General features: G+C 70.3%; 47 protein-coding genes and 3 tRNA genes (2 of these 50 only partly in view). 30 read left to right on the forward strand and 20 right to left on the reverse strand.

The window, feature by feature from the left end; genetic code table 11:
* A protein-coding gene (locus ACI2K4_RS20650) for a hypothetical protein (RefSeq protein ID WP_404513312.1) crosses the window boundary here: on the reverse strand, positions 1 to 387 show its 5' portion. 210 nt of this gene lie to the left of the window's left edge; only the first 387 of its 597 coding nucleotides appear in the window; the start codon lies at positions 385 to 387; its stop codon lies off the left edge, out of view.
* A 177-nt stretch (positions 388 to 564) separates the two neighbouring features.
* Entirely contained in the window at positions 565 to 1,917 is a 1,353-nt protein-coding gene (locus ACI2K4_RS20655; RefSeq protein ID WP_404513313.1) for an ABC transporter substrate-binding protein, read from the reverse strand.
* A gap of 172 nt (positions 1,918 to 2,089) precedes the next feature.
* Between ACI2K4_RS20655 and ACI2K4_RS20660 the strand changes: the two genes are divergently transcribed.
* Together ACI2K4_RS20660 and ACI2K4_RS20665 are read left to right on the forward strand one after the other, a co-directional pair.
* Positions 2,090 to 2,476, forward strand: a complete 387-nt coding sequence (locus ACI2K4_RS20660) for a hypothetical protein (RefSeq protein WP_404513418.1) — start codon at positions 2,090 to 2,092, stop codon at positions 2,474 to 2,476.
* A gap of 69 nt (positions 2,477 to 2,545) precedes the next feature.
* On the forward strand, positions 2,546 to 3,256 hold the full coding sequence (locus ACI2K4_RS20665) for a DUF2786 domain-containing protein (RefSeq protein WP_404513314.1): 711 nt from the start codon (positions 2,546 to 2,548) through the stop codon (positions 3,254 to 3,256).
* 60 nt (positions 3,257 to 3,316) lie between these two features.
* On the opposite strand, the gene ACI2K4_RS20670 is transcribed toward ACI2K4_RS20665, so the two are convergent.
* On the reverse strand, positions 3,317 to 3,832 hold the full coding sequence (locus ACI2K4_RS20670; RefSeq protein WP_404513315.1) for an SRPBCC family protein: 516 nt from the start codon (positions 3,830 to 3,832) through the stop codon (positions 3,317 to 3,319).
* A 264-nt stretch (positions 3,833 to 4,096) separates the two neighbouring features.
* On the opposite strand from ACI2K4_RS20670, the gene ACI2K4_RS20675 reads away from it, so the two are divergent.
* On the forward strand, positions 4,097 to 4,663 hold the full coding sequence (locus tag ACI2K4_RS20675) for a snapalysin family zinc-dependent metalloprotease (protein ID WP_404513316.1): 567 nt from the start codon (positions 4,097 to 4,099) through the stop codon (positions 4,661 to 4,663).
* 81 nt (positions 4,664 to 4,744) lie between these two features.
* Here ACI2K4_RS20675 and ACI2K4_RS20680 read toward each other — a convergent pair whose 3' ends face one another.
* Complete coding sequence (locus ACI2K4_RS20680; protein ID WP_404513317.1) at positions 4,745 to 5,482, reverse strand: hypothetical protein; 738 nt, start codon at positions 5,480 to 5,482, stop codon at positions 4,745 to 4,747.
* Between the two features lie 217 nt (positions 5,483 to 5,699).
* Here ACI2K4_RS20680 and ACI2K4_RS20685 point away from each other — a divergent pair, with 217 nt between their 5' ends.
* The 9 genes from ACI2K4_RS20685 (at position 5,700) to ACI2K4_RS20725 (ending at position 11,297) form a co-directional block, all read left to right on the forward strand.
* Complete coding sequence (locus ACI2K4_RS20685; RefSeq protein ID WP_404513318.1) at positions 5,700 to 6,911, forward strand: helix-turn-helix transcriptional regulator; 1,212 nt, start codon at positions 5,700 to 5,702, stop codon at positions 6,909 to 6,911.
* Between the two features lie 105 nt (positions 6,912 to 7,016).
* Positions 7,017 to 7,139, forward strand: coding sequence for a hypothetical protein (locus ACI2K4_RS20690; protein ID WP_404513319.1), 123 nt, complete (start codon positions 7,017 to 7,019; stop codon positions 7,137 to 7,139).
* 163 nt (positions 7,140 to 7,302) lie between these two features.
* On the forward strand, positions 7,303 to 8,487 hold the full coding sequence (locus ACI2K4_RS20695) for a helix-turn-helix domain-containing protein (RefSeq protein WP_404513320.1): 1,185 nt from the start codon (positions 7,303 to 7,305) through the stop codon (positions 8,485 to 8,487).
* A 196-nt stretch (positions 8,488 to 8,683) separates the two neighbouring features.
* The gene (locus ACI2K4_RS20700) at positions 8,684 to 8,890 is read left to right on the forward strand and encodes a hypothetical protein (protein ID WP_404513321.1); all 207 of its coding nucleotides are present in this window, start codon (positions 8,684 to 8,686) and stop codon (positions 8,888 to 8,890) included.
* Positions 8,891 to 9,403 (forward strand): DUF6879 family protein, encoded by a 513-nt coding sequence (locus ACI2K4_RS20705; protein WP_404513322.1) that lies wholly within the window; start codon positions 8,891 to 8,893, stop codon positions 9,401 to 9,403.
* Between the two features lie 10 nt (positions 9,404 to 9,413).
* Positions 9,414 to 10,271, forward strand: coding sequence for a helix-turn-helix domain-containing protein (locus ACI2K4_RS20710; RefSeq protein WP_404513323.1), 858 nt, complete (start codon positions 9,414 to 9,416; stop codon positions 10,269 to 10,271).
* A gap of 326 nt (positions 10,272 to 10,597) precedes the next feature.
* Positions 10,598 to 10,828 (forward strand): hypothetical protein, encoded by a 231-nt coding sequence (locus ACI2K4_RS20715; protein WP_404513324.1) that lies wholly within the window; start codon positions 10,598 to 10,600, stop codon positions 10,826 to 10,828.
* A complete protein-coding gene (locus tag ACI2K4_RS20720) occupies positions 10,825 to 11,076 on the forward strand; it encodes a hypothetical protein (protein WP_404513325.1) in 252 nt (83 codons plus the stop codon). The genes ACI2K4_RS20715 and ACI2K4_RS20720 overlap by 4 nt, the downstream gene beginning before the upstream one ends.
* On the forward strand, positions 11,073 to 11,297 hold the full coding sequence (locus ACI2K4_RS20725) for a hypothetical protein (protein WP_404513326.1): 225 nt from the start codon (positions 11,073 to 11,075) through the stop codon (positions 11,295 to 11,297). Before ACI2K4_RS20720 ends, ACI2K4_RS20725 begins: the two co-directional genes overlap by 4 nt.
* Positions 11,298 to 11,383: 86 nt before the next feature.
* On the opposite strand, the gene ACI2K4_RS20730 is transcribed toward ACI2K4_RS20725, so the two are convergent.
* From ACI2K4_RS20730 to crtI, 7 genes are all read right to left on the reverse strand, one after another.
* Positions 11,384 to 11,457 (reverse strand) — tRNA-Phe (locus ACI2K4_RS20730).
* Positions 11,458 to 11,565: 108 nt separating this feature from the next.
* Positions 11,566 to 11,639, reverse strand: a tRNA-Asp gene (locus tag ACI2K4_RS20735).
* A 44-nt stretch (positions 11,640 to 11,683) separates the two neighbouring features.
* Positions 11,684 to 11,756 (reverse strand) — tRNA-Glu (locus ACI2K4_RS20740).
* A gap of 135 nt (positions 11,757 to 11,891) precedes the next feature.
* Entirely contained in the window at positions 11,892 to 12,704 is an 813-nt protein-coding gene (locus ACI2K4_RS20745) for a polysaccharide deacetylase family protein (RefSeq protein WP_404513327.1), read from the reverse strand.
* A gap of 144 nt (positions 12,705 to 12,848) precedes the next feature.
* A complete protein-coding gene (locus tag ACI2K4_RS20750; protein ID WP_404513328.1) occupies positions 12,849 to 13,883 on the reverse strand; it encodes a MerR family transcriptional regulator in 1,035 nt (344 codons plus the stop codon).
* On the reverse strand, positions 13,873 to 14,529 hold the full coding sequence (gene idi, locus ACI2K4_RS20755) for an isopentenyl-diphosphate Delta-isomerase (protein ID WP_404513329.1): 657 nt from the start codon (positions 14,527 to 14,529) through the stop codon (positions 13,873 to 13,875). The genes ACI2K4_RS20750 and idi overlap by 11 nt, the downstream gene beginning before the upstream one ends.
* Complete coding sequence (gene crtI / locus ACI2K4_RS20760; RefSeq protein WP_404513330.1) at positions 14,526 to 16,007, reverse strand: phytoene desaturase family protein; 1,482 nt, start codon at positions 16,005 to 16,007, stop codon at positions 14,526 to 14,528. Before crtI ends, idi begins: the two co-directional genes overlap by 4 nt.
* Before the next feature lie 210 nt (positions 16,008 to 16,217).
* On the opposite strand from crtI, the gene ACI2K4_RS20765 reads away from it, so the two are divergent.
* Together ACI2K4_RS20765 and ACI2K4_RS20770 are read left to right on the forward strand one after the other, a co-directional pair.
* Positions 16,218 to 17,204: a phytoene/squalene synthase family protein gene (locus ACI2K4_RS20765; protein WP_404513419.1), complete on the forward strand. Its 987-nt coding sequence runs from the start codon at positions 16,218 to 16,220 to the stop codon at positions 17,202 to 17,204.
* A complete protein-coding gene (locus ACI2K4_RS20770; RefSeq protein WP_404513331.1) occupies positions 17,201 to 18,436 on the forward strand; it encodes a cryptochrome/photolyase family protein in 1,236 nt (411 codons plus the stop codon). Before ACI2K4_RS20765 ends, ACI2K4_RS20770 begins: the two co-directional genes overlap by 4 nt.
* 46 nt (positions 18,437 to 18,482) lie before the next feature.
* On the opposite strand, the gene ACI2K4_RS20775 is transcribed toward ACI2K4_RS20770, so the two are convergent.
* Entirely contained in the window at positions 18,483 to 19,661 is a 1,179-nt protein-coding gene (locus ACI2K4_RS20775) for a serine hydrolase domain-containing protein (RefSeq protein ID WP_404513332.1), read from the reverse strand.
* A 226-nt stretch (positions 19,662 to 19,887) separates the two neighbouring features.
* On the opposite strand from ACI2K4_RS20775, the gene ACI2K4_RS20780 reads away from it, so the two are divergent.
* The 7 genes from ACI2K4_RS20780 (at position 19,888) to ACI2K4_RS20810 (ending at position 34,001) form a co-directional block, all read left to right on the forward strand.
* A complete protein-coding gene (locus tag ACI2K4_RS20780) occupies positions 19,888 to 20,889 on the forward strand; it encodes a LacI family DNA-binding transcriptional regulator (protein WP_404513333.1) in 1,002 nt (333 codons plus the stop codon).
* A 295-nt stretch (positions 20,890 to 21,184) separates the two neighbouring features.
* Complete coding sequence (locus ACI2K4_RS20785) at positions 21,185 to 22,564, forward strand: ABC transporter substrate-binding protein (RefSeq protein WP_404513334.1); 1,380 nt, start codon at positions 21,185 to 21,187, stop codon at positions 22,562 to 22,564.
* An 81-nt stretch (positions 22,565 to 22,645) separates the two neighbouring features.
* The gene (locus tag ACI2K4_RS20790; protein WP_404513335.1) at positions 22,646 to 23,605 is read left to right on the forward strand and encodes a carbohydrate ABC transporter permease; all 960 of its coding nucleotides are present in this window, start codon (positions 22,646 to 22,648) and stop codon (positions 23,603 to 23,605) included.
* A gap of 11 nt (positions 23,606 to 23,616) precedes the next feature.
* Positions 23,617 to 24,504 carry a carbohydrate ABC transporter permease gene (locus ACI2K4_RS20795; protein WP_404513336.1) on the forward strand — a complete coding sequence of 296 codons (888 nt, stop codon included), beginning with the start codon at positions 23,617 to 23,619 and terminating at the stop codon, positions 24,502 to 24,504.
* A gap of 103 nt (positions 24,505 to 24,607) precedes the next feature.
* The gene (locus tag ACI2K4_RS20800; RefSeq protein WP_404513337.1) at positions 24,608 to 26,236 is read left to right on the forward strand and encodes a glycoside hydrolase family 13 protein; all 1,629 of its coding nucleotides are present in this window, start codon (positions 24,608 to 24,610) and stop codon (positions 26,234 to 26,236) included.
* Positions 26,237 to 26,650: 414 nt separating this feature from the next.
* Positions 26,651 to 29,563 (forward strand): discoidin domain-containing protein, encoded by a 2,913-nt coding sequence (locus ACI2K4_RS20805; RefSeq protein ID WP_404513338.1) that lies wholly within the window; start codon positions 26,651 to 26,653, stop codon positions 29,561 to 29,563.
* A gap of 130 nt (positions 29,564 to 29,693) precedes the next feature.
* Positions 29,694 to 34,001: a discoidin domain-containing protein gene (locus ACI2K4_RS20810; protein WP_404513339.1), complete on the forward strand. Its 4,308-nt coding sequence runs from the start codon at positions 29,694 to 29,696 to the stop codon at positions 33,999 to 34,001.
* A gap of 78 nt (positions 34,002 to 34,079) precedes the next feature.
* Here ACI2K4_RS20810 and ACI2K4_RS20815 read toward each other — a convergent pair whose 3' ends face one another.
* Positions 34,080 to 34,652, reverse strand: a complete 573-nt coding sequence (locus tag ACI2K4_RS20815) for a TetR family transcriptional regulator C-terminal domain-containing protein (RefSeq protein WP_404513340.1) — start codon at positions 34,650 to 34,652, stop codon at positions 34,080 to 34,082.
* 171 nt (positions 34,653 to 34,823) lie between these two features.
* Between ACI2K4_RS20815 and ACI2K4_RS20820 the strand changes: the two genes are divergently transcribed.
* The 4 genes from ACI2K4_RS20820 to ACI2K4_RS20835 all read left to right on the forward strand — a co-directional run bounded on the left by ACI2K4_RS20820 (position 34,824) and on the right by ACI2K4_RS20835 (position 39,085).
* Complete coding sequence (locus tag ACI2K4_RS20820; RefSeq protein ID WP_404513341.1) at positions 34,824 to 35,840, forward strand: alcohol dehydrogenase catalytic domain-containing protein; 1,017 nt, start codon at positions 34,824 to 34,826, stop codon at positions 35,838 to 35,840.
* 60 nt (positions 35,841 to 35,900) lie between these two features.
* Positions 35,901 to 36,938, forward strand: coding sequence for a Gfo/Idh/MocA family oxidoreductase (locus ACI2K4_RS20825; RefSeq protein ID WP_404513342.1), 1,038 nt, complete (start codon positions 35,901 to 35,903; stop codon positions 36,936 to 36,938).
* Positions 36,939 to 37,024: 86 nt separating this feature from the next.
* Positions 37,025 to 37,789, forward strand: a complete 765-nt coding sequence (locus tag ACI2K4_RS20830; RefSeq protein ID WP_404513343.1) for a hypothetical protein — start codon at positions 37,025 to 37,027, stop codon at positions 37,787 to 37,789.
* A gap of 180 nt (positions 37,790 to 37,969) precedes the next feature.
* On the forward strand, positions 37,970 to 39,085 hold the full coding sequence (locus ACI2K4_RS20835; protein ID WP_404513344.1) for an FAD-dependent monooxygenase: 1,116 nt from the start codon (positions 37,970 to 37,972) through the stop codon (positions 39,083 to 39,085).
* Between the two features lie 129 nt (positions 39,086 to 39,214).
* Here the strand turns inward: ACI2K4_RS20835 and ACI2K4_RS20840 are convergent, their stop codons facing one another.
* The 4 genes from ACI2K4_RS20840 to ACI2K4_RS20855 all read right to left on the reverse strand — a co-directional run bounded on the left by ACI2K4_RS20840 (position 39,215) and on the right by ACI2K4_RS20855 (position 42,388).
* Positions 39,215 to 39,736, reverse strand: a complete 522-nt coding sequence (locus ACI2K4_RS20840) for a hypothetical protein (RefSeq protein ID WP_404513345.1) — start codon at positions 39,734 to 39,736, stop codon at positions 39,215 to 39,217.
* Between the two features lie 201 nt (positions 39,737 to 39,937).
* Entirely contained in the window at positions 39,938 to 41,173 is a 1,236-nt protein-coding gene (locus ACI2K4_RS20845; protein WP_404513346.1) for a hypothetical protein, read from the reverse strand.
* 57 nt (positions 41,174 to 41,230) lie between these two features.
* A complete protein-coding gene (locus ACI2K4_RS20850; protein ID WP_404513347.1) occupies positions 41,231 to 41,749 on the reverse strand; it encodes a DinB family protein in 519 nt (172 codons plus the stop codon).
* A gap of 81 nt (positions 41,750 to 41,830) precedes the next feature.
* The gene (locus ACI2K4_RS20855) at positions 41,831 to 42,388 is read right to left on the reverse strand and encodes a pyridoxamine 5'-phosphate oxidase family protein (RefSeq protein ID WP_404513348.1); all 558 of its coding nucleotides are present in this window, start codon (positions 42,386 to 42,388) and stop codon (positions 41,831 to 41,833) included.
* Between the two features lie 99 nt (positions 42,389 to 42,487).
* On the opposite strand from ACI2K4_RS20855, the gene ACI2K4_RS20860 reads away from it, so the two are divergent.
* Entirely contained in the window at positions 42,488 to 43,285 is a 798-nt protein-coding gene (locus ACI2K4_RS20860; protein WP_404513349.1) for a class I SAM-dependent methyltransferase, read from the forward strand.
* Between the two features lie 52 nt (positions 43,286 to 43,337).
* Here ACI2K4_RS20860 and ACI2K4_RS20865 read toward each other — a convergent pair whose 3' ends face one another.
* The 3 genes from ACI2K4_RS20865 to ACI2K4_RS20875 are packed head-to-tail and all read right to left on the reverse strand — an operon-like array spanning position 43,338 to position 46,010.
* Entirely contained in the window at positions 43,338 to 43,997 is a 660-nt protein-coding gene (locus ACI2K4_RS20865; RefSeq protein ID WP_404513350.1) for a response regulator transcription factor, read from the reverse strand.
* Complete coding sequence (locus tag ACI2K4_RS20870; RefSeq protein WP_404513351.1) at positions 43,994 to 45,604, reverse strand: sensor histidine kinase; 1,611 nt, start codon at positions 45,602 to 45,604, stop codon at positions 43,994 to 43,996. The genes ACI2K4_RS20865 and ACI2K4_RS20870 overlap by 4 nt, the downstream gene beginning before the upstream one ends.
* A complete protein-coding gene (locus ACI2K4_RS20875; RefSeq protein WP_404513352.1) occupies positions 45,537 to 46,010 on the reverse strand; it encodes a hypothetical protein in 474 nt (157 codons plus the stop codon). The genes ACI2K4_RS20870 and ACI2K4_RS20875 overlap by 68 nt, the downstream gene beginning before the upstream one ends.
* Positions 46,011 to 46,283: 273 nt before the next feature.
* Here ACI2K4_RS20875 and ACI2K4_RS20880 point away from each other — a divergent pair, with 273 nt between their 5' ends.
* From ACI2K4_RS20880 to ACI2K4_RS20895, 4 genes are all read left to right on the forward strand, one after another.
* On the forward strand, positions 46,284 to 54,809 hold the full coding sequence (locus tag ACI2K4_RS20880; protein ID WP_404513353.1) for a right-handed parallel beta-helix repeat-containing protein: 8,526 nt from the start codon (positions 46,284 to 46,286) through the stop codon (positions 54,807 to 54,809).
* Between the two features lie 347 nt (positions 54,810 to 55,156).
* Positions 55,157 to 56,635, forward strand: coding sequence for a sensor histidine kinase (locus ACI2K4_RS20885; RefSeq protein WP_404513354.1), 1,479 nt, complete (start codon positions 55,157 to 55,159; stop codon positions 56,633 to 56,635).
* Positions 56,613 to 57,275 (forward strand): response regulator transcription factor, encoded by a 663-nt coding sequence (locus ACI2K4_RS20890; protein ID WP_404513355.1) that lies wholly within the window; start codon positions 56,613 to 56,615, stop codon positions 57,273 to 57,275. The genes ACI2K4_RS20885 and ACI2K4_RS20890 overlap by 23 nt, the downstream gene beginning before the upstream one ends.
* Positions 57,276 to 57,439: 164 nt before the next feature.
* Positions 57,440 to 57,671, forward strand: partial view of a type II toxin-antitoxin system PemK/MazF family toxin gene (locus ACI2K4_RS20895; RefSeq protein ID WP_404513356.1) — the 5' portion only. 257 nt of this gene lie beyond the right edge of the window; only the first 232 of its 489 coding nucleotides appear in the window; the start codon lies at positions 57,440 to 57,442; its stop codon lies off the right edge, out of view.

Raw genomic sequence — 57,671 nt, forward strand, 5'->3', positions numbered from 1 at the left:
CAGACCGTCGGAGTTGGTGTCGGCCGCCACCCGGTCCACCGTGCCGTCGGCGTTCGTGTCGGAGAGAATCCGGTCCACCGTGTCGTCGTCGTCGTAGTCGCGCAGGACGGTGTCCAGCGAGCCGTCGTGGTTTCCGTCGATCAGGGTGGTCTCGGCTACACCGTCGCTGTCGAGGTCCTGCTGCACCAGGTCGGCCACGCCGTCGCCGTCGAAGTCGGTGAGCAGTTCGGTGGAGCCGTCGGCGTGGTGCTCGATCACGGTCTCCGGTTCGAACGCCAACGGCTCGTACGTGACCAGGTCGTGTCCCGGGTCGCCCTCCGGTCCGAAGCCCTGGTCGGCGCCGGAGTCGACGTCTCCGGTCAGGTGGTGTTCGGCGAAGTCACTCATCGTCTGGCGCCTTTCGGTCGGCTCGCTCGGTGTCCGTGCAAACCGTACGGCGACCACCGGCCCCGCTGATCCCGAGAACGTGCCACACCAACGGGTACGAATCGCGACCGGTAAGCCACCGACGGCCGGCGCCGAGCCAGCGCCGAGCGGGTGCCGAGCCGTTGCCGAGCGGCGGCGTCAGTGCCGGATCTGCACCCCGGCGCCGTCCAGCGCCTTGATCACCTGTGCGGACTCACCGAACCCGATGACCAGCACCGCGTCGGCACCGAACTGCTTGATCTCCTGCGCTCCGGCGGAGAAGTCGACCGGCGGGGAGTCCGGCTTCTCCGGCGGGTCGTAGGTGAGCAGCTTGATCTGGTCGGTGGCGATGCCGGCCCGTTCGAGTTCGGCGCGTACGTTGCCCTGGAGGCCCTCGCCGTACGAGTCCTTCCGGGCGACGAGCGCGATCTTCCGGGGTCCGTCCCGCATGATCACGTCGGCCAGCGCCCGCCCCTGGAGAATGTCCGAGGGGGCGGTGCGGAAGTAGCGGCCCTGGTCGTCGATGGTGGTCAGACCGGCATCGGTGTTCGAGGGGGAGAAAAGGACCAGCCCGGCCGCGACCACGTCCGGCAGCACCGCCCGGGAAACCCCGGAGGCGCCGGCACCGATGATCACGTGTACGCCGGCCGCGACGTGCTGTGCGACGGTCGCCTTGGCCACGGCCGGGTTGGTGCCGTCGTCGCCGTCGACCCAGACCGCCGGCTCGCCGAGTACGCCGCCCGCACTGTTGATCTCGCTCATCGCCAGCTTCGCGCCGGCCGCCATCGGCGGGTACGCGAGCGACAGGTCACCGGTCTTCGGCAGCAGGCCGCCGATCTTCAGTGGTGAGCCGTCCCGCTTGTCGTTCTTGCCGCCGACCTGCTTCTTCGGCGGCGGCGGTGCCTGCGTGCTGGCGCCCGACTCGTCGCCGGCACCGACGAACTCCGTCTTGCCGTCGTCGATCTTGGCCTGTTCCCCGAAGTGCATGGTGGCGTAGCTGGCCGTGGAGGGTTCGCCCGCCTCGGTGAAGCCGCCCCGGTTCAGCGAGACACCCCGGTACTCGACGTCCTCACCGTTGCGAGCGAGCGGCAGGCAGGTCTTGATCGAGTCGCAGCGCTCGCCGCCGACGGTGACCCCGTTGATCTGCTTCGCGATCTCCTCCGGCGCGGTGGAACCGGCGAGTTGCGCGGCGATCGCGCTCACCGCGATGGCGTCGTACACCTCGGCGGAGTAGAGGAAGTCGGTGAGCGCGGGGTCCACCGAGGTGACCCGCGCCTTGAAGTCGTTGGAGAGCGGGGTCAGCGGGACCGTGCCCTTCATGCCGTCCAGCAGCTTGGTCTGCCCGTCGAACTCCTTGACGAAGGAGTTCTGCATGTTGCCGTCCGTGCCGTAGAGCCGCACCGGCTGCGCGGAGGACTGCTCCGGTTCGTCCGAGCCACAGGCGGTGGTGGCGAACAGCAGCGCGGCGCAGGCGGCTAGACCAGCACTGCGCGAGCCACGTCGTACGGGCATGACGTCGTCCTTCCTCCCCGAAGGTCCGCTGCGCACACTAGCGTGCTCTTGGCCGACGGTGTGACTGCGGTCGCAGAGCGATACTCTGCCCCGGCGGTAATATACGCGGACCTATCACGTTTGGCTGTTCGTGCCTGCCGGCTTGACCCGTCGGCATACCCTTCCGCACGTGATGGACGTTCCCGAGGACACGCTGGACGACGCCAACGCGGTGCTCCGCTCCGCGCTGGTCGGCGACAGTGACGCCGTGGTCGGCACCTTCGATGCCGTCGTCGACCGGTCAGGTGTGGCGGGAGCATACGAGGTCGCCTGGTGTCTCGCCGCGACGATGGTCGGCGACCAGGTGCCGCGCGGCAGTTGGACCCTGGAGTTCCCCGGCATCGACGAGGCGGGTTACGACGCGCGCTGGGTGGCCAGATTTGTCAGCGCGTACGCGAACTCCGACGTCGACACGGCCGAGGCGCTCTTCGGTGCCGCGCTGACCGACGGGCAGCTCCCCGACTGTCTGCTCACCCTCGCCGGTTCCGCCGTCGCGACCCTCCGCCACCGCGCCCCCTGACCGCGCCCCCTGACCGCGTCTCCTGACCGGGTGCGCTGGACGCGGGGCCAGGGATGGCAGTCTGGACCGGTGCTGGAGAAGGTGCGCAAGCTGCTCGCGATGGCCGAGGACCCGGCCTGCACGCCCGCCGAGGCGGCGGCGTTCACCGCGAAGGCGACCGAGCTGATCGCCCGGTACGGCGTCGACCGGGCACTGCTCGCCGCACGGGACCCGGCCACCGATCCGGTCGGTGACCGGGTGGTCGAGCTGCTGGCACCGTACGCGTTGGACAAGGCGGGGCTGCTCGCGGCGGTCGCGTCGGCGCTGCGCTGTCGATGCGTACGACGCCGGTCGGACTCCGGCTTCGCGATGCACCTGTTCGGCTTCGCCAGTGACCTGGAACGGGTCGAGTTGCTCTTCACCTCGCTGCTGGTGCAGGCCGCGCACGGGCTCGCCGGGACCCCGGTGCCACCGGGGGACCAACCGGCCGCCTTCCGGCGTTCCTGGCTCGCCGGTTTCGCGTACACGGTGGCGGAGCGGCTGCGGGCGGCCGAGTCGGTCGCGGCGGCCAGCCCGGACACCCCGGAGCGGGGGACCTCGGTGGCGCTGGTGCTGGCCGACCGGAGCAGCCGGGTGGAGCGGCGGATGGCCGAGGTCTACCCGAGGCTGCGTACGGCATCGGCCCGGCGACTGGCCGGCGGCGGCGCGGACCAGGGCGCCGAGGCGGGGCGTCGGGCCGATCTGGGCGGCACCGGCGTCGGTGCCGGTGGCAGCTCAGAGCTGCCGGGCGGCCGAGGCTAGTCGCTGCCGCCCCGAACCGTCCTGGCGTTTCAGTTGCTGCCGCCCCGCCGAGCTGGCGTGTCAGTTGGTGCTGACCCGGACCGAGGTGGCGTACCGGGAGAGCATCTCGTGCCACCCGGCGGTGAGCGCCTGGCGGTAGCCCTCGGCCGCCTCGCCGTGCCGGTCGAAGCCACGGTGTACGACCTCCACCCGGGTCTGGCCGTCCTCCTCGGGCAGGAACCGCGCCTCCACCTCGCTGGCGTTCGCCGGGTCCGGCACCGGTAGCCGGTCCGGCCCGATCTGCCAGGTGAAGACGAGTCGGTGCGGCGGCTGCCAGTCGATGACCCGGCCCCAGTCGGCGCGGAACCCGTGCGGCCCGATCTCGTACGCCATACCGCCCGCGCGCGGCTCGAAGCCGATCTCGGCGAGCGCGGTCGGGCCGGACCAGGTGTACTCCATCACCCACCAGTCCGCGAGCCCTCCGGTGAAGACCGCGAAGGCGTGTTCGGGCGAGGCGGAGACCCGCAGAGTGGTTCGTAGGGAGTACCTCGCCACGTCCTGGTGGATAGCGCCCGGGTCGGTGGTCTCCTGTCCCATAGGCCCGGACCATACCGGCCGCTGACCCCCGACGCAGCGTCCAGCCGACCAGCGGTTGAATCTCTGCGCCGAGCGTGCGGTTACTGGACGTTGCGATGGATGATGACCGATCCCGTTCCGTCGGTGCCTGTCTGCTATGACGGATTGGCCGGATCGTCCGGGCGGCGGTTCGGGTGCTCGGTATGAGGCAAGTGCTATGCGGTCCGGCGTCGCGACCGCCATTAGATTAACGGCCATCGATCGGATTGGATGAAGGAGCCCGCGATGGTCAGACGACGATTCCTCCGCGCCGTGGCGGCGGTGCTGATGGCGGCGAGTGCCGTCGTCGGCGTACAGGCGACCAGCGGAACGGCCGCGCTGGCCGATCCCACCATCGCCGTCCGCACCGTCTACTACGACGCCAGCCGTGCCGGCGAGTTCACCACCAACTTCACCCAGGCGGCGCAGATCTGGAACAGCCGGGTGAGCAACGTACGCCTGGTCGCCGGCACCCCGGCGAGCGTCGTCATCTACGTCGACAACGGCTGGCCCCGGGCGTACGTGACCGGACTCGGGTCGGGCCGGGTCTACATGGGCTGGGAGGCGGTCAACCAGGGCTACAACCGGACCAGGATCGCGACCCACGAACTCGGCCACATCCTCGGCCTGCCGGACAACCGGACCGGCCGCTGCTCCGACCTGATGTCCGGCAGCAGCGCGCCGGTCTCCTGTGCCAACGCCAACCCGAGCGCCGCCGAGGCGGCCCGGGTCAACTCGCTCTTCGCGGGCAGCCTGGCGACCGTGCAAGCCGACGCCGCAAACCCCAAGGTGTACGTCTGGAACGGCAACTGACCTGCTCCGCGTACGCGGGACGGGGCCGATCGGCGGCGACGCTGGTCGGCCCCGGCCGTCCTGACGGGACGGATCCGCCAGTCAGCGCACCACGATCCCGGAGTTGTGCCGCCGCACCGCGCCCACCGCCAGCAACGCGCCGACGACCAGGTAGACGACCCAGGTCAGCGGCAGCGTCGCAAAGCCGATGCCGACGAAGAACAGCAGTACGTTGATCCAGAACAGCACCCAGAACGACACCATCAGCGTGATGCCGACGCCGACCCGCCCCGCGTACATGTTGCCGATGCCGAAGATCCCCACCAGGCCGGGCAGGAGTTCCAGGGCGACCGCAGCCCCGGCCGACTTCGCCGGCACCACCGGTACGGCGTACACCGGCGGGTCTCCCGCCACCGGCGGACGAGCGTAGGGCTGGTGTGCCAGCGCAGGCGGTTGAGCCTGGTAGGCGGCTCCCGGCGGCTGTGGCGGGTAACCCGGCGGCACGGACGCCGCTGGCGGGTACGGCGGTTGATGAGCCGCCGCCGACGGTGATGGCTGGTACGGCGCCGCCGACACCGGTGGCTGATACGGCGGTGGCGGGTAGGCCGGCTGCGTGGATGGCTGCGGCGGGTACGGCGGGTACGGCGGCTGGTACGGGGCCGCCGAGACGGGCGGCTGCGGGGCGGGCGGCTGCGGCAGGGCCGGCGAGGTCGGTGCCGGCGGATACGGCTCCGTGGGAAGCTCCATCGGCAGCGTCGGGGGAAGATGCGTGGGCGGTGCCGGCGGGTGCGGCGACGCCGCGTCGGCCCACGGGTCGTGCTGCGGGTGCGGATGACTCATGGTTCGCAGTGTGACCATTGGACGCTTCCCACCGCCACCTCCGAAGCCCTCGGCGCGTCCCGTGCCCATACTTCCCCGCATTCGCATCCCGCATCCTGGCCGTACCGACAGCCGACGATCATGATCGAGGGGCGACCCGTGCTCACGGTCGCCCCTCGATCGTTTGTACGGAGTACCGTCGGGGTACACGATGTACCCCATCCGGTGGAGGTGTTCGATGACCGAGCAGGCACAACCCACCCCGGGGCAACGCGTCGAGCGCCTACGCCGCGCGGTCGGCCTCTCCCGTGAACGTCTCGCCGGACTAGCCAGCCTCTCGCCAACCACCGTCAAGTTCATCGAGAACGGCAAGCGGAGCTTGACGCTGCGTGCCGCCCAGCAACTCGCCCCACACCTTGGCGTCCGCGACCTCGGCGACCTCTTCGGACCGGCCGTCACCCTGTCCCTCGACGCGCGCCCCAGTCACCCCGCCGTCGAGGACGTCCGCCGGGCGCTGACCGCGTGGCACGTCAACGTCAGTGGCGAACCGGCCACTACCGACTACCTACGCGGCGCTACCGACGCCGCATGGCGGACGTGGCACACCTCGCGACACCAGCGCACCGAAGTCGGGACGTTGCTCCCTGGCCTGCTCGACGCCACCCAGCGGGCCGTACGCCTACACGAGGGACCCGACCGGCGGGCATCCCTGGCCCTGCTCGCCCAGTCGTACCATCTCGCCCAGGCGTACCTGGCATGGCACGGCGACCGTGAGTTGGTCTGGCTGACTGTCGACCGGGGCATGGCCGCTGCCCTCGACGCCGACGACCCGCTCGCTCTCGCTCACGCCATCTGGTACGCGGCGCATCTGCTCCGGTCCACCGGTCGCGGCGACGAAGCCGTGGAGCGGCTACGTGACGCGCGTGGTCTGATCGAACCCCGTGTCGCGGACGGGCCGGTCGAGTACGCGGAGATGCTGGCCGACTTGTACCTGTGCTCTGCGCTCACCCGGGCGCGGACCGGCGACCAAGGCGCGTGGGCCGATTGGGAGTCCGCACGGGACGTGGTGCACCGGGCGCTGCCGGCCGACTATGTCGGCTTGCGGACCAGGGTGTCCCGGCCGCTGGTCGAGGTGTACGCGGTGATGTGCGCCGTCGACCTCGGTGACCCCGATGAGGCGCAGCGCCGCGCGCACGCTCTCGACCCGGCCACCATCCCCTCGACCGAGCGGCGTGGGCGCCACTATGTGGAGCTGGCCCGGAGCGCCGACCTGGAAGGCGCGCGGGAAGCAAGCCTGCACCTGCTGACCAAGGCAGATGCCACCTCTCCGGAGACCGTGCGGTTCTCACCGCCGGCACGGGACATCCTGACCCGGTTGGCGACGGAGGCGCCGGCGTCGATTCGGGCGGACGCGGTCGAGTTGGCCGAACGAGCGGGCATCAGCTTGTAGGGGTACATCCGGTAACTGGGTACGCCACGTACCCCTTGCCGTCCTCGTCGATACCTAACGTGATCTCACGGTCGTGCCTCCGACACGCGGTTGCGGATCTGCGCCATGCTGCTCGATTTCATGTGCGACCTGCCCGGCGGTGCCATTGGCGCCGTGACGGACTCTGCCGTCGAGTTGCTCATCGATTTTCTCCGTCCCTTACCCACCTTCCTGTTCGAAGACGCATGATGCTGATCTTCGCCGCTGCTGACGAGGCTTACCATCGATCGAGGGGTACGCGAAGTGTGCGTACCCCTCGATCGATTTTCGGGTGTACCGTCCGAAGTGGCGGCCCGCCCGGGTAGGGCCTGGCGTGCCACCGCCCCAGCCCTACCTGGGAAGGTCCACCGCTATGCCTCGTCGGCCCGTTCCCTCGGACCCATCCGTTGGACAGCGCATCCGCGCCCGCCGTGAACTCCGTAACTGGAGCATCCGTCATGCCGCCAGCCGGGCCGGCATCTCCCACACGAGCTGGTCACGCATCGAGCACGGAACCCAGCGAACCGACCGGTACATGATCGTTGACCTTGCCGCCGCTCTTGAATGCTCCGTGGTCGAGCTGACCGGGCAGCCGTACACGCCAGCAGACCGGCAACTGGAGTCTGCCCGCATCGGCGCCGAACGGGTCTGGCGGGCGATGATGAACCACCCGCTTACCGAGCCGGCACGGCAGGATCCGACCCCCGTGGACGCACTCCTCCAGGAGTCGACGCTGGTCCGGGACCTGTATGCCAGGTGCGACTATGCCGGTGCGCTGCACCGCCTCGTCAGCCTGGTCCCCGGACTGCATGGACAGAAAGATCAGCGGGCGACGTTGAAGGTGATGGTCCCGGTGTACGGGGTGGCGATGGGGTGCCTCCTGAACGTCGGCTACCCGGCGCAAGCCCTGCTCGCGGTCGATCACTGCGAGGATGCCGCACAGCGGCTCGAAGAACCGGTAGCGCTGGCGGTCGCCGCCGCGAACCGCGCCCGGGTCCTGGCGTACTCCGGAGCCTACGGCCCGGCGCGGTCCGCCGCCGGGCGAGCCAGCGATGACCTGGAACACCACCTGGACGCGCCAGCCGCGCTGGACCTGCTCGGCTTCCTCCACCTGGCGCGGGCTCACCATTCGTCAGGTGTCCGCGACGCTGGCACGGCGGAAAGCCACCTGGCGGAAGCAGCGCGGATCGCCCAGCGGACCGGCGAAACGACCAGTTGGGACATGGCCTGGGGCCCCCGGAACGTGGCGCTGTGGCAGATGGCCCACCAGCTCGACACGGGCCGACCGGGCGAGGCCGTGGAGACGGCCGCCAGGGTGCGGGTCGACGGGCTACCCGCAGTACGGCAGGTGTACTTCTACATGGACATGGCCCGGGGGCATGTTGACTTGGGCCATGATCGTGACGCGGTGCGGTGGCTGCTCACCGCTGAGCGGACCGGGCAGCAGCACACCCGGTCGTCCACCTCGGCCCGGGAGACTGCGCGCGCGCTGCTGCGGCGCGGGGTGGGTGGCTCCGAGTTGCGGGGTCTCTGCGAACGGATGGGTGTCGCCGACTGAGTTCGTGGTGCGTAGGCGTTCCACTCCCGCTCGTTGCCCTCGGTAGCGTCGTGATCACGGGCGCGGCGATGGGTGCACCCGGACCGTGTCGATCCGCGCCGCGTTCCTGCAAACCCGAGCACATCCATTGATGTCGGTAACCCCACCCACGCAAACTCAGCCACAACCGTTTCCCGCCCCGACGATGGGAGTCATCATGACGCTGCGGTTTCTCGGCAAGGACCCTGCCAGCCCGGACGGCCAGTCCCCGACCCTGTACTACGACGACGAGAGAAACACGTACGTGTTCCAGGGCTGGAAGGTCAACGACCCGGAGCGACTGGCCCAGATGGACATCCCCGACCACGAGACCGTGATCGAGTTTCCGAAACGCATGATGCAGTTCTTCCCCGAGGCGGACTGAGTGACCGTGACCTTTGACCAGCTCTTTCGGGGCTGCCAGCAGAGCGCTGTGCACCTGGAACTGCGGGACGGCTACATGCTCGATGACCCGTCGTACCGGGCGTGGCAGGGCGGCCACCGGATCAACCCGGACGACCGGGCATCGTGGTGGCGGCCGTGGCTGGATACGGTCGTGGCGATGGTCGACCGCGGTGTGGAGGTGCGTCGCGCTCGCATCGTGTCCGAGCCGGTCAGCGACTACATCCGGTACGAGTACGACGTCACGTTCCCCAACGTCGCCGCCGGGGAGCAGGTGCGGTGGCTGCCCCGGCGTCGAGCTACCGACCTGGCGCTGCCTGGCAACGACTTCTGGCTGTTCGATGACACGACGCTGGCGGTCAACCACTTCAGCGGCAACGGGGACTTCCTCGGCGTCGAGCTGGTCGAGGACCAGGCGGTTATCAAGCTGTGCGCCTCAGCGTTCGAAGCCGTGTGGGACCGGGCGGTCCCACACGACGAGTACGACCCGGCCTGACCGGCGTACCGTGGCCACCCCGTCGTCCAGTGCACAGCAGGCGCTTGAAGCCCTCGGCGTCCGCCTGCGGGAAATCCGCGTAGACGGCGGCCTGACCGGGCGTGACCTGGCTCGGGCGGCGGGGTGGCACTCCTCAAAGGTCAGCAAGATCGAGCACGGGAAGCAGACCCCCTCGATCGAGGACCTCCGCGTGTGGTCCCGGCACTGCGGTGCCGCCGGCCAGGCTGACGACCTGGTCGCTTCGCTGCGGGCGGCCGAGGGGATGTTCATCGAGTGGCGGCGGATGGAGCGCACCGGGTTGAAGCTGGCGCAACAGTCCGTGGTGCCACTCTGGGAGCGGACCCGCCGGTTCCGGATCTACTCGTCGTGGCTGGTCCCCGGGCCGCTCCAGACCCGTGCCTACATCAGCGCCGTGCTGCGCTCGACCGTCGACCGTCGCGGACTGCCGGCCGACGACCTGGACGCGGCTGTAGAGGTGCGCGTCGAGAAACAGCGGGTCATCCACGAGGGCGATCACCGGTTCGCTGTGGTGTTGGAGGAGAGCGTCCTACGCCAGCCAATCGGCGGGCCGGAGACGATGGTCGGCCAGCTCGGACACCTGCTGACGGCCGGCACGCTGCCGTCGGTGTCGCTCGGCGTCGTCCCGCTCGGCGTCGACCGGTCGGGCATCTGGCCCACCGAGGGCTTCTGGATGTTCGATGATGAGCAGGTCAGCGTTGAGCTGGTGTCGGGCCATCTGCGGGTTACGCAGGCGCCGGAGGTGGCCATGTACGCGGACGTGTTCGGCCTGCTCGCGTCCCGCGCGGTGTACGGAGCTGCCGCCCGCGCCCTGATCACGTCCGCGATCGAAGCCCTGGACGCCCGCTGAGCAATCTGAAGCAACTCTGTTCCGCCTGGTCACGCAGCGCCCATAGCGTCTTACCAAGCGCAGCCGGCGGTATCCATTCGGCGGAACGGCCGCTGGCTGCGCCCCTGATCGCGCCAGGTCACGCTCTGCCCCTGGCGCCCGGGGGCGTGGTGCTCAGGGACGGGTCGCCACGCCCCACCTCTTCCCGTCCCGGAGGTGATGAGCGCGATGATCAGTTGGTACCTCACACCACCAAGGCCACGGCCGACCGTCCGTACGGAGGTGCCGCTGCCCTTGCTGCGGATCTTGCACAACGCTGGCGTGGTGCGCTGGACGCGGCGGCGGCGATGACTGACCCCGACCAGCACCCGCTGACGATCATGCCCCGGTCCGTGTGGCCGGCCATCCTGGGCGGCGCGCGGGCAACCGTCGAGGCCCACGAGGGCGGAGAGTGCCAGATGTGTCCGGCCTACGCGCCCGGCCAGTGCACCCGGCTGCTGGCCGCTCAGCAGGCAGTGGTGGACCCGCTGCTGCTACACGCCGAGCAGGAGTCTGTCGAGCGAAAGGCGCGGCGATGAACCCACCCTTGCGGAACACGGTCCTCGTCGAGCTGACCCACAAGTCGGCCAGCGGCCGGTGGGACTGTGGCCGATGCGGACACCCGTGGCCGTGCGCACCCGGGCGCGGCGAGTTGACCGCGTCGTTCGGCGGTGACCGCGTGGCCCTGGCCATGTACATGGCGACCGAGCTGGTTCGCGCCGCGCGGGAGCTGCGGGAGCCGACACCGGCCCAGCTCCATGAGCGCTTCATCGCCTGGACCCGATGACCGACCGGGCGGCGCTGGTCAAGGTGACGGTGAACCTGACTCCGCGCGCCGTCGACGCCCTGGATGCGGCGTGCACCCGGACCAGGGATACGAAGACGGACACGATCAACCGAGCGTTGGCGACCTACGTGCTGGTGCTGGAGCTGGTCGAGCGCGGCGGCGGGCATCTGACCCTGCTCGACCGTGACGGCAGCACCGAGCGGGTCCACCTGATCCACTAGCCCGGTTTCGGGCTTGGAAATAGCGAAGCCCCGTGCCGGCGTTTCCGCTGGTCGGGGCTTCGCTGATAGCCCGGCGAAAGGCTATGTGGCCAGGGGCGGGGTCGAACCGCCGACCTTCCGATTTTCAGTCGGACGCTCGTACCAACTGAGCTACCTGGCCTGGTGTCGCTCGGGTCATGTTACCTGTCCAGCGGACTGGCCGCAGCACGGGTCACATGCTCCCGATACGCAGAACGCCGCGCGTTATACGCGCGGCGAGCGGCGCTTGCGGTCCTGACGGGACTTGAACCCGCGACCTCCGCCTTGACAGGGCGGCGAGCACTCCAACTGCTCCACAGGACCTAGCTCTTACCACTTGCACCGACCGGCTGGACGGATGTTACACGTGCCCCCAACGGGATTCGAACCCGTGCTACCGCCTTGAAAGGGCGGCGTCCTGGGCCACTAGACGATGAGGGCGGCCCCGCCATCATTGCACAAGACAACTCAAGCAGTTCTTGCTCCCATCCGGCCCCGCCGGAGGCTTGGAAAGCATACGTGATCGTGCACCGGGCGACCAAATCCGTATCGGGGCAGGGCAGAACTCCCCCAAATCTACTTCAAGCGCACGATCCCGTACTTCTGTTTCAGAGTGGTCAGGAGGGTCGGGCAGGCGCTGAGCGTGCCGCTGCGGTCCCCGCCCCCGTCGTGCAGCAGGATGATCGAGCCGGGCCGCACCTGCGCCAGCACCCGTTGGCTGATCATGGGGGCACCGGGCTTCTCCCAGTCCCTCGGATCGACGTCCCAGTGCAGCGGCGTCATGCCCAGATCCCGGCTCACCCGGACCAGCGACGGGGTCCACGCACCGCCGGGCTGCCGGTAGTAGTCGACCCGGGCTCCCCGCGTCGCCCGCCGGATCTCCCGGTTGGTCCGCAGCAGGTCGGCCCGGATCTCGGCCTCGGACCTCTCGCCCAGCTTGAGGTCGTGCTGCCAACTGTGGTTGCAGAGGGTGTGGCCCTCGCGCACGATCCTGGCGACGAGCTGCGGATACTTCCGCACCTTCGTGCCGAGCACGCAGAACGTCGCCCTGACCTTGGCCTGGCGGAGCTGGTCGAGCACCTTCGGGGTCCAGTCCGGTGACGGGCCGTCGTCGAAGGTGAGCGCGACCCCCTTCCCGCCGGTCATCCGCCGGGTGTCGTGCGGCCCGACCGTGCTCCGGGGCGTGGGTGGACGGCTCGCCGTCGGTACGGCGCTCGGCGAGGTCGACGGGGTGGCCGACGGGGTCGGGCCGGGTGCGGGTGCGCTGGTGGCCGGGGTGAACGGGGCGAAGCGGGGAGGGGCCGCGAGGTCGTGCTGGCCATTGGCGCAGGCGGCGGTGAGGAGCGCCACCAGGACCAGCCCGGCCGCGAGCGCGGCGGGTCGCGTCATCGTCGACTCCCGAGGGGTGTCGGGCGGGGGGCATCGGGGCGGAACGCCCCACGCTAGCCCAATCCGGGACCGTACGTGAGCCCCGTTCGGGGCCGTTCCGGTTCGGTGGCCGTCGATTCCTCCGGGGGCCCGCGGCCGGACCGGTCAGCCGCGCAGCGACCGTTCGGCGGCTACGGGCACCGGCACGGCCGGCGCCCCCTCGGGCGGTCCGGGTACCGCCACGGTGAGCGCCAGCGCCTCGGCCAGACTCGCCGGATGGTCCACCCCCGCCGGTAGCTCCTCGGCCCGCCACCCGGGTCCGGCGGCGAGCAGCAGCGCGGGTCGCCGCGGACCGGCCAGGACCGCTCGGAGCTGGGCTGGGTCGGCGGTGGCCGGCGCGTGCGACCAGAGCACCACCACGGCCGGACCGGTCCGGGCGACCGCGTCGACCAGCGCCGCCATCGGCACCCGCGCACCGAGCTGACGACTGGGCACACCGGCCTGGGCGAGTGCCGCCGCCAGGGCCTCCAGCGGGAGGGTGTGCTGCTCCTCGTCCGCGCAGGCGAGCAAAATTCGGGCGGGCTGGCGGTGGGGCGGCTGGCGGTGGGGGAGACCGTCCGCGCCGGACGGGCGGTTCCGGGTCGCCGTCCGGGTCACCACCGAGAGTGTTTCGGAGACGCAGCGGGAGAGCAGGTGTTCCACCTCGATCAGGCCGGTCGTGGCGGCGTGCCGCTCACCGATCCCGGCCAGCACCGGTCGCAGCAGACCGTCCCAGGCGGCCACCACCCCGTCGGCGGCGATCGCCCGCTCGATCGTGTCGCAGACGGCGGCGGCGTCGAGCCGCATCGCCGCGCGGGCCAGCCCGCGCGCCGCCGGCCCGGCGGTCGGCACCGGGATGGCCCGGCCGCCACCGTCGCGCGGCCGGATCGTGGCCCGGCGCGCCGACCACACCGTCTCCCGATCGGGTACGTCCACAGCCCGTTGCGCCCACCGGGCGGCCTCGGCCGGCACCACCCCCTCGGCGGTGAGCCGGCGCATCACCTCCAGCCGGGCCAGGTCCTGCGCGGAGTAGCGCCGGTGCTGGCCCGGTACGTGCTGACTCGGCCCGAGACCGTACCGCTGGTGCCAGGTGCGCAGGGTGGTGACCGCGACGCCGAGCTGGCGCGCGACCGTGCCCGCGCTCAGTCCGTCATCGGCCACCCGGCGGCTCCGCCGCGTTGTCGGACGGGCCGACCGGTCCACCGGCGGCACCGGCCGGGACACCCGCCTCGGCCGGTCCACCGCCGGCCGGCGTACCGCTGGTGTGGGACGGGCCGGAGCGGAGGTAGCGGTCGAGCACGCCGACGAGCCAGGGCGCGTACCGGTCGGGTGTGGTGGCGATCTCGGCCGAAAGCTGCTCCGGGTCGACCCAGCGTAGGTCGGCCACCTCGGCGGGATCGGGTGACACCGGCTGGTCGGGCGAGAAAGCGCCACACAGTACGTGGTCGTACTCGTACTCGACCCGGCCGGTGGACGGGTCCTCGGCGTAGTAGAGGTGGACCCCCACCTCGGTCAGCCCGACCGGGCCGACACCCAGCTCCTCCAACAGCCGCCGGTTGGCGGCGGTACGCAGCGACTGGCCGGGTTCGGGGTGGCCGCAGCACGAGTTGGCCCAGCGCAGCGGGAACCGGGTCTTCACCGAGGCGCGCTGTTGCAGCAGCACCCGGCCGGCCGGGTCGATCAGCAGCACCGAGAAGGCCCGGTGGAGCTGCCCCGGGGGCTGGTGCGCGGCGGCGACGCTGGTCTCGCCGAGCACCGTGCCGCCGTCGTCGACCAGTTCGACCAGGTGGTCCTCGCGGGCGCTCATCGGCCACCGCCGGTGACCCGTGCCGCGGCCAGTTTGCCGGAGATCAACACCATCGGAACCCCCACTCCCGGCTGCGTACCCGAACCGACGAAGACCACATTGGAGAGTGTGCGGTGAAGATTCGTCGGACGGAACGGTCCGGTCTGGAAAAGACTGTGCGCGGCGGCGAACGGGGTGCCCGCGGCCATGCCGGCGTCGGCCCAGTCGGCGGGGGTGACGATCTCGGAGACCTCGACCCCGTCGGCGAACCCGACGTAGCCCCGGGTCTCCAGCGTCTCCATCAGCTCGGCCGCGTACCGGCGGGCCAGGTCGCCGCGCCAGTCCAGCGGGGCCCGGTCGAGGTTCGGCACCGGGGCCAGCACGTAGTAGGTGTGCCGGCCGGCGGGTGCCACCGAGGGGTCGGTCCGGCTCGGGTTGGTGAGCAGCAGCGACGGGTCGGACATCAACTGCCCCTGCTTGATCACCTCCCGGAAGGTGCCCCGCCAGGAGCGGCCGAAGTGGATGTTGTGGTGGGCGATCCCGGAGTAGCCCTGGGACGAGCCGACGTGCAGCACCACGCAGGACGGGGAGTAGGTCAACGGTCGTTTCCGGGTCGGCGGCAACAGGTCCCGGTACGCGACCGGCAGGTCCGGGTTGAGCACCACCACGTCGGCCGGGATCCGCTCGCCGTCGCTGGTCCGTACGGCGGTGGCCCGGCCGGCGGAGGTCTCCACCCGGCTGACGGTGGTGCCGTACCGGATCTCCACGCCGTGCTTCTCCGCGGCCCCGGCCAGCGCCTTGGAGACCGCGTGGATGCCGCCGCGCGGGAAGTAGACCCCGGCGACCGAGTCGAGGTAGGAGATCACCGTGTAGATGGCGAGCGCGTCGTGCGGGGCGAGTCCGGCGTACATCGCCTGGAACGAGAAGATCCGCTGGGTCCGGGGGTCGCGGAAGAACTGGTTGACCTTGGTCTGTAGCCGGCGGAAGGCGCCGGCCGCGACCAGCCGGAGCAGGTTGCGGTTGAGCAGGTCGAGCGGGGAGTCGAGGTTGCGTTCGATGAAGTCGGCCCGTTCGAGCTGCCAGAGGCTCCGGGCGTAGTCGACGAAGCGGAGGTAGCCGTCGGCCTCCCACGGACCGCAGACCCGGGCGATCTCGGCCGCCATCTGCTCCGGGTCGGTGTGCACGTCGAGGGTGGAGCCGTCCGGGTAGTGCGCCCGGTACGCCGGGTCGAGCGGGGTCAGGTCCAACCAGTCGGTCAGCTCCTCGCCGACCGCGCCCAGCGCCTCGCGGATCAGGTCCGGCATGGTCAGCACGGTCGGACCGGTGTCGAACTCGTAGCCACCGAGGCTGAGCCGCCCGGCCCGCCCGCCCGGCACCGGTTCACGTTCGAGCACGGTCACCTGCCGGCCGGCGCCGGCGAGGTGCAGCGCGCAGGCGAGGCCACCGAGCCCCGCGCCGACCACCACGACCCGATCGGTCCGTCCACTCACGGTCCGCACGCGATCACCTCCCTACTGCGATCCCTCATCATGCCCGCCGATGGGTCGTTACCACAGCAAGACGAGTAAGTGCGGAGGGATTGTGCGTCGGCCGGGGTCCTTGGCCGACGTGGGAGCGTACCCTAGGGTTACGAGTTGCGTCGATTGGTGCGTCGATTTACTCGAAGGAGCTGGGCGGTGGGGAAGGTGGCACCGGAGCCGGGCCGGACGATCGGCACGACGGCCGAGACGGAACTCGACGCGGCCTATGCGCGCTGCCGTGAGCTGCACAGACAGCACGGCCGCACGTACTATCTCGCGACCCGGCTGCTGCCCGCGTGGAAACGCCCGCACGTGCACGCGCTCTACGGCTTCACCCGGTACGCGGACGAGATCGTGGACCGCACCGACGAACTGCCCCCGGCGGAGCGGGCGGCCCGGCTCGGCGACTGGTCCGAGCGGTTCGTCGCCGGCCTGCGCTTGGCCCCGGCCAGCGATCCGCTGCTCCCGGCGGTGCTGCACACCATCGCCGCGTTCGACCTGGACCCGGAGGACTTCGCCTCGTTCCTGCGCAGCATGGCGATGGACCTCACCATCACCTCCTACGCCAGTTACGACGACCTGCTCGACTACATGGAGGGCTCGGCGGCGGTGATCGGCACCATGATGCTGCCCATCCTCGGCTCCTCCGACCCGGTCGCCGCCCGCGAACCGGCCCGCCAACTCGGGCTCGCGTTCCAGCTCACCAACTTCATCCGGGACGTCGCCGAGGACCTCGACCGGGGGCGCACCTACCTGCCCGACGAGGACCTGGCGAAGTTCGGGGTGAGCCGGGACGACCTGGTCGAGGCCGCCGCCCGGTGCCGGGCCGGCAGCGCGATCCGGGAGCTGATCGAGTACGAGGTGGCCCGTGCCCAGGCGCACTACGCCGCCGCCGCACCCGGGATCGTCCTGCTCAACCCCGCCTCGCAGGCGTGCATGCGGACGGCGTACGCGCTCTACGGCGGCATCCTGGACGAGGTCGCCGCCGCCGGTTACGACGTCTTCGTACGCCGGGCGGTGGTGCCCCGACGCCGCCGGGCAGCGGTGGTCGCCCGCTCGTTGCTGACCCGTACCGGCACACCGGTGGTGGTGCCCGGACCCTCCGGCGGGCCGACGGTGGCCGTACCGGCGAGGGTGGCCCGACCGGCGACGGACCCGCCGCCGGCTCCCCGGTGAGCGCGCCGCCGGGCGGCCGGACCGCGATCGTGCTCTTCACCCGCGACCTGCGGGTGCACGACCAGCCGGCGCTCGCCACCGCCTGCGCCAACTTCGACCGGGTGGTGCCGCTCTTTGTCCTCGACCCGGCCCTGGCCGGCCGCTCGCCCAACCGGGACCGGTTCCTGCACCAGAGCCTGGTCGACCTGCGGGACGCGCTCCGCGAACGCGGCGGTGACCTGGTGCTGCGCCACGGCGACCCGGTCGCCGAGACGATCCGGCTCGGCCGTGCGGTCGGCGCGACCGGGATCGCCCTGTCGGCCGACGTGAGCCACTACGCCCGTCGACGGGAGCGCCGGCTGGCCGCCGAGTGCGACCGGCACGGGCTGTCGCTGCGTACCTTTCCCGGCCTCACCGTGGTCGAGCCCGGCGCCGTCCGGCCCGGCTCGGGCGGCGACCACTACCGGGTGTTCAGTCCCTACCACCGGGGCTGGTCGGCCCGGCGGTGGCGGGACGAGGTGGCCACCCCCGCGCGGGTGCCGCTGCCGACCGGGGTCGAGGTCGGTCGGCTGCCGGCGGAACCGGCCGGTGAGTCCCCGGAGGCGCTGCCCGGCGGCGAGCGCGTCGGCCGGGACCGGTTGCGCGGCTGGCTGCGCGACCTCGACCGGTACGACGACCTGCACGACGACCTGGCCGGTGACGGGACCTCGCGACTCAGCCCGTACCTGCGGTTCGGCTGCCTCTCGCCACTGGCCGTGGCCCGTGCCGCGCTGGCCGCCATGACGGGCGGACCGGACCCGGCCCACCCGTTTGTCCGGCAGCTCTGCTGGCGGGACTTCTACTACCAGGTCGCGTACGCCTTTCCCGACCTGGCCACCCGCGCCTACCGACCCGGTTCCCGAGACGAGTGGCGGTACGACGAGAAGACCCTGGCCGCCTGGGCACAGGGGCGCACCGGTGAGCCGATCGTGGACGCCGGCATGCGGCAGTTGCGGGCTCAGGGCTGGATGCACAACCGGGCCCGATTGATTACCGCGTCGTACCTGACCAAGGAGTTGGGGCTGGACTGGCGCGACGGTCTGGCGATCTTCGCCCGCTGGCTGCTCGACGGCGACCTGCCAAACAATTCCGGCAACTGGCAGTGGGTCGCCGGCACCGGCAACGACACAAAGCCGTACCGGCGCTTCAACCCGAAACGCCAAGCCGACCGCTACGACCCCGAAGGTGCCTACCGTCGCCGCTGGCTGCGGTGAAAGGAAGGGCCCCTTGTTAACGGATACGGATAGGAAGGGCCCCCTGCTAACCGTCGAGGCAGGTGTGCAGTACGTCGACCAGGTGCTCCACCCGTTCGAAGCCGGCCAGGTGCCGGGTCGCGTACGCGAACGTGTAGTCGCGTACCGGGTCGGCCCAGGCGGCGCTGCCCCCGATGCCGCCCATGCCCCAGCTACCGTCCTCTTCGAGCTGCATGCCGAGGGTCCACCGGACCGGCCGCTCCAGCAGCAGGTCGTCACCGCTGTGCTGGGCCCGGGTCAGCTCGGTCACCAGGTCGGCGTCGAACAGCCGTACGCCGTCCAGCTCCCCACCGGCGAGCAGCCCCGAGTAGAGCCGAGCCAGGCCGGCGGCGGTGGCGTGCAGGTTCACCGCGGGTAGTTCGGCACCGCGCCAGAGCGGGCCATTGAGTACGGCCAGGTCGAGGCAGCCGGCCGGGTTGCCGAGCGCGCGGGCGCGCAGCGAGCCCGGCGTACCGAGGATGGTGACCGGCCAGTCGGGGTCCCCGTAGCCCAGGTCGGCGCAGCGGGCCTGGTCCATCGGGGCGAGCCCGAAGTGCAGGTCGAGCCGCCACGGCCCGGCGATCTCGTCGGCCAGGAAGCGGCCGATCGACCGGCCGTCGACCCGCCGGACCAGTTCGCCGAGGAGGTGACCGTAGGTCAGCGCGTGCTCGGCGGCGACGGTGCCCGGCGTCCAGAGCGGTTCGGCGTCGGCCAGGTCGCCGGTGAGCAGCGACCAGTCGCCGAGCGCCGGCTCCGGGCGGGGCACCGGGAAGACCGGCAGCCCGGCGGTGTGGTCGAGCACGTGCCGGACGGTCGCCCCGCTCGCCCGGAACCCGGGCCAGTGCCGGACCACCGGGTCGTCCAGACCGACCCGGCCCCGCTGCACCAGCAGCAGCACACAGAGGGCGGCCACCGGCTTTCCCACGGAGTAGACGTTGACCAGCGTGTCCGGGCTCCAGACCCGGGTCCGGGCGGAGTCGCGCCAGCCGCCGTACAGGTCCAGCACCGGACGGCCCCGGTGCCAGACGGCGAGGCTCGCGCCGGTCTCGGCCGCGCCTCGGGGCAGGTCGTCACCGGCGGTGGGCCGGGTGGCACCCTCGACCGGGCGCTCGTCGTCGAGCAGGGCCGCGAAGGCATCCCGTACGGCGACAAAGCGCCGGTCCCAGTCGCCGTTCACCGGATCGTCAGGTAGCTGGTCTGCGCTCACCCGACCCACGGTAGGCGAGCGGAAAGGCGGACCGGATCAGCCGGGTCTATCGTCACCGGATGGCTCACCGGCGTTACCGGATGGCGCACCGGGCCGTCTCGACAAGCCGGTGACCCGACTTTTCATCGGCCGCCAACGAGGCGCCCGAACAACCCGAACAATCCGAAGTAGCGGCGCGGCAGATTCCAGTTAATTTCTTGCAGGAAATTGCCGTACCATTGCGGCCGTGACTAAACGCCTCACCGAAGTAGCAAAGAAGGCCGGCGTCAGCGAGGCCACGGTGAGCCGGGTGCTCAACGGTCGCGACGGCGTCTCCGAGGCCACCCGCACCGCCGTGCTCACCGCGCTGGACGTGCTCGGCTACGAACGGCCGACAAAACTGCGGGGTGAACGCGCTCGGCTGGTCGGCCTGGTCCTGCCCGAACTGCAGAATCCGATCTTCCCGGCGCTCGCCGAGGTGGTCACCGGCTCGCTCGCCCAGCGCGGTTTCACCCCGGCACTCTGTGCCCGGACCATCGGTGGCGTCTCGGAAATGGACTATGTCGAGATGCTGCTCGACCACCAGGTCTCCGGGGTGATCTTCGCCGGTGGCTCGTACGCGCTCGCCGACGCCCGGCACGACCACTACCGCCGGTTGACCGACCGGGGGCTGCCGGTGGTCCTGGTCAACGCGGGCGTGGACGAACTGGAGTTCCCCCGGGTGTCGACGGACGACGCGGTGGCGGTGGAGCAGGCGTACGGCCATCTCCGCTCGCTCGGCCACGAACGGATCGGCATGGTGCTCGGCCCGGAGGACCACGTGCCGTCCCGGCGCAAGCTCGCCGCGATGGTCCAGGTGGCCGGCTGGGCGCCCGGCGACGACCGCGTGGAGCGGTCCAGCTTCTCGATGGAGGGGGCCAGGGTCGCCGCGACGAAACTGGTCGAGCGGGGGGTGACCGGCATCATCTGCGCCAGCGACGTGCTGGCCCTGGGCACCATCCGGGCGGCCCGCCGGTTGGGTCGTTCGGTGCCGACCGACATCTCCGTCGTGGGCTTCGACGACTCGGCGTTCATGACCTGCACCGATCCGCCGCTGACCACGGTCCGGCAGCCGATCGAGACGATGGGGCAGGCGGCGGTGGACCTGCTGGTCACCCAGATCGAGGGGGCCGGGGTGCTGCACGACGAGCTGCTCTTCGAACCCGAGCTGGTGGTACGCGGCTCGACCGCGCCCGTACCCGGTCGCTGAGCCCGGTGACGAGAGCCCACCACTGACCGACCTTCCTTCCCCGACAACCCTCTGACCAGCAACGACACGCACGACCCAGGGCGGACCGGCCACCGGTCCGCCCTTTTGCGTGGGGCGGGGGTGCGGACCGGCGTGGCCCGGCCGCCCACCCGGGGCAAACAGTCGCAGTCTTTCGAATTTTGGTCGAGTTCTTGCGGGAAGCGATTCGACTTTGTATCGTCATCGCCACGAAACATTGCGTACGAGAGAGCTAGATCACAATTCGCGTGCCCACCCAAGGGAAGGGTGTTCGTCCATGGACAGATCCAGGCTGCGGAATGCTGCGGCGCTGGCGCTCGTAGCCGGCCTGGGGCTCAGCCTCACGGCGTGCTCCACGAAGAGTGACGACTCGTCGACCGATGCGAACGGCAAGGTCACCATCACGGTGGACTGTCAGCCGGCTGGCGCCCAGAAAGAGCTGCTCCAGAACTGGAACGACGACGTCGTCGAGTTCCAGAAGCAGAACCCGGACATCGTGGTCAAGAGCGTGAGCGTCGGCGAGCAGTGCAACAACCCGCCGGACTTCACCGCCCGGCTCGCCGGTGGCACCGTGACCGACCTGTTCTACGGCTACATGACCGACGTCCAGCAGGTGCTCGACTCCGGCCAGGCGATGGACATCACCGAGTTCGCCACCAAGGAGACCGTACCGACCTGGGACAGCATCGACCCGGCGCTCAAGGAGGTCTTCACCGACGGCGGCAAGATCTACGCCGTACCGGTGAAGAACTACTCGATGGGCCTGGTCTACAACAAGGTCCTGTTCCAGCAGGCCGGGCTCGACCCGAACAACCCGCCGAAGACCTGGGGCGAGGTGCGGGCCGCGGCCAAGAAGATCTCCGCGCTCGGCAACGGCATCGCCGGTTACTCGGAGTACAGCGCCGGCAACACCGGCGGCTGGCACTTCACCTCCCTGATCTACTCGCAGGGCGGCCAGGTGCTCTCCGCCGACGGCAAGAAGGCCGACTTCAACAACGCCATGGGCAAGCAGGTCCTGCAGAACCTCAAGGACATGCGGTACGGCGACAACAGCATGGGCGACCGCCAGCTCCTCCAGTGGGGTGACCTGCTCACCAACGCCGGTGCGGGCAAGGTCGGCATGTTCATCGGCGCGCCGGACGCCACCCAGGCCATCGTCAGCCAGTTCCAGGGCAAGTTCCAGGACTGGGCGATGGCCCCGCTGCCCGGCCAGGACGGCCCGGCGAAGGGCACGCTCGGCGGTGGCGAGGGCTACTTCTTCAAGAAGGGCCTCACTCCCGAGCAGGTCAAGGCCGGTCTGAAGTGGATCACGTACCAGAAGCTGACGCCGGGCAAGGGCCAGTTCGACTACGTCCGGGCCAAGCCGCAGAACTACCCGGTGGGCCTGCCCCAGCCGCTGCTCTTCACCAACGGCAGCGAGGCGCACAAGCAGGAGCTCGAACTGCGCAAGGCGAACGCGAACGTCGACACCACGAACTTCGCGATCTTCGAGGCGAACCCGGTGCCGATCAAGGGTGAGCCGCGCAACGCGCAGGCGATCTACGCCGTGCTCGACGCCGCGATGTCCGGGGTGCTGACCAGCCCGAACTCGAACATCGACGCGCTGCTCAAGACGGCTGAGGAGAAGGTCAACCAGCTCCTCGCCGCCGAGAGCTGATCCACGGGTGTGGGGGCCGGTGCTCCGGTCCCCACACCACCCGCCGCACCGCCGGTGTCACCGACACACCCAGGAGTTGCCTTGGCGATCACCACCGCCCCGGGGACCACCACCAGGAAGCCGGGTCGCCCCGCGTCGCCGTACTCGGCCCGGCCGGAACGTACGAACCTCGGCCGCAAGGTACGGGACAACCTCACCGGTCACGCGTTCCTGATCGGCGCGGTGCTCTGCTTCATCGTCTTCTCCTGGTACCCGATGATCCGTGGCATCGTGATGAGCTTCCAGCGGACCCGGCGCGGCGAGACCACCTGGGTGGGCTGGGACAACTACGTCCGCATCGTGGCCGACCCGAGCTTCTGGACCGCCTGGCAGAACACCATCTACTTCACGGTCCTCGCGCTCCTGCTCGGCTACGGGGTGCCGTTCTTCGTGGCGATCCTGCTCAACGAGTTCCGCCACGCCAAGGGCTACCTGCGGATCCTGGTCTACCTGCCGGTGATGCTGCCGCCCGCGTCGGCGCTGTTCCTGTTCAAGTTCTACGCGTACGACCCGAGCGAGGCGGGACTCTTCAACGCGATCCTCAAGGCACTGCACCTGCCCACGTCGCAGTGGATGCAGTCGCCCGAGATGACGATGCCGGCGATGGTGATCGCGTCGACCTGGATGAACATGGGCAGCGCGGTGCTGATCTACCTGGCGGCGCTGCAGAACGTACCGGGCGAGCTGTACGAGGCGGCCGAACTCGACGGCGCCGGGCTCTGGCGGCGGATCGTCAACGTGACGATCCCGCAGACCCGGCTGATCCTCGCGCTGCTGGCGATGCTCCAGATCGTGGCCACCATGCAGCTCTTCATCGAGCCGCTGATCCTCGCCAACGGCGCGGGCTCGGAGGACTCGGCCACCTCGGTCGCGTACCTCATCTACCAGCACGGGTTCTTCCAGAACGACCTCAACGGGGCCGCCGCGCTCGGCGTGATCATGCTGGTGGTGCTGGCCGGCTTCTCCGCCGTGTACGTGCGACTGAGCGCGAGACAGGACTAGGACAGGCGACCATGGCACAGGACTCCGGGACCCGTACCCTCATCTCCCAAGCCCAGCTCAGACGGGGCCGCGGCAAGGTGATCTACTGGACGCTGCTCACCGTTGTCGTCGTGGGGTTCACGCTCGTCTTCCTCGGGCCGCTCTACTGGATGGTCACCGGAGCGCTCAAGTCGGGGCAGGAGATCGCGCAGACCCCGCCGTCGCTGTTCCCGCAGGACCCGCAGTGGCAGAACTACACCGACGCGTGGCACAACCTGGACCTGGCGAAGCTGCTGTTCAACACGTTCTACTACGCCGCCGGGGCGGTGCTGTTCCAGCTCGTCTTCGACACCGCGGCGGCGTACGCGTTGTCCAAGCTCCGACCGATCTTCGGCAACGTGATCCTCGGCCTGATGCTGGCGACCCTGATGATCCCGGCGATGGTCCTCATCGTGCCGCAGTACGTGACCGTGATCGACCTGCCGATCCTGCACGTCAACCTGCTCGACTCGCCGTTCGCGATCTGGCTGCCCCTGGTCGCCAACGCCTTCAACATCTTCCTGCTGAAGCGGTTCTTCGACTCGATCCCGGAGGACCTGATGGCGGCGGCCATGATGGACGGGGCCACGCCGCTGCGCACGCTCTGGTCGATCATCCTGCCGATGTCGCGTCCCATCCTCGGCGTGGTCGCCATCTTCGCCGTCACGGTGGTCTGGAAGGACTTCCTCTGGCCGAAGCTGGTCATGCCGTCACCGGAGACCCGGACGGTCAGCGTCGGCATCTACGCCTTCTCCGGCGGTACGCCGATGAACGTGGTGATCGCCGCGTCGGTGATCGCCGCGATCCCGACCGTCATCATCTTCCTGATCTTCCAGCGCAACATCATGTCCGGTCTGACCACGGGCAGCCTCAAGGGGTAGCCCACCTCCAGCGACACTCGCGCGGCGGACAACGGTCGTTCGCCCGATACACATCCCCAGGTCTGGCGTAGACGCCGACGTATGACGCAGAAAGCAGGTGCTCGTGTCCACAGCAGACAACAGTCCGTGGTGGCGTGGAGCGGTGATCTACCAGGTGTACCCACGTAGTTTCGCCGACGGCAACGGCGACGGCATCGGCGACATCGCCGGCATCCGCTCCCGGCTGAATCACCTGTCCGCGCTCGGCGTCGACGCCATCTGGTTCAGTCCCTGGTACCCGTCCCCGATGGCGGACGCCGGTTACGACGTGGCCGACTACCGCGACATCGACCCGGTCTTCGGCACCCTGCCCGAGGCCGAGGCGCTGATCGCGGAGGCGCACGCGCTCGGCATCCGGACCATCGTCGACGTGGTGCCCAACCACTGCTCCGACGCGCACCCGTGGTTCCAGGCCGCACTCGCCGGTGGGCCCGGCGCACCCGAGCGGGACCTGTTCTGGTTCCGCCCCGGTCGGGGCCCGAACGGTGACCAGCGGCCGACCGACTGGGTCGGCGAGTTCGGTGGTGAGACCTGGACCCGTACCACCAACCCGGACGGCACCCCGGGCGACTGGTACCTGCACCTGTTCACCGCCGAGCAGCCGGACCTCAACTGGGAACACCCGCTGGTCCGGGCCGAGTTCGAGGACATCCTGCGATTCTGGTTCGACCGGGGGGTGGACGGCATCCGGATCGACTCGGCCGGTCTGCTGGTCAAGGACGGCACGCTGCCGGAGACCCGGCCCGACCGGCCGCACCCGTTCCGGGACCAGGACGGGGTGCACGACATCTACCGGGCCTGGCGCCGGGTCGCCGACGAGTACCCCGGTGACCGGGCGCTGATCGGCGAGGTCTGGATGCCCGACCGGCAGCGGTTCACCAACTACCTGCGCCCGGACGAGCTGCACGCCGCCTTCAACTTCGACTTTCTCGGCTGCGCGTGGGACGCCTCCGCGCTGCGCGAGAGCATCGACGGCACGTTGCACGCGCACGCCCCGGTCGGTGCGCCGGCCACCTGGGTGCTCTCCAACCACGACGTCACCCGGCACGTGACCCGGTACGGTCGGGAGGACACCACGTTCAGCTTCGCCAAGAAGCGCGAGGGCATCTTCACCGACCTGGAACTGGGCACCGTGCGGGCCCGTGCGGCGGCGCTGCTCTCGCTCGCCCTGCCCGGCGCCGCGTACGTCTACCAGGGCGAGGAACTCGGGCTCTGGGAGGTCGACGTGCCGCCGAGCGAACGTACCGACCCGATGTGGCCCCGCTCCGGTTACGTCGACCCGGGCCGGGACGGCTGCCGGGTGCCGTTGCCGTGGTCCGGTGACGCGTCCCCGTTCGGCTTCAGCCCGGACGACGCCACCGCCGCGCCGTGGCTGTCGCAGCCGGCGGAGTGGAAGGGACGTACCGCCCAGGCGCAGACCGGCGACCCGTCGTCGATGCTCGCGCTCTACCAGGCGGCGATCCGGATCCGGCGGGCCGAGAGCGGCCTCGGCGACGGCCCGATGAGCTGGCTGGACGCGCCGGACGACGTGTTGGCCTTCGCCCGGGACGACCACTTCGCCTGCGTGGTGAACCTCTCCGGGGTCTCGGTGCCGCTCCCGGCGCACCAGCACCAACTGCTGGCCAGCGGCCCGCTGGACGGGGACCTGCTGCCCCCGGACACTGCCGTCTGGCTGCGGACCGGAACGGTCTGACGATGGCCCACGCGTATGCCGCCGCAGGCACGACCCGTGCCGGCGCGACCGGGCGACCGGCGTGTCAACCGGTGCGCCCGTCGCACCGGCGGTCGCCGGTGGCGTACGCGGGCCGCCGAGTCGCCGGGTACGTCCGGCTCGGCCCCGGGCCCACCCGGGCCGAGCGCGACGGCGCGGTGGTGTCCGCCGGGGGTGGGGACGCCGACCCCGCCGTCGGCGGACACGCCGTACCCCGAGATTTTCCGGTGGCGGTGCGACACGTACGAAAGCCGCCGCCACCACCACCGGCCGGAACCCCGGCCGGTATCCGAACGGGAGGTCCACGCGCACTGAACCATCGCTGACGCACGGCTCCACGCGGTTCCACGCGGCTCCACGCACGGGGGAATTGGTTTTCCTGACGAAAGGGATCCAATGGCCATCCATACCGCCGGCGCGCCCACGCCCGGCACCACCACCGCACCTCGTACCAACCGCGCCCGGGTCGGGCTGGCAGTCCTCGCCAGCACCGCGATGGCCGCGGCCTCGATCAGTGTCCTCACGCTCACGTCGGCGGCGCCCGCCCAGGCCGCCGGTCTCTCCCCGTTCGACATCGTCGGTCGCGGTGCCACCGTGCCCTTCGTCGAGCAGGAGGCGGAGAACGTCGTCCACAACGGTTCGAAGATCGGACCGACCCGTTACTACGGTCAGCTCCCGTCCGAGGCATCCGGCCGGGAAGCGGTAACCCTGGACGCGGTCGGCGAGTACGTCGAGTTCACCCTCACCAAGCCGGCCGACGCGGTGACCTTCCGGTACAGCATCCCGGACAGTCCCGCCGGCACCGGCCGGGACGCCACCATCGACCTGCGGATCAACGGCAACGTGGTGAAGGCCGTCCCGGTGACCTCGAAGTACGGCTGGTACTACGGCGGTTACCCGTTCAACAACAACCCGGGTGACACCAACCCGCACCACTTCTACGACGAGGCCCGGACCCTGTTCGGGTCGACCTACCCGGCCGGCACCAAGGTCCGGCTCCAGGTCGCCTCGACCGCCCAGTCGCCGACCTTCACCATCGACCTCGCCGACTTCGAGCTGGTCGGCGGGCCGATCGCGAAGCCGGCGAACGTGATCGACGTGGTCACCGACTTCGGCGCCGACCCGACCGGCGCGACCGACTCGACCGCAAACTTCCAGGCGGCGGTCGACGCGGGCGCGGCCCAGGGCCGGGCGGTCTGGATTCCGGCCGGCAACTTCACCCTCTGGGACCACGTGGTCGTCGACCGGGTGACGCTGCGCGGCGCCGGCCCGTGGTATTCGGTGCTCGGCGGGCGGCACCCGACCCAGCGCAACCGGGCCGCCGGCATCTACGGCAAGTACGTCCCCGGCGGCGGCTACACCGGTCCGGTACGCCCGCACGAGGCGAACGGCCCCAGCCGCAACGTGACCGTGCGCGACTTCGCCATCATCGGCGACATCCGGGAGCGGATCGACGACGACCAGGTCAACGCGTTCGGCGGGGCGATGACCGACTCGGTCATCGACAACATCTGGATGCAGCACACCAAGGTCGGGGCCTGGATGGACGGCCCGATGGACAACTTCACCATCCGCAACAGCCGGATTCTGGACCAGACCGCGGACGGGGTGAACTTCCACACCGGCGTCACCAACTCCACCGTGACGAACACGTTCGTACGCAACACCGGTGACGACGCGCTCGCGATGTGGGCGCAGAACGTACCGAACGTCAACAACTCATTCACCCACAACACCATCGGTGTCACGCTGCTGGCGAACCACCTGGTCAGCTACGGCGGTCGGGACATCAAGATCACCGACAACGTGACCGCCGACTCGCTCACCAACGGCGGCGGCATCCACGTGGCGAACCGCTACCCCGGCGTGCAGGGCGCGACCTCGGTGCTCGGCACCTGGACGATCGCCCGCAACACCCTGATCCGCAACGGCAACTCGGACTACAACTGGAACTTCGGTGTCGGGGCGATCTGGTTCTCCGCGCTCAACCAGGGCTTCCAGAACCCCACCATCAACATCACCGACACCGACATCCTGGACAGCTCGTACGCGGCGCTGCACTGGATCGAGGGGCAGACCAACGGGATCTTCCTGAACAACGTCAACATCGTCGGGGCGGGGACGTACGCGCTCCAGGTGCAGGCGGCCAGCCAGGTCTCCTTCACCAACGTACGGGCCAGTGGGATCGCCCAACCGAGGCCGATCCACAACTGCGTCGGCAGCGGCTTCCAGATCACCCAGGGACCCGGCAACTCGGGCTGGTACACCGCCACCCCGGACTGCGGTCCCTGGCCGGCGCCGGTCTGGAACAACGGCCCGACCAGCCCACCACCGACCACCACCCCGTCCAACCCGCCGACCACGCCACCGACGACCCCGCCGACCACGCCGCCGACCAACGGCAACCTGGCCCAGGGCAAGTCCATCACCGCGACCAGCACCTCGCAGTCGTACGTCGCGTCGAACGCGAACGACGGCACCGCCGCCAGCTACTGGGAGAGCGCGAACGGCGCCTTCCCGCAGTCGCTGACGGTCGACCTGGGAGCCGTGGTGAACACCAACCGGGTGGTGGTGAAGCTGCCGCCGGGCTGGGAGACGCGTACCCAGACCTTCAGCGTGCAGGGCTCGTCGGACGGCAGCTTCCCGGTGATCGTCCCGTCGGCCGGTTACACCTTCAACCCGGCCAGCGGCAACGCGGTGTCGATCGCCCTGCCCGCGCAGAACCGCCGCTACCTGCGGTTGAACTTCACCGGCAACACCGGCTGGCCGGCCGGGCAGGTCTCCGAGTTCGAGGTGTACGGCACCGGCGGCACCCCGCCGCCCACCACACCTCCGCCGACCACCCCGCCACCGGCGACCACCCCGCCACCGACCACGCCACCGGCGAACAGCAACCTGGCCGCCGGGCGGCCGGCGACGGTGACCAGCGTGGCGGACGTCTACGGCGGCGCCAACGCGGTCGACGGCAACCCGAACACCTACTGGGAGAGCGCGAACAGCTCCTTCCCGCAGTCGATCACGGTCGACCTCGGGCAGGTCCGCTCGGTGTCCCGGGTGGTGCTGAAGCTGCCACCAGCGGCGGCGTGGCAGACCCGTACCCAGACGCTGTCGGTGCTCGGCTCGACTTCGGGAACGCCGCCGTACACGACGGTCAAGGCGTCGGCCGGCTACACCTTCAACCCGGCCTCGGGCAACACCGTCACGGTCACCTTCCCGGCGACCTCGCAGCGCTACCTGCGCCTGACCTTCACCGGCAACACCGGCTGGCCCGCCGCCCAACTCTCCGAATACGAGATCTACACCTCCTGAGGTGTAAGGAAGGGCCCCTAGTTATCGCTATTGGTTAACAAGGGGCCCTTCCTTACCCGCGTCGCCATTCCGTTGGATCCATGCACCACCACCCCCTTCTGACGTTCCAGCCCGAAGTTGGAGGAACGCAATGAGAACCAACCCCGTCCCCTGGCGCCCACTGGCGGCGACGCTCGCGACCGGTATGGTCGTCGCGCTCGCGCCGTCGCTGCCGGCGTCAGCCGCGCCCGTCGACCAGGCGAGCCCGAACACCGCAGGCAAGGCCGCCGCGGCGACCAGCGCCAGCGTCGGCCACGAGGCCGCGAAGATCGCCGACGGCGACCAGGGCAGCTACTGGCAGGGCAGCGGTGCCTGGCCACAGGCTGCCACGGTCGACCTCGGCCGCAGCACCACCATCGACCGGGTCACGCTCAAGCTGCCCAAGGGCTGGTCCGAGCGGAGCCAGACGCTCGCGCTCCAGGGCAGCCCGGACGGCTCGGCGTACAGCACCATCGTCGGGTCGGCCAGCTACACCTTCAGCCCGTCGGCCGGCAACCTGGTGACCGTCAAGTTCCCGGCCACCAACACCCGGTACGTCCGCGCCGACGTCAGCGCCAACAGTGGTGCGGCGGGCGCGCAGATCGCTGAACTGGAGGCGCACGAGGCAGCCGTCTCGAACGTCAACCTCGCCGCCGCCGCGGCCGTGGTGTCGATGTCGGCGAGCAGCTTCGTTGACGTCTACGGCGCCGGCAACGCCAACGACGGCAACGCCAACTCCTACTGGGAGAGCGCCAACAACGCCTTCCCACAGTGGATCCAGGCCGACCTCGGCTCCGCCGTCGGGGTGAACCGGCTGGTGCTGAAGCTGCCGCCGGCCACCGCCTGGCAGACCCGTACGCAGACGCTCAGCGTGCAGGGCAGCAGCAACAGCGGTGGCCCCTTCTCCACCATCGTCGCGTCGGCCGGTTACACCTTCAACCCGGCCACCGGCAACACCGTGACGATCAACTTCAACACCGCCACCGCCCGGTACGTCCGGCTCAACATCACCGCGAACACGGGCTGGCCGGCGGGTCAGCTCTCCGAGTTCGAGGTCTACGGTCCGGCCGAGGGCGACACCCAGGCGCCGACCGCACCGGGCAACCTGGCCTACACCCAACCGGGCTCGGGCCAGATCCGGCTCACCTGGAACGCGTCGACCGACAACGTCGGCGTGACCGGGTACGACATCTACGCCAACGGCACGCTGCGTACCAGCGTGGCGGGGAACGTGTTGACGTACACGGACAGTCAGCCGGCGACCGCGACGGTGTCGTACTACGTGCGGGCGAAGGACGCGGCGGGGAACCAGTCGGGCAACAGCAACACGGTGACCCGTACCGGCACGCCGGGCGGGGACAACCAGGCGCCGACCACGCCGTCGAACCTGACCTTCACCGAGCCGGGCTCGGGTCAGATCCGGCTGGCCTGGGGCGCGTCGAGCGACAACGTCGGGGTGACCGGGTACGACGTCTACGCCAACGGCACGCTGCGTACCAGCGTGGCGGGGAACGTGTTGACGTACACGGACAGTCAGCCGGCGACCGCGACGGTGTCGTACTACGTGCGGGCGAAGGACGCGGCGGGGAACCAGTCGGGCAACAGCAACACGGTCACCCGTACCGGAAGCACCCCGGGCGGGTCGAACCTGGCCGTCGGCAAGCCCGTCACCGCCTCGGGCTCGACCTTCACCTTCGTCCCGACCAACGCGAACGACAACAACGTCGCCACCTACTGGGAGGGGAACAACTTCCCGAGCGTGCTGACCGTCGCGCTGGGCGCCAACGCCACGGTCAACCAGATCGTGGTGAAGCTGAACCCGGACGCGTCCTGGGGTCCGCGTACGCAGAACATCGCGGTGCTCGGGCGTGAGCAGAGCAGCAGCTCGTTCACCAGCATCTCCGGCGCGCAGGGCTACAGCTTCAGCCCGGCGACCGGCAACACGGTGACCATCCCGGTCAGCGCCACGGTCGCCGACGTCCGGCTCTCGATCGCGTCGAACAGCGGCGCGCCGGGCGGGCAGGTGGCCGAGATCCAGATCATCGGCGTACCCGCGCCGAACCCGGACCTGACCATCACCGGCATGTCGTTCACCCCGGCCGCGCCGGTGGAGACCGACGCGGTCACCCTCTCGGCCACCGTCCGCAACGCCGGGACCGCCGCCGCACCGGCGAGCAACGTCAACTTCTACCTGGGTACGACGCTCGCCGGCACCGCCTCGGTCGGCGCGTTGGCGGCGGGTGCCGCCAGCACGGTCACCGCGAACGTCGGTCCGCGTGACGCGGGAACGTACCCGCTCAGCGCGAAGGTCGACGAGGCGAACTCGGTGATCGAACAGAACGACGCCAACAACAGCTTCACCAACCCGTCGTCGCTCGTCGTCTCGCCGGTCGCCAGCTCGGACCTGGTCGTCTCGCCGGTGGCCTGGTCGCCGAGCAACCCGGCGGCCGGCAACACGGTCACCTTCACGGTGGCGATCAAGAACCAGGGCACGGTCGCCTCCGCCGGTGGCGCCCACGGCATCACGCTCACCGTGGTCAACCCGACCAACGGCGCGGTGCTGCGTACGCTGACCGGCTCCTACACCGGCACCATCGCGGCCGGCGCCACCACCGCCCCGGTCAACCTCGGCACCTGGGTCGCGGTCAACGGCCGGTACGACGTCCGAGTCGTGCTCGCCGACGACGCGAACGAGTTGCCGGTGAAGCGGGTCAACAACACCAGCACCACCGGGTTCTTCGTCGGCCGTGGGGCGAACCTGCCGTACGAGATGTACGAGGCCGAGGATGCCCTGGTCGGCGGCGGCGCGCAGGTCGTCGGGCCGAACCGGGTCATCGGCGACCTGGCCGGTGAGGCTTCCGGGCGCCGCGCGGTGACCCTGAACTCGACCGGCAACTTCGTCGAGTTCACCACCAAGGCCAGCACGAACACGCTGGTCACCCGCTTCTCCATCCCGGACGCGCCGGGCGGTGGCGGGATCAACTCGACGCTCAACGTCTACGTCAACAACACGTTCCACAAGGCGATCCCGCTGACCTCGAAGTACATCTGGCTCTACGGCGCCGAGGCCGGTCCGAGCAACTCGCCGGGTGCGGGTGCGCCCCGGCACATCTACGACGAGGCGAACATCTTCCTGGACGCCACCATCCCGGCGGGCAGCAAGATCAAGCTCCAGAAGGACGCCGCGAACACCACCACGTACGCGATCGACTTCATCAACACGGAGCTGGTCACCGCCGCCGGCAACCCGGACCCGGCCCGGTACGCGGTGCCGGCCGGCTTCACCCACCAGGACGTGCAGAACGCCCTGGACCGGGCCCGGCAGGACGCCAACCTGATCGGCGTCTACCTGCCCGCCGGCACCTACCCGACCCAGTCGAAGTTCAACGTGTACGGCAAGGCGCTCCAGATCGTCGGCGCCGGTCCCTGGTACACCCGGTTCACCGCCCCGGCGGGTCAGGAGAACACCGACGTCGGCTTCCGGGCCGAGGCGTCGGCGAACGGGTCGACCTTCGCCGGATTCTCGTACTTCGGCAACTACACCTCCCGCAACGACGGGCCGGGCAAGGTGTTCGACTTCTCGCGTACCTCGAACATGACGTTCGACAACATCTGGGTGGAGCACCAGATGTGCATGTTCTGGGGCCTGGGGGTCACCAACACCACGATCAAGAACTCCAGGATCCGGAACACGTACGCCGACGGCACGAACATGACCAACGGCAGCACCAACAACCTGATCAGCAACGTCGAGGGTCGAACCAACGGTGACGACGCGTTCGCGCTCTTCTCCGCCACCGACAGTGGCGGCGGTGCGAACACCGGCAACGTGTTCGAGAACCTCACCGCAACGCTGACCTGGCGCGCGGCGGGTGTCGCGGTGTACGGCGGACAGAACAACATCTTCCGCAACATGTACATCGCCGACATGCTGACGTACTCCGGAATCACGGTCAGCTCGCTCGACTTCGGTTACCCGTTCATCGGGTTCGGTCCGGGGCTCACGACAATCGAGAACGCCTCGATCGTCCGGGCCGGTGGCCACTTCTGGGGCTCGCAGACCTTCCCCGCGATCTGGGTCTTCGCCGCGTCGAAGGAGCTACGGGCCATCCGGATAAACAACGTTGACATCATCGACCCGACGTACCACGGCATCATGTTCCAGTCGAACTACAGCGGTGGTCAGGCGACCCAGGCGGTCACCGACACCATCTTCACCAACATCTCGATCAGCGGGGCGCAGAAGAGCGGTGACGCCTTCGACGCCAAGTCCGGATTCGGGATCTGGGCGAACGAGCTGCCCGAGCCCGGTCAGGGGCCGGCGGTCGGTTCGGCGACCTTCAACAACGTACGGTTCAGCAACAACTTCCAGAACATCCGGAACACCACGTCGACCTTCACCATCACGGTCAACCCGTAGTCGGCGCGGTAACACGTAATCGGTAACAGGTGCCGCCGGGAGGACTACCTCCCGGCGGCACCTCTGTGTGCGGGTCGTTCAGCGCAGCAGGGTGTCGAAGGTCATCGCGAAGAAGACGTCGAAGGCTTCGGTCGAACGGTCGGTACGGGCCTCGATGAGGGTCCCCTCCCACGCGCTGAGCAGGAAGCGCGCGGTGGTCGCGGGGTTCAGGTCGGCGCGTACCTCCCCGGAGCGCTGTGCGTCGGCGAGGGTCGCCTCGATCGCGTCCGCCCAGTCGGCCAGGGCCTCGCGCACCGCCGTACGGATCGTGTCGTTGTGGTCGGCGATCTCCGCGCCGAAGTTTCCGATCATGCAGCCACGGGTGATGCCGTACCCGATGGTCTCGTCGCGGAGGAACTCGAAGTGTGCGCGGAGACGGGTGAGCGGGTCGACGGCAGGATCGCGCAGCTCGGCCAGGCGGCGCCCGGCGCCGTACTCCTGGAGCGCGACGACGGCGAGGGCTTCCTTGCTGTCGAAGTGGTTGTAGAACGAACCCTTCGGGACGCCGGCCGCGTCGGTGATCCCCTTCACCCCGGCGGCGTTGAAGCCGAGGCTGTGGAACTGCTCCAGTCCCGCCTCGATGATCTCCGTACGCATGCTCCGCCTGGCCATCGGATGCCACCTCCGGTGCAAATGTGACCGGTCGTCTCAAGTTTCGTCAAGGTTGACTCGGCGTGACCTTCGTCACTGGTTGATCGTCCCTGGGTCGGCTTGACGGAGCCTAAGACGACCGGTCATATTTGCGTCCGGCCATCGACGGACGGACCCAGTTGGAGGAATCCCATGTCCACCTATCGCGCTTTCGAGGTAACCGGATCACACGAGTTCGCGCTGGTGAACCGCGAACTCCACCCGCCGGCTCCGGGCCAGGTGCGGCTGCGGGTGCTGACCTGCGGCGTCTGTCACACCGACATGTTCGCCGCCGAGGGGATCCGGGCCGACCCGAGCCAGCCGGTCGTGCCCGGCCACGAGATCGTCGGCGTGATCGACGCCGTCGGCGACGGGGTGTCGTTGTGGCAGGTGGGTGAGCGGGTCGGTGTCAGCTATCTGGGCGGCCAGTGCAACGAGTGCGACAACTGCCGGCGCGGCGACTTCATCCACTGCACCGACCAGCCACAGACCGGCAGCAGCGTCGACGGTGGTTACGCCGAGGTGGTGTACGCGCGCACCAGCGGGCTCGTCCGGATCCCGGAGGACATCTCGGCGGTGGACGCGGCACCCCTGCTCTGCGCCGGCATGACCACGTACAAGGCTCTGGTCGGGCTGGACCTGCGGCCCGGCGCGCTGGTCGCGATCCAGGGCATCGGCGGCCTCGGCCACCTGGGCCTCCAGTACGCCCGCAAGCTCGGCCACCGCGTGGTCGCGATCGCCCGGGGCACCGAGAAGGCGCCGCTGGCCGAGCGGCTCGGTGCCGACCACTACATCGACAGTGCCGCCGAGGACCCGGGCGCGGCACTCCAGCGACTCGGCGGGGCCGACGCGATCATCGCCACCGCCGCGAGCGGCGCCTCGATGTCGCCGCTGCTGGCCGGGCTGGCCCCGAGGGGCGAACTGGTGGTCGTCGGGGCGGCCTTCGACCCGATCGCCGTCAACATTCCGGACCTGCTGGGCGGCGGACGCCGGATCAGCAGCTTCCTCGGCGGCACCGCCGCCGAGACCGAGCAGACCGTGGCCTTCAGCGCCCGCAACGGGGTTCGGGCGATGACCGAGACCATGCCGTGGACCGAGGCGCCGAAGGCGTACGGGCGGATGATGGCCGGCGACGCCCGGTTCCGGATCGTGCTCGAAGTGGCGGCATGACACCACCCCGGGCAGCCGTCGCAGGTCAGCGGCTGCCCGGGGCGGTCATATGATCACCTCATGTCAGCTTCCGCGTTGCGGTTCGGGCTCGTCGGTTACGGCTTCGGTGGGCGGTACTTCCACGCGCCGCTGATCGCCTCGGCTCCCGGCGTCGAGCTGGTCGGGGTGGTGACCACCTCGGAGTCGCGCCGGGACGAACTGGCCCGGGAGTGGCCGGGCACGGCGACGTACGACTCGTTGGCCGCGCTCGCGGCGGCGGGTGTCGACGCGGTGGCGATCTCCACCCCGGCGGCCACCCACGCCGACCTGGCCCGGGAGGCGATCCGACTGGGGCTGGCGGTGGTGGTGGACAAGCCGTTCACCCTGGACTCCGCGACCGCACGCGAGATCGTGGAACTGGCCGAGCGCTCCGGTGTGCCGCTGAGCGTCTACCAGAACCGGCGCTGGGACTCCGACCTGTTGACCGTACGGAGGCTGGTCGAGGAGGGGGCGCTCGGGCCGGTCACCCGCTTCGAGTCGCGCTTCGAACGGTTCGCTCCCGTACCCGGTCCTCCGGCGGGGGGCGGCGGCACCCTGCTCGACTTCGGCAGTCACCTGGTCGACCAGGCGATGACGCTGTTCGGCCCGGTCGCCCGGGTCTACGCCGAGATGCGGGTACGCGACGACCTGGACGGCCGTGACGACGACTTCCTGGTCGCGTTGCAGCACGTCGGCGGCGTACGGTCGCAGCTCTGGGGAAGCTGGGTCCAGGGCGCGCCGGGGCCGAGGTTCCGGGTGACCGGCACGACCGGCAGCTACCTGGTCGACGGCGTGGACGGGCAGGAGGACGCCCTGATCGCCGGCCGGACACCGGCGGGCGAGGGCGAGCGCTGGGGAGTCGAGCGCGAGGAGCGCTGGGGCCGGGTCCAGCGTGGTGCGACAAGCACGACGGTCGCCACCGAGCGAGGCCGCTGGGACACGTTCTACCCGGCGTTCGCGGCGGCCGTACGCGGCGACGGCCCGGTGCCGGTTGACCCGTGGGACGCCGTGGCCAGCCTCCGAGTCCTCGACGCCGCCCGGATCAGCGCCACCGAGGGCCGGGTGGTCACCCTCGAATAGCCGTCCCGGTGCCCGGTCGGCAGTGCGGTGGCATGGTGCTGCGAGGCTGGGACGGTGATGCTGATCGTCGCGCGGGCCGGGCAGGCATGAATCCGATCGGCGCGTCGGTGCGCAGCCGACGGCCACGGCTCGCCCAGGTCGTACGCGCAACCGTGGTCGTGCTCTGGGTTGTCTGGGCCACGCTGGCCTGGTGGTCGGCACCCCGCGCGAGCGACGTCGACCAGGCGCGACGGGACATCGCGGCGGGCGCGGTCAGCTCCGTCGCGACCGGGTGGGGCTGGCGTAACGACCCGTTCTGGGGAGCGACGGTCACGCTCCAGCACGGCACTGGCGGCCAGATGGTGACCTGGACGACAACCTCGGGTCGGGTCCGCTACCTCGACTCCCTGCCCAGCTATGCGGTGGAGTTCCCGGCTGGCCAGGTCAGCGGCAACCCGCCGGAGCACCCGGTCGTCACCGAGTTGCGCGTTGCCGCGCGGACGGAGCGGTCCGGGATCGACCTGCACCGGCTCGGGGACATCGCCCAGGTGGCGGCAGCCCTGGCGATGCTGGTGTTCCTGCTCGCCCTGATCCCGGGGCCGGCGCCGGTGGTGGGCACAAAATGGTTCTGGTTCTGGATCGCCGGCATTCCGTTCGGACTCGGACTGCTCGTATGGGCGGTGAAGGAGCGCTGGCGGCCCGATCCTCGGACGATCCTGACGGGACAGTTGTCCGGCGTCGACGGACCGATCCGATCAAAACGGTTGACGGGTTTCGAGGGTTTCCTCTTTGCCATCGGACTCGGGATCGCGCTGAGCATCGTGGCGTACGGGCTGAGCGCACTGCTCGGCACGGCTCTCGTACCCGGCTGACCGGTGTCGGGCGGCTGTTGGGCGGGCTCGGGTGCCGGGCGCGGTCGGCCCGGTTCAGCGTCGAGAGCATGTTCACTTCACCGGTCGCGGCGGACGGATTCTTTCGTACAGTGGCCCGGCCGGCGTACGGGACCACGGACGCTGGGCTGGGCTGGATCGGAACATGCGGGGGGACCGAGCGTGCGCGGTGACGGAATCAGGGTGCTCGTCGTCGGCGGTGGCATCGCCGGACTGGCCACGGTCAGGGCGTTGCGTGACTGGGGAGCCACGATCGACCTGGTCGAACGGGCGGACGGGCCCGTGTCGACCGGCACCGGCCTGTACCTGCCGGGGAACGCGGCCCGAGCACTGGACACGCTGGGACTGCTCGGGCCGGTCCGGGACCTCGCGGTGGAGATCAAGCGGCAGCGCACCGCCAACCGGCGCGCCCGCCGCCTCTTCGAGGTCGACGTGGCGCACCTGTGGCAGGGCGTCGGCCCCTGCCTCTCGCTGCACCGCGCGGAGCTGCACCGGGTGCTGCTCGACTCGATCGGCGACCAGTCGGTCCGCTGGGGCCGGCAGCCGGTCGCGCTGGTCGCGGAGTCCGACCGGGTCGCGGTCGAGTTCGACGATACGAGCACCGAGCGGTACGACCTGGTGATCGGCGCCGACGGGGTGAATTCGACGGTACGTCGACTGGCCTTCGACGGGCAGCAGGCGCGACCCCTCGGCCAGTACGCGTACCGGTTTCTCGCCCCACGAATCGATCCGGAACCGGTCTGGTCGGTCCGGTTCGGGCCGGGAACCCAGTTCCTCACCATCCCGATCAACGCCGACCAGGTCTACTGCTACTACAACGCCGGCCCGGTGGGGGACCGCCCCGGCTGGCAGGACGAGGTACGGAGCATGTTCGGCGAACCGGCGACCACGTTGCTGGGCGCGCTCGACGGCGCCGACCCCGCCACCGTCTACGCCGGGCCGAACCGCGAGGTCGTGCTCGACTCGTGGTCCCGGGGCGGAGTGCTGCTGATCGGCGACGCGGCACACGCCACCTCCCCGAACATGGCGCAGGGGGGCGTGATGGCCCTGGAAGACGCGATCGTGCTGGCCGAATCGTTGGCCGCCGCCGACAACATCGGCGAAGCACTCGGCCGGTACGAAACCCGCCGTCGCCCACGGGTCGACTGGGTGCTCGCCCAGACCCACCGTCGGGACCGGGCACTCGGGCTCGCGCCGGTGCTCCGTGACGCGGTGATGGCCGGGCTCGGTGAGCGGATGTTCCGCGCCAACTACACCCCGCTGTTCGAGCAGCCCTGACTGGTCAGCGGCGCGTCTGGCGGGCAGCGGCGCGTCTGGCGGGCAGCGGCGTGCCGGACGACGGGGGCGAGCACGGAGCGGTGCGGCCCGACCGGGGTCGGTCGGGCCGCACGGGGTTGGGCGGGGGCGTCAGTCGGCCGAACCGCCGGAGTCGGCGGAGCCACCCGAGTTCGCCGAGTCGCCCCCGCCCCCGCCACCGCGCTTGCGGACCGGGGCAGGGGAGTCGTCCGGGCTGTCGTTGACGGCCTTCTTCGGCTTGGCCGGGGCCTTGCCCTTGCCCGCCGTACCGGTGGCCTTTTGGCCCTTGTCCGCCGGGCCGGTGGCCTTCTTGGCCGGTGGCGCGGCGGGCGAGTCGGCCGCCGAGGCGTTCGCGCTGTCCGCGGACTCGGGTGACGGGTCCACCCATCCGGGATCGTCCGGGCTGTCGGTGGCCGAGCTGGCGGAGTCGAACGGCGACTGGTACGGGCTGTCCGCCGACTCGGGTGAGTCGTCCACGGCGGCGCTCTCCAACTGGGTGCTCACCTGGATCGGGCTGACCTTGTCGCGTAGCTCGATGCCGTCGTTCCCCGCCGCCGCACCGGCCGTCAGTCCGACCACCAGGGCCGCCGCGCCCGTCCCGGCGATGATCCGCCACGGTCGATTGATCTGCATACCATCCTCCTCGGTGTGCTTCCTGTCCCACCAGCCTCGGGCACCTCGATGAGCTGCGACTGAGTCAGACGTGAGACCTCTTTCATCGATCCGTGTACGGGTCGGACGCGCGCTTGCATCGCCAGTCGCGCGCTTGCGTCGTCAGGCGTGTGCTTGCGTCGTCAGGCGTGTGCATGCGTCGTCAGGCGCGCGCTTGCTCCGTCAGGCGTGCGGCCGGTGCCGGAGCCGGCGGGCGCTGGTCAGCCACTGATCGGCCAGGTCCAGCCGGTCCCGGGTGGACGCCTGCCAGTCCCGCTCCTGAACCCGGTGCGGACCGGTGGCCAGCGACAACACCACCGCGGCGGTCCGGTAGCGCAGGTCGGCCGGGTCGACCACCCGCTCGAACGCGGCCAGGTAGCTCGCCCCGGCCCGGAGGATCGTGCCGGCCCTGGCCGGACGCATCAGCGCCAGTACGGAAAGGTGCCCGAGCAGGCAGGCCAGGTCGTCGAGGCGCTCGCCCGGACCGGCCGTGTCGATGTCGAGCAGACCGCAGATCCGTTCACCGTCGACCAGCAACTGGCCCTCGTACAGGTCGCCGTGCACGATCGTACGGGGCTCGGGTCCAGACTCGGTCACCACCGCCTCGGCCAGTGCGGTCGCCCGTCCCGCCACCTCGGGCAGGGCCGCGCCCAGCACCGAGGCGTAGTGCGGCGCCTTCTCCCGCCAGGAGCGGCGTTGACGACCTTGGGCCAGTTCGGCCGGCAGCCGGTCCAGCAGGGTGAGCACCGCCCGTCCCGGTGGCGGGGACTGGCGGGCGTGCAGCGCCTGGCGGAGCGTACGGCCCGGAAGCGCCTGCAACACGAGCAGACCGTCCGGGGTGTACCCGAGGCTGGGCGCGGCCGGCAGCCCGGCGTCGACCAGTAACCGGTGCCGTTCGTGCAGGTCGCGTACCTGGTCCGGGCGAACCACCTTGAGGAAGAGCCGGTGCCGGGACCCGATCGCCTCGATCACCGCCCGTCGCCGGGGCCGGTAAGCGCGCACCTCCAGCCGCACCGGTCCGCCGTCGCCGAGGCCGAGGTCACGCAGGAGCGCGCCGACCATCCGTTCGTCGTAGGCGATCCGCAGCGCGGGCAGGTCCGGGTCGTACGGGAAACGCCACGCCGACACCCGGTCGGTGCCGTCGTCGAGCACCACCGCGCCACGCGGTGGGCGCCCGGTGCAGGCGGCGAGCCGTTCCTCCCGGACCCGCCCGTCGGGCCACCGGATCCGGGCCTGGTACGCCGCGACGGACCGGTGGCCGGGTTGGTGTTCGACCTGGGTCGCCCGCCAGGCGAGCAGCTCACCGCCGGCCGGTCGGAGGGCGGTGCGCAGCAGTTCGCCCGCGCTTGGCCCGGTGAGCAGATCAAGATCCGGGTCGGCTGGTCCGCCCGGCTCGTCGGTGCTGGTGGTCGTCGACATACCAGCGACGATCCGGGGCGGCCATGAGGCGGGGGTGAGCCGGAGATGAGAATCCGCTCAGCCCATCGACTTCGAGCCGTCCAGCGACTCGCGGAGGATGTCGGCGTGACCGGCGTGCTGGGAGGTCTCGGCGATCAGGTGCGCGATCACCCGCCGCACCGACCAAATCTTGCCCGGCTCGAACCAGGGCTCCGCCGGCAGTGGGTGGGACAGGTCCAGGTCGAGGGTGGCGACAAGTTCGTCGGTCTCGCGGGCCACCTGCTCGTACGCGTCGAGCAGGCCGGCAAGCGTCTCACCCTCGACCATCCGGAAGTGGTCCTCCCAGTTGACCGGTTCGTCCTCGTCGCGGCGCACCATCGCCTCGGCGCCACCGACGGCGAACCGCGCCCAGCCCCGCTCGATCAGCGCCACGTGCTTGATCAGACCACCCAGGCACAGCTCGCTGGCGGTGGTGCGCAGCGCCGCCTGCTCGTCGGTGAGGTCACGCACGGTGTGGCGGAGGAACCAGCGCTGCTGGCCCAGGGCTTCGAGCAGATCCGCGCGCTCGCCGGTGAGGGTGCTGGTCGGTGTGGTCATGACGCCGCCTCTCGTTGGGCTGTCCTTGTCCCGTCCTGCTTCGATGACCCACGGTAGGGACAGCCACCGACATTTCCGGCCTCAGCGGGGGAAACGCCAGCGGGTCTGGCTGTAGCTGCCCTTGCCGAAGCCGAACGCGGTGGTCGGGGCGATCTCGAACATCAGTGCCGGCTGCCCGGCACCGCTGACGTGGTGGAAGGCGCCGTCGCGCGCCTCGAAGCGCCAGTCCTCGCCGTACTTCGTGGCATAGGCATCGGCCACCCGGGCCAGCGCGGTGTCGTCGGTGAGCCGGACCGCGTCGCCCTCCACCACCAGGTCGAGCCCCTCGTGCAGGGCGTTGCTCCCGGTGGTCAGCACGCAGTGCGGGTTCACCGCGAGGTTCCTGGCCTTGCGCTCGTCCGGTCCGGTGCAGACGTACAGCGCGTGGTCGAGCCAGACCGCCAGCAGCGGGGTGACGTGCGGACGCCCGTCCGGTCGCACGGTCGACAGCCAGTACAACTCGGCCGAGGCCAGCGACTCGCGGGCCTCGGCCCACGGCGTCGGCTCGGCCCCATGGTCGCTGTACCGGCCGTCCAGTTCGGTGATCGGCTCCGATCCGGCCGTCTGCCCCAGGATTGCCGTCGGTCGTGAGGTGCTCATTGGTTACCCCCGATACGCTGCGCGAATTGGTCACCGTCGACGTTACCGCCGGGCTGTGACAGTCTCCGCCCGAGCCGATACGGAACGTACTCTTCCGGGATGAGCGCTGCCGACCGACTTGAGCTGCGAGAAACCTTCAACCGGGTCGCCGAGCGGTACGACCGGATCCGCCCGACGTACCCGGCGCCCCTCTTCGACGATCTGGCCGGTGCCGGGGCGACCCCGGGTTCGCGGGTGCTGGAGATCGGCTGCGGCACCGGCCAGGCCACGATCCCGCTGGCGGAGCGGGGCTACCGGTTGCTGGCGGTCGAGCTGGGACCGGAGTTGGCCGCCGTGGCACGCCGCAACCTGGCCCGCTTCGGTGACTCGGTGCAGGTGGTGACCGGTGCGTTCGAGCGCTGGCCGCTGCCCGACGAGCCGTTCGACGTGGTGTTCTCCGCGACCGCGTTCCACTGGATCGACCCAGAGGTGCGGATGGCCAAGTCGGCCGACGCACTGCGCCCGGGTGGGCTGCTCGCCACGGTCACCACCCACCATGTCCTCGGCGGGACCGTGGGATTCTTCGCCGAGATGCAGGAGTACTACGAGCGGTTCGACCCGGCGACCCCACCCGGACTGCGGCTGCGACCCGCCGACGAGATACCCCGGGACGACGCGGAGGTTTCGGAGTCTTCGCGGTTCGGGCCGGCGACCTTCCACCGGCACGAGTTCGAGGTGTCCTACTCCACGGCGGAGTACCTGGACCTGCTGTTGACGTACTCGAATCACCTTGCCCTGCCCGAGGCGGACCGGAAGGGCCTGCTGGACGGCATCGCCGGGCTGATCGACGACCGCTACGACGGCCGGGTCGTCAAGCGCTACCTCAACGAACTGAGGCTGACCACCCGTGAGGTGTAAGGAAGGGCCCCTTATTAACGCTATGCGTTAATAAGGGGCCCTTCCTTACACCTCAGCCGGCGAGGCGGTAGCCGATGCCGCGTACGGTCTGGATCAGGTTGGTGCCGAGCTTGCGGCGCAGGTAACCGATGTAGACGTCGACCACGTTCGATCCTGGATCGTGCGCCAGCCCCCAGACCCGGTCCAGGAGCTGTTCCCGGCTCAGCACCTGGCCGGGATGCCGGAGCAGGGTCTCGGCGAGCAGGAACTCCCGGCCGGTCAGCTCGACCAGTTCCCCGTTCACGGTCGCGGTACGCCGTACCAGGTCGAGCCGGATCGGTCCGGCCTGGACCACCGTCGGGGTGGCCTGCCCGTGCTCGCGCAGCCGGGCCCGTACCCGGGCCAGCAGCTCGTCGAAGCTGAACGGCTTGGTCATGTAGTCGTCGGCACCGAGGTCGAGCCCGGCCACCCGGTCCGGCACGGCGTCCCGGGCGGTCAGCACGATCACCGGCAGCCGCTCACCCCGGGCCCGGATCTGGGCCAGCGCCGCCAGCCCGTCCTGACCGGGCAACCCCAGATCCAGGATCAGTACGTCGAAGTCGCCGCTACGGGCCGCGACGGCGACCTCGATGCCGCTGGTCACGACGGTGGTGACGTACCCGGCCGCACGCAGGCCCTTGGTCAGGAAGGAGGCGATCCGGGGCTCGTCCTCGGCGATCAGTACCCGGTTCACCGGTCCGCCCCCCGTCCCGGGTCGACATCGGCAGGGGCGAGGTCCGCCGGGGCGACGGTCGCGGGCAGGACGGATGTAGCGGGCAGGACGGATGAAGTGGGCAGGACCGAGGAGGCGGGCAGGACCAGGGTGAAGGTTGAGCCGGCGCCCGGAATGCTCTCCACCGCCACGGTCCCCCGATGCGCCTCGGCGATCGCGGCGACGATCGCCAGGCCGAGCCCGGCACCCTCGGCGCGAGCCCGCGCGTGCTCGGCGCGGGCGAACCGGGCGAAGATCCGCTCCCGGTCCTCGGGCTCGATGCCCACCCCGGTGTCCCGTACGGTCAGCAGCACCCGGCCGGGCTCGGCCTGGCCGGGATGCTCCACCCGGGCGGCGATCTCGATGGAGTCGCCGGGGCCGGTGAACTGGACCGCGTTCTGGGCGAGCTGCATCAGCGCCTGGGTGAGCCGCTGCCGGTCGGCCCAGACGGTCACCTCGGCGATCGTGCCGATTCGCCACTCGCGGTCGCCCAGGGCCACCGCCTTGGCGTACACGTCGTGCATCATCAGGGCGACCTCCACGTGGTCGGGGTGCAGGAAGTCGGGCTGCTCGGCCTTGGCGAGCATCAGCAGGTCGTTCACCATCCGGTTCATCCGGTCCAGTTCGTCGGTGACCAGCGCGATCGTCTCGGCCCGCTCGTCCGGGTCGTCACCCATCAGCTCCAGGTGGCCCCGGACGATGGTGATCGGGGTACGCAGTTCGTGGCCGGCGTCGGAGACAAACGTCTGTTGGGCGGCGAACGCGCGGTGCAGCCGGCCCAGCATCCCGTTGAACGTGTGGGCCAGGTCGGCGACCTCGTCGGTCCCGGTGACCTCGATCCGGCGGCTGAGGTCGGTCTCCTCGATCGTGCGCGCGGTCTCGGTGACCGTCCGCAGCGGACGCAGCGCCCGGCCCATGGCGAGGTAGCCACCGGCGGCGACCACCACGATCACCAGCAGGCAGGCGAGAGCCATCAGCCGTATCGCCCGGTCGATGTCGGCCCGCCGTTCGGCGCCGAACTCGACCACCACCACCTGGCCGCGTACCGCGCCGTCGATGATCAGGGGTACGGCGAGCCAGTGGGCCGAGCCGGCCGGTGTCCGCTCGATCTGGCCGTACGCGCTGTCGGTCAGCCGGGACCAGCCACGGATCAGCGCGGCGTCGCCGCTCAGGTCGTACGGCGCCGCCTCGGTCGCCCGGTAGAACACGCCGTCCACCAGCACCAGCACCATCTCGCCCGCCTGCGGCTCGTTGCGGAGCAGGTACGTGTCCGCGATCGCCCGCAGGTCGGTGCCGAACGGCTGCCCGCTGGTCGGGTCGCGACCGCCGACCAGCCGACGGAACTCGGTCACCTCCTGGCGCATGTCGGTGCCGATCCGGTTCTCGAGCTGGTTGAGCAGCACCTGACGGATGACCACCACCGAGGCGAGACTCGCCACCGCGAGCAGGGCGAGGGCCCAGCCGAGCAGCCGCAGCCGCAGCCCGAGCCCGAGCAACCGGGGCCAGGGGCGACCGGACGGATCAGTCGTCCCCGTCGTCTCCTTCGTCCTCGCCGCCGCCTTCGTCCTCGCCGCCGTCGTCATCGTCATCGTCGTCGTCGTTCCGCTCAGCGGCGTCGTCGTCACGTCCCCCGGCGTCGTCGTTCCGTGCGGGGGCGTCGTCGTTCCGTGCGGGGGCGTCGTCGTCGCGTTCCCCGGCGTCGTCGTCTCCTCCGCCGGAGGGGTTTCCCGCTGGTCCGTCGTCGTCGCCTCCCCGGGCGGGTTGGCCGGCGTCGTCGTCATCATCGTCTCCGGTCTGGGCTGGGCCGAGGCTCGCGGTGCCGGTCTGGTCGACCGGATCGCGGACCCCGTCGTCGGTCCTGGTCTGTGCGGCCGGACTGATGATCTGGATCGCCGGTACCGGGTCCGGGGGCAGCAGCGCCGGTAGCCCGACGCCGGTGAGCAGCCCCACCAGCGCCGCCAACCCGATGCCGGTGGCGACTTTCTGTGTGCTCATCGGACCAAGGTTGCCGAACGCCGATGACCTGGCGGTGAGAGCCGCATGAGAAGCCTCTCATCGACGATCCTGCCCAGCTCAGGGCCGGGAGGCCAGATAAAGAAGTTCTCACCTTCGGCTGAGCCCCGGTTTATGGATCTTCTGAACACTGGCGCCAACTGGTAGCGGACCGACCGTGGGGGCGGCATGACCGAGATAAGTCCATCGACAACGTTAAGACGCGGGTCCGGCGGCAGAACGAGACGCCGCCGGATCCTGGTTCCGGTCATCGGGGTGCTCTCCCTGCTGGCCACCATGATCGCCGTACAGCCGGTCTGGGCGGTCACCTTCACCGTCAACAGCACCGCCGACGCGGTCGACGTCAACATCGGCAACGGCATCTGCCGGACCAGCGCCAACACCTGCACGCTGCGCGCCGCGATCCAGGAGGCGAACGCCACCCTGCCGGCCGACACGATCCAGGTGCCGGCCGGGACGTACCAGATCACCCGAGCACCGGCCGGCGACAACGGCGACGACACCGGCGACCTCGACATCCTCAGCCCGCTCTCGATCATCGGTGCCGGCGCGGCCGGCACCATCGTGGACGGCGGCCAGCCGCCGGCCGGTTCCCCGGCCGAGCGCCGGGGCCTGGACCGGCTGTTCGAGATCCACGACAGCGCGGGCAACGTCACCGTCTCCGGAGTCACCCTCCGTGAGGGGTACGACGTGGAGCGCGGCGGTGCCGTGCTCAGCGAGACGAGCGGGGTGCTCCGGCTACAGGGCGTCTCGGTGCTGGACAGCTACGCCGGGGTCTCCGGCGGTGGGATCGACCTCGACGGCGAGGGCCGGGTCGAGATCACCGGCGCCACGATCAGGGGAAACGCGACCGGCGGCGACGGCGGTGGCATCTCCAACCAGCACGAGGTCGAGCTCTCGGTCACCGACACCGCGTTGACCCAGAACACCGCCGGTGCCGACGGCGGCGGGATCAGCAGCGTCTCCAAGACCCGGCTCACGCTCACCCGGGGCACCGTCTCGGGCAACGCCGCGCACGGCAGCGGCGGCGGTGTGCTGGCCGACTCGGAGCGGGCCAGCACTGTACGGAACACGGTCTTCACCGGCAACTCCGCCGGTGACCCGGTCTCCGGCGACGGCGGCGGTGCCGGCCTCTACCTCGGCGGCAGCGGTGGCGCGACGGTCACCGGCGCCTCGTTCACCGAGAACGAGTCGATCGCCGAGGGCGGTGGGCTCGCCATCCACTCCGGCGGGCCGGTTACCGTCACCGACGCCCTGGTACGCGACAACAGCTCGGACGCGGGCGGCGGTGGTGTGGAGAACGACGGTATGCGGGTCACCCTGACCCGGCTCACCGTCACCGGCAACACCGCGGCGGCCGACGGCGGCGGCATCGAGAGCCAGGGCAGCGGCGCCTTCTCCATCATCGACAGCACGGTCAGCCAGAACAGCGCCGAGCACGGCGGCGGCTTCGCCAACGTCGCCGACGGCACGCTCCAGATCACCGGCTCCACCTTCTGGGACAACCGGGCCAGCCAGTACGGCGGCGGCATCTACAACGCCAGCGACGCCGAGGCGCTGATCGAGAACACCACCTCGTCCGGGAACGTGGCCCAGGTTGCCGGTGGTGGTCTCTACACCGACGCGGACGCCGGACTGCGGGTGGTCAACGTGACCATCAACCGCAACGTCGCGCCGCACGGCGCCGGTATCGGCGACGAGCCGGGCGGTTCGGTCAACTACCCGGTCGAGCCGAGCCCGTCGGTGATCCTGCGCAACACCATCGTGGCCGGCAACCTCTACAGCCCCGAGTGCAGCTTCGCGGTCGGCTCCGAGGGCGGCAACCTGGACAGCGCCGACTCCTGCTACCTGCGCGGCAGCCGGGACCGGTCGAACGCGGGCGAACCGAAGATCGACGCGATCGCGGACAACGGCGGCCCGTCCATGACACACGCGATCCAGGACGACAGCTTCGCCCTGGACGGCGGCGTCGCCCCGTGTGCCACCGTCGACCAGCGGGGGGTCACCCGGCCGAAGAACACCACCTGCGACATCGGCGCGCTCGAACACGAGGGACCGTTCCCGGCGGCCGACCTGACCCCGCCGGAGACATCGGTCGCGTCCGGCCCCACCTTCGCGGCCGAGCGGGCCACGTTCACCTTCGCCGGCACCGACAACGTCACCCCGGCGGCGGAACTGCTCTACGAGTGCCGGGTGCTCACCAACGACCCGACCGAGCCGCCGGACCCGCCGGACCCGACCGAGCCGCCGGACCCGGAGTTCATGTTCGTCGGCTGTCCGAACCCGTACGAGCTGCTCGACATCGAGCTGGGGCAGAACACCCTGGAGGTACGGGCGATCGACCGGGCCGGCAACGTCGACCAGTCCCCGGCGGTCTGGATCTTCACCGGCGGCGACGACATCACGCCCCCGGAGACGACCTTCGCCAGCACCCCGCCGAACCCGAGCGCGGGACGTACGGCGATGTTCTCGTTCCTCGGCACCGACGACCTGACCCCGACCAACCTGCTCGAGTACGAGTGCCGGATCGACAGCACCGACGAGCTGGCCTGGCTGGAGTGCGCCAGCCCGTGGAGCTTTTCCAACCTGACCACCGGCTCGCACACCGTGCAGGTACGGGCGATCGACGAGGGCGACAACATCGACCCGACCCCGGCGACGTACACCTGGACGGTTGGCTCGCCGGCCGACTGCGACGCCTCGAACGTGATCCTCGGCGCGAACGCGGACGCCTGGATCGACGAGTCGAACACCCAGGAGAACTTCGGCATCGCCGAGGGGCTCAGTGTCCGGTCGCGGGCGCCCGGCGAGGACGCCCGTACGCTGATCCGGTTCCCGCTCCCGACCGACGTGCCGGCGGCGTGCGAGCTGACCGGGGCGACCCTGCGGATGCACGCGAACGGTGACGTGGGTCGGACGCTGGAGGCGGTCCCGATCGGCGCCGCCTGGTCCGAGATGCAGGTGACCTGGGCGAACCAGCCGGGGACCGTCGGCGTCGCGGCGACCACCGGCTCCGGTTCCGGGTTCCGGGAGTGGAACGTGACCGGCCAGGTCGCGGCGATGCTCGGCGGGGCGCCGAACCACGGCTTCCTGATCCGGGACTCGGCCGAGGAGGGTGAGGGGGACGACTCCTCGTTCGCCTCGCGCAACACGATCGCCGAACCGCCGCAGGTGCCGCAGCTCGTACTCCGCTTCGACGGTCCGGGAGCACCGCAGCCGCCGGCCCCGCCGGCCCCGGTCGCGACGACGGTCACCTGCGGGCAGGTGCTGACCCAGAGCACCCGTCTGCTCAACGACCTGACCAACTGTCCGCTGGACGGGTTGGTGGTCGGGGCGCCGAACATCGAGATCGACCTCGACGGGCACACCGTCGACGGGCCGGGCTACTTCCCCGGTCAGCCGGGTTCGCCGATCGAACTGCCGGAACTCGGCGGCCCGGCGGGCGTACGCAACGTCGGCTTCGAGAACGTGGTGGTCACCGGCGGGACCGTGCAGCAGTTCGCGTACGGCGTCTCGGTGATGGCCGGCTCCCGGTTCAACCTCTACGAAGGGCTGACCGTACGGGACAACGCGGTCGCCGGGATCGAGCTCTCCAACGCCGACGACGGCCGCAACGCCAACCAGGTACGTGGCAACACGTTCACCGGCAACGAGATCGGGGTCTCCCTGGTCGCCGGCTCGGAGAACAGCGTGCTGGCGGAGAACAGCTTCACCGGCAACCTCGGGGTGGCGCTCTGGATGCAGGACGCCAGCGGGCACCTGATCGAGGAGAACACGGTCAGCGGCGTGACCGCCGACCCGACCGTCGGCAGTGACGGCGGTTTCCTGCTGGAGGACGCCCGCGACAACCGGCTGCTCGGCAACACGCTCGCCGACACCGGTGACGGCGGCATCGTCATCACCGAGGGTTCGCACCGTAACCGGGTCGAGGGCAACACGATGACCCGTACCGGCGACGCCGGGGTGACGGTGGAGGACTCCGACGAGATCCAGGTGATCGGGAACGTCTCGCACCTGGCCGCCGACTCCGGCATCGGGCTCGGCGGGTCCAGCGGCAGCGTGGTGCGGGACAACGACGTCCGGTACAACCCGGGTGGCGTGGAACTGGAGGGCTCCAGCGACAACCTGGTCGAGCGGAACGACGCCAGCTTCTCCGGTGGCGCGGGCATCTCGGTCGGGCCGGGCTCGCTGCGCAACCGGGTCATCGACAACGTGGTCAACGGCTCGGCCGGCGGCGGCATCTCGGTCGAGGGCGCGGCGGTAGACCCAGAGGGAGTGCCGCTGGGCGCGAACGTGGTCGAGCGGAACGAGGTGATCGGCAACCAGGGCGACGGCATCTCGGTCCCGGAGGCCGGACACCGGCTGGCCGACAACGTGGTCCACCACAACGCCGCGTTCGGCATCGACGCGGCCGAGGAGGGCACCATCGACGGCGGCGGCAACGTCGCCAGCGGCAACGGCGAACCGGAGCAGTGCCGGGGCGTGGTCTGCGGCACCGGTACGCCGGGCCAACCGCCGGCACCGGACCTCACCGGGCCGGACACCGTGCTGACCACGACGCCGCCGAACCCGAGCAGCAGTCTCGGCAGCATCCACTTCGGGTTCACCGGCACCGACAACGTCGCCCCGCCCACGGCGCTGCGTTACCAGTGCCGGCTGGACCCGCCGCCGGACCCGCCGGCACCCGAGCCGGAGCCCGGTGAGCCGCCGCAGCCGCCGGACGTCGACAACTGGGTCGAGTGTGTCAGCCTGACCTCGTACCACTTCCTCTTCGCTGGGGTGCACCGGTTCGAGGTACGGGCGATCGACCCGTCGGACAACGTCGACCTGACCCCGGCGACGTACACCTGGACCGTGGCGGCGGTGCCGCCCGGCCCGGACTCGACGCCGCCGAACACCACCATCTTCTCCACGCCGGACCAGGCGAGCACGACCCCGGTCGCCGTCTTCGGCTTCCGGGGCAGTGACAACGCCTCGCCCGGCCCGAACCTGAGTTACCAGTGCCGGCTCGACGGCGCGGCGTTCGGCCCGTGCCTGAGCCCGAAGACCTACTCCGGGCTGGCGCTCGGCGTGCACGTCTTCGAGGTGCGGGCGGTGGACCTGGCCGGCAACGTCGACCCGACGCCGGCCGCGTACACCTGGACCATCTCGCCGGCCCCGGCGGACAGCACCCCGCCGGACACCACGATCGACTCGGCCCCCGACGCCACCACCGTCAGTACGGACGCGAGCTTCTCCTTCTCGGCGAGCGAGGCGGGCTCGACGTTCGAGTGTTCCCTGGACGGCTCGGCATTCACCCCGTGCGTCTCGCCCCAGGTCCACGTCGGGCTCTGGGCGACCGACCACGAGTTCCGGGTGCGCGCCACCGACCCGGCCGGCAACACCGACCCGACCCCGGCGGCGCACGCCTGGTCGATTCGGCCGGCGCCGGTGCCGACGCAGGTCACCTGCGGCCAGACGCTCACCCAGAGCGTGCTGCTCACCAACGGGCTGACCAACTGCGGCAACGCCGGCCTGGTGGTCGGCGCGGCGGGCATCACCATCGACCTGAACGGGTTTGGGATCGACGGAATCGGGCAGGGCGTCGGCATCCGGAACAACGGACACGACCAGGTGACGATCACCAACGGCTCGATCGGCGGCTTCGACTACGGCCTCCAGTTGAACGCCGGCACGGCCGGCAACATCCTCACCAGCCTGACCCTCACCGGGAACCAGGAGGCGGGCATCCAGTTCGTCGACGCGGACAACGGCAGCGCGGGCAACCTGGTCCGGGGCAACGAACTGACCCAGAACGCGACCGGCATCGTGCTGGCCGGCGGCACCCAGGGCGCCCTGCTGCTGAACAACACGATCACCGGCAGTTCGCTCCAGGGCATCCACCTGGTGGGCGCCAGCGGCAACCGGATCGAGGAGAACCGGGTCACCGGGTCCAGCGGGACCGGGCTGTGGCTGGAGGGCTCCAGCAACAACACGGTGCTCGGCAACACCGTCGGCGACAACTCCGACCCGGCGGTGATCCTGGAGGCGGCGTCGAACGGCAACCGGTTGGAGGGCAACGAGCTGACCGAGAGCGAATCCGGCCTGTCGATCGTCGAGTCCAGCGGGAACGACGCCATCGCGAACGTGGTGACCAACCACAGCGACGGCGGAATCACGCTGGAGGCGGCGCAGAACAACGTACTGCGCGGCAACGACGTACGGTTCAACAGCACCGGGATCGAGCTGGACCAGTCGTCCGGCAACCGGATCGAGTCGAACGACGCCAGCGACTCCTCGTCGACCGGCATCGCGCTCGGCTCGGGGTCGCTGAACAACGTGGTGACCCTGAACACCGCCAGTGGCAACTCCTCCGAGGGCATCTCGGTGGAGGCCGAGGTGCTGCCGGAGAGCACCGAACCGGGCAACGTCATCGACCGGAACACCGCCGGCAACAACAACAGTGACGGCATCTCGGTCAACAAGGCCGGTCACCGGATCTCGGCCAACACGGCGAACAACAACGGCGGCTGGGGCATCTACGCGGAGACCGGCAACGTCGACGGCGGTGGCAACCGGGCCACCGGCAACACCGAACCGATGCAGTGTTACCAGATCTCCTGCGACGGTTCGGCACCGACGCCGCCGGAGGTCGCGCCACCGGACACGTTGATCGTCGACGAGCCGCCGAACCCGAGCAACAGCACCTCGGCGAGCTTCACCTTCACCGGGATCGACGACAACACCGCACTGTTCGACCTCGGGTTCGAGTGCCGTCTGGACAGCACCAGCGAGGCCGCCTGGACCGAGTGCGAGAACCCGCAGACGTACGGCAACCTGGCCGCGGGCACGCACACGTTCCAGGTACGGGCGGTGGACCTGTCCGACAAGGTCGACCCGACACCGGCGACGTACACCTGGGTGGTGGCGCTCTCGCCGCCCGGCGTACCGCCGGTGAGCACGATCAGTGCCGGGCCGACCGCCCAGACCGCGGCTCGTACGGCGTTGTTCACCTTCTTCGCCAACGAGGACGCCACCTTCGAGTGCGCGTTGGACGGGGCGGCGTTCGCCGGCTGCGTCTCCCCGGTGCTCTACGAGGACCTGCTCCCCGGCACGCACGAGTTCCAGGTCCGGGCGCGGGACGCGGAGGGCAACGTCGAACCGACGCCGGCCACCCGGACCTGGACGATCACCGGCCCGCCGGTGGTCACCCTGGTGGTCGCACCGGCGGCGGAGGATCCGAGTACGACCGCCACGTTCGCCTTCGTGGCGAACGAGCCGGTGGCCCGGTTCGAGTGCTCGCTCGACCTGGCGCCGTTCACCACCTGCACCTCTCCGGCGGACTTCGCCAACCTGGCCATCGGCGACCACTACCTGCGGGTACGCGCGGTGGACCTGGACGGGGTCACCTCGACCGAGGAGGAGATGGCCGAGCACGAGTGGGCGGTGGTCCCGGGTCCGGACGCCACCCCGCCGGAGACGGTGGTGAACACAGGGCCGGCGAACCCGAGCACGGTCACCTCGGCGAGCTTCACCTTCTCCGGTACGGACAACGTCACCGCACCGGCCGGACTGCTCTTCGAATGCCGCCTCGACAGCCAGAACGAGGCCGACTTCGTGGAGTGTGTCAGCCCGCACGGCTATCCGAACCTGGACCTGCCGGCGGCGCTGGAGCCGGGGCCGCACGTGTTCGAGGTGCGGGCGGTCGACCAGGAGGACAACGTCGACCTCACCCCGGCGACCTACTCCTGGACGGTGGCCGGTACGCCGACCGCGCCGCAGACCACCATCAGCGCCGCGCCGGACCTCAGCACCACCAGCACCACGGCCACCTTCACCTTCAGCTCCAGCCAGCCGGGCTCGACCTTCGAGTGCGCGCTGGACGGGGCGGCGTTCGCCCCGTGCGTCTCGCCCCGGACGCTGACCGGGCTCGCCGTCGGTGACCACTCGTTCGAGGTACGGGCGGTCAACGGGAGTGGGGCCGGTGACCAGAGTCCGGCGGTCTTCGAGTGGACGGTGGAGCCACCGCCGGACACGACCGCGCCGGAGACCTCGATCGTCGGCACCCCGCCGGCGACGACGACCAGTCCGACTGCGGCGTTCACCTTCACCGCGAACGAGCCGGGCACGACCTTCGAGTGCTCGCTCGACGGGGCGGCGTTCGGCGCCTGCGTCTCTCCGGTCAACTACACCGGGATGGTGGCCGGAAACCACCAGTTCCGGGTACGCGGAACCGACCCGGCCGGCAACCTGGACGGCACCCCGGCGACGTACTCCTGGACGGTCTCCGCGCCGCCGAGTTGCGCGTCGCCGGGATCGGTGACGCTCGGGGCGAACGCCGACAGTTGGGTGTTGCAGTCCTCGTCGTCGAGCAACTACGGCCAGGACTCGTCGATCAAGGTGGACAGCAAGTCGGGCAACAACGCCCGGGTGCTGGTCCGGTTCAACCTGCCGGCCATCCCGTCGGGCTGCCAGGTGGTCGACGCGCGGCTGCGGCTCTACTCCGGCTCGTACAAGACCGGACGGACGTTGCAGGCGATCCCGCTCGGGGCCACCTGGTCCGAGGCGAACGTCCGGTGGAACAACCAACCGGCGACCACCGGCACGGCGGCCACCACGGCGTCGGGCAACGGCTACCGCGAGTGGGTGGTTCCGACGCAGGTCGGCGGCATGTACGCGACCGGCAACTTCGGGTTCCTGATCCGGGACAGCGTGGAGAACGCCAACGGGATGGAGCAGGCGTTCAACAGTCGCGAGAAGGGAAGCGACAACCCACCCCGGTTGGTGATCACCTTTGGCTGACGCCTCGTGCTGATCCGCCTCGCCGTTGAGGTGTAAGGAAGGGCCCCTTATTAACGCTATGCGTTAATAAGGGGCCCTTCCTTACACCCGGCTGGGGCGTCGGGTGAGCGCCGCCGTCCTTGAAGATGAACTGAAGTTGAACAATGCGTGAATGACGGTGGGATATCGAGTAAGAGAGGCTAGTCGGAACGGCCATTCGTGGCCGAGTGCCGGCCGAGTTGCTCAAGCCATTCGATGAATCCCGATGCCTCTACTTCGGACGTACGATGCGTTAGGGCGCCGACACGTGGTGGTGAGCTGGTTGTGCCCACCGCATCCGCCGAGTGCTTCGTGGAGGAGATTGTCCGATGCTGGGTCGCTCCGGCTGGTCCCGTGTCGCCAGGAGCATCCACACGCGCATCCTGCTCTCGTACATCGCCCTGATCGTCCTGGCCGGCGGGCTCTGCGTGATCGCCGTTCACGAGGTTCTGGTGATCAGGCTGGAGACCCGGGTCGCCGAGGCGGTGCAGCAGGAGTTCCAGGAGATCAACCGGTTGCTCGCCGACGGCCGTGATCCCCTCACCGGGGCCGCCTTCACCTCCGTACAACCGGTCTTCGACACCTACTTCCGGCGTAACGTGCCGAGTCAGGAGGAGGCGGTGCTCGCCTTCGCCGACGGCCAGTTGCACCACGCCGCGTTGACTCGGTTCCCGATCGACCGGATACCCGAACCGACCATGGGGGTCTTCGCCACCTCCGCGCGCTCGTACGCGCCGGGCGCCGGTCTGCCACCGATCGACACGTACCGGACCCGTCTCGGTGAGGCGTACTACGGGATCCTGCCGGTCCGGGTGGGTGCGAGCAGTGGCGCCTTCGTGGTGACGATCCTGCCGGTGAGCCAGCGTCGGGAGATCGCCGACCTGCAGACGTACGGCGCCGGTGCGGTGCTCGGGGTGCTCGTGCTCGCCTCCGGCTGCGCCTGGCTGCTCACCGGCCGGATGCTCGGCCCGGTACGGCAGCTCACCGAGACCGCCCGGCTGATCTCCCAGTCGGACCTGACTCGGCGCATCCCGGTGGGTCGGCAGCGCGAGGCCGCCGAGATGGCGCTGACCTTCAACGCGATGCTCGACCGGCTGGAGGCGGTCTTCCGGCGGGAGCGGGAGTTCATCCTCGACGCGAGCCACGAACTGCGCGGCCCGCTGACCATCTCGATGGGCAACCTCAGCATGCTCGACCCCGAGGAGACCGATCTCCCGGAGTGGCGGTCCACCATCGCGTTGGTCACCGACGAGTTGGAGCGGATGGGGCGGATCGTCGGCGACCTGCAACTGCTCGCGGACGTCGCGCACCCGCAGTTCCTGCAACCGGAGCGGATCGACGTCGAGCTGTTCGTCGCGGAGCTGGCGGTGAAACTGAGCGCGCTGGCCCCCCGACGATGGCACGTGGACGACCTGGGCGCCGGCATCGTGGTCGCCGACCGGCACCGGCTCACCGAAGCGGTGATCAACCTCGCCGACAACGCCGTACGGCACACCGAGGACAGCGAGGTGGTCGCGCTCGGCGCGGCCGTGACCGGCACCGAGTTCCGACTCTGGGTACGCGACACCGGCTGCGGTGTGCCCCTGGAGGACCAGGCGCACATCTTCGACCGGTTCCGCCGGGGCACCCACGCGCACCTGCGCTACCCCGGCTCCGGCCTCGGCCTCTCCATCGTCCGCGCGATCGCCGAGTCGCACGGCGGGCGGGCCGAACTGCACAGCCGGCCCGGTGCCGGCGCCACCTTCACCCTGGTGATACCCCGACAGACGAGGGAGGGCTGGCACGATGGCCAGGATTCTGATCGCTGAGGACGACCCGCAGATCGCGTCGTTCCTCCGTAAGGGCCTACAGGCCAACGGCTGGCAGACCGTGCACGTCACCGACGGCGAGCAGGCCGAGCAGTACGGCCGGACCGGCGACTTCGACCTGCTCCTGCTCGACATCGGGCTGCCCGGCCGCGACGGCCTGGAGGTGCTCCGGGCGCTGCGCGAGCGGGGACGCCGACTGCCGGTGCTGATCCTCACCGGTCGGGCCCGGGTGCACGACGTGGTCGACTGCCTGGACGCGGGCGCCGACGACTACATGACCAAACCGTTCCGGTTCGAGGAACTGCTCGCCCGGGTACGGGCCCGACTGCGCGACGTCGGCTCGGACGAGCCGAGGGTCCTGGTCGCGGGTCCCGTACGGCTGGATCTCTGGACCCGGCGGGTCACCGTGCGGGGCCGGGACGTGGCCCTGACCGGGCGGGAGTTCGCCCTGCTGGAAACCCTGATCCGGCACTCCGGTCGAGTGCTCAGCCGGGAGCAGTTGCTCTCCCACGCCTGGGGCTACGACTTCGACCCGAGCACCAACCTGGTCAACGTCTATGTCAGTACGTTGCGCAAAAAACTCGGCGAGGACGTGATCGAAACCCTGCGCGGCTTCGGCTACCGCCTGCGCGCGAGCTGATTCCCGCCGTCACCTTCTGGCGGCGGGCATGACTCGCTCGTCTCGTACACGAAAGAACATGTATCTACATCGAATTCGATGTGCTCACCGATCGAGTCATGGTCGGTAGCCCGTTGAACAGGTGTAGCTGCGTGTTCCGAAGCCGGCGGGGGTAGGGTGCCGAGGTGGCGAATCTCCTGAGGGGCATGGCGGCGAGGGTCGGTCAGATCGCTCGGCGTCGTCCCGCCCCCACCCCCGGTCAGATCCCAGCCCAGATCGCGCGTCGGCGCCAGGTCGCGGCGCTGCAACGCCGTGAACTCATGTACGCCCCGGAGCTGGACGGGCAGGCCGACCCGGGTGAGATCGTCTGGACCTGGGTGCCGTACGAGGACGACCCACGGCAGGGCAAGGACCGGC

It is taken from the genome of Micromonospora sp. NPDC050397, from assembly GCF_044901685.1.
Taxonomy (GTDB): domain Bacteria; phylum Actinomycetota; class Actinomycetes; order Mycobacteriales; family Micromonosporaceae; genus Micromonospora_G.

What these genes read in the sequence shown, in the direction of transcription:
- ACI2K4_RS20680 (WP_404513317.1), bottom strand. Translation starts at nt 5,482, where the DNA reads ATGAGTCATCCGCACCCGCAGCACGACCCGTGGGCCGACGCGGCGTCG.
- ACI2K4_RS20850 (WP_404513347.1), bottom strand. Translation starts at nt 41,749, where the DNA reads ATGACCACACCGACCAGCACCCTCACCGGCGAGCGCGCGGATCTGCTC.
- ACI2K4_RS20655 (WP_404513313.1), bottom strand. Translation starts at nt 1,917, where the DNA reads ATGCCCGTACGACGTGGCTCGCGCAGTGCTGGTCTAGCCGCCTGCGCC.
- ACI2K4_RS20875 (WP_404513352.1), bottom strand. Translation starts at nt 46,010, where the DNA reads ATGAGCACACAGAAAGTCGCCACCGGCATCGGGTTGGCGGCGCTGGTG.
- ACI2K4_RS20830 (WP_404513343.1), top strand. Translation starts at nt 37,025, where the DNA reads ATGAATCCGATCGGCGCGTCGGTGCGCAGCCGACGGCCACGGCTCGCC.
- ACI2K4_RS20720 (WP_404513325.1), top strand. Translation starts at nt 10,825, where the DNA reads ATGAACCCACCCTTGCGGAACACGGTCCTCGTCGAGCTGACCCACAAG.
- ACI2K4_RS20870 (WP_404513351.1), bottom strand. Translation starts at nt 45,604, where the DNA reads ATGACGATGACGACGGCGGCGAGGACGAAGGCGGCGGCGAGGACGAAG.
- ACI2K4_RS20660 (WP_404513418.1), top strand. Translation starts at nt 2,090, where the DNA reads ATGGACGTTCCCGAGGACACGCTGGACGACGCCAACGCGGTGCTCCGC.
- ACI2K4_RS20685 (WP_404513318.1), top strand. Translation starts at nt 5,700, where the DNA reads ATGACCGAGCAGGCACAACCCACCCCGGGGCAACGCGTCGAGCGCCTA.
- ACI2K4_RS20675 (WP_404513316.1), top strand. Translation starts at nt 4,097, where the DNA reads ATGGTCAGACGACGATTCCTCCGCGCCGTGGCGGCGGTGCTGATGGCG.
- ACI2K4_RS20855 (WP_404513348.1), bottom strand. Translation starts at nt 42,388, where the DNA reads ATGAGCACCTCACGACCGACGGCAATCCTGGGGCAGACGGCCGGATCG.
- idi (WP_404513329.1), bottom strand. Translation starts at nt 14,529, where the DNA reads ATGAGCGCCCGCGAGGACCACCTGGTCGAACTGGTCGACGACGGCGGC.
- ACI2K4_RS20845 (WP_404513346.1), bottom strand. Translation starts at nt 41,173, where the DNA reads ATGTCGACGACCACCAGCACCGACGAGCCGGGCGGACCAGCCGACCCG.
- ACI2K4_RS20695 (WP_404513320.1), top strand. Translation starts at nt 7,303, where the DNA reads ATGCCTCGTCGGCCCGTTCCCTCGGACCCATCCGTTGGACAGCGCATC.
- ACI2K4_RS20810 (WP_404513339.1), top strand. Translation starts at nt 29,694, where the DNA reads ATGAGAACCAACCCCGTCCCCTGGCGCCCACTGGCGGCGACGCTCGCG.
- ACI2K4_RS20890 (WP_404513355.1), top strand. Translation starts at nt 56,613, where the DNA reads ATGGCCAGGATTCTGATCGCTGAGGACGACCCGCAGATCGCGTCGTTC.
- ACI2K4_RS20795 (WP_404513336.1), top strand. Translation starts at nt 23,617, where the DNA reads ATGGCACAGGACTCCGGGACCCGTACCCTCATCTCCCAAGCCCAGCTC.
- ACI2K4_RS20745 (WP_404513327.1), bottom strand. Translation starts at nt 12,704, where the DNA reads ATGACGCGACCCGCCGCGCTCGCGGCCGGGCTGGTCCTGGTGGCGCTC.
- ACI2K4_RS20725 (WP_404513326.1), top strand. Translation starts at nt 11,073, where the DNA reads ATGACCGACCGGGCGGCGCTGGTCAAGGTGACGGTGAACCTGACTCCG.
- ACI2K4_RS20860 (WP_404513349.1), top strand. Translation starts at nt 42,488, where the DNA reads ATGAGCGCTGCCGACCGACTTGAGCTGCGAGAAACCTTCAACCGGGTC.
- ACI2K4_RS20700 (WP_404513321.1), top strand. Translation starts at nt 8,684, where the DNA reads ATGACGCTGCGGTTTCTCGGCAAGGACCCTGCCAGCCCGGACGGCCAG.
- ACI2K4_RS20825 (WP_404513342.1), top strand. Translation starts at nt 35,901, where the DNA reads ATGTCAGCTTCCGCGTTGCGGTTCGGGCTCGTCGGTTACGGCTTCGGT.
- ACI2K4_RS20885 (WP_404513354.1), top strand. Translation starts at nt 55,157, where the DNA reads ATGCTGGGTCGCTCCGGCTGGTCCCGTGTCGCCAGGAGCATCCACACG.
- ACI2K4_RS20805 (WP_404513338.1), top strand. Translation starts at nt 26,651, where the DNA reads ATGGCCATCCATACCGCCGGCGCGCCCACGCCCGGCACCACCACCGCA.
- ACI2K4_RS20820 (WP_404513341.1), top strand. Translation starts at nt 34,824, where the DNA reads ATGTCCACCTATCGCGCTTTCGAGGTAACCGGATCACACGAGTTCGCG.
- ACI2K4_RS20715 (WP_404513324.1), top strand. Translation starts at nt 10,598, where the DNA reads ATGACTGACCCCGACCAGCACCCGCTGACGATCATGCCCCGGTCCGTG.
- ACI2K4_RS20670 (WP_404513315.1), bottom strand. Translation starts at nt 3,832, where the DNA reads ATGGGACAGGAGACCACCGACCCGGGCGCTATCCACCAGGACGTGGCG.
- ACI2K4_RS20690 (WP_404513319.1), top strand. Translation starts at nt 7,017, where the DNA reads ATGCTGCTCGATTTCATGTGCGACCTGCCCGGCGGTGCCATTGGCGCC.
- ACI2K4_RS20840 (WP_404513345.1), bottom strand. Translation starts at nt 39,736, where the DNA reads ATGCAGATCAATCGACCGTGGCGGATCATCGCCGGGACGGGCGCGGCG.
- ACI2K4_RS20815 (WP_404513340.1), bottom strand. Translation starts at nt 34,652, where the DNA reads ATGGCCAGGCGGAGCATGCGTACGGAGATCATCGAGGCGGGACTGGAG.
- ACI2K4_RS20785 (WP_404513334.1), top strand. Translation starts at nt 21,185, where the DNA reads ATGGACAGATCCAGGCTGCGGAATGCTGCGGCGCTGGCGCTCGTAGCC.